This is a genomic window from Polaribacter gochangensis (assembly GCF_046224025.1).
GTDB classification, from domain to species: Bacteria; Bacteroidota; Bacteroidia; order Flavobacteriales; family Flavobacteriaceae; genus Polaribacter; species Polaribacter gochangensis.
This window is the reverse complement of the sequence record NZ_JBJXRF010000001.1, coordinates 1-57,671: the sequence shown is the minus strand read 5'-3', so window position 1 is coordinate 57,671 and position 57,671 is coordinate 1. Positions and strand designations below refer to the sequence as shown.

The window sequence follows — 57,671 nt, the reverse complement described above, 5'->3', positions numbered from 1 at the left end:
TTAAATCGTCTTTTATTTTTTCTATCAATTCGCTGTAATCAGAATACAAATCAAAAGTGCCATCTTTTATATAAGAAATTTCTCCAGTTTCTTCTGAAACCAATAAACACAAAGCATCCGTTTTTTCTGTAACACCAATTGCTGCTTTATGACGTAAGCCAAAACGAGCAGGAATTTTTTCATTAGATAAAGGTAAAACCACGCGAGTTGCCACAATAAAATTATCTCTAATTACAGTTGCTCCATCGTGTAATGGACTGTTTTTATAAAAAATACTTTCTATAATGGCTTCGTTTACAGCAGCATTCATTTTATCTCCGTTATTTGCTAAAAAATCTAAGTTGTTTGTACGTTCGATAACAATTAAAGCACCTGTCTTTGTTTTTGATAATTTGATGCACGAATTTACAATTGTATCTACATCCGTTTCAGATTCAATTTCTGATTTTAAGAATTTTAATTGTTTTAAAAAACTTCTTTTTGATGAGAAATTCGTCGTTCCTATCATTAATAAAAACTTTCTAATTTCTTGTTGAAACACAATGATTAATGCAATAACTCCACCACTTAATAAATAGCCTAAAATTCCACTCAACATTTCCATTTTTAAGGCTTGTGTTATTTTCCAAATTAAGAAAATAAGTGCAATTCCAATAAAAATATTAATAGCAACAGTACCTTTTAAAAGTTTGTAGATGTAGTACAATAATGCAGCAACTAGAAGAATATCTAGAATGTCTAAAATAGAAAAATCAATAAAGTCTAACATTAGTTTTTTGTTGCTTTAACTGTAAAAATAGGAATAATTATGCAACATTCTAAAGATTCAATTTTTTCTTTTAAAGAAACTGTCATTCCGAATGCTACTGAAATCAAAATGTATTTTGATTGAAAGCATCTAGCGAAGCTAACGAAGTGGAATCTTGCAAATTGTCCTTGTCATTTTGAGTGAAATGAAATGGAATCGAAAAACCTCATAAAAGTAGTACTGAGTTTTGTGAGATTTCTCAATCGCTTAAAAAACCTCATTTCGAAATGACATTCGTTTTGTTATTCAGAGCCTAACTGTCATTAAAGTAGTGTGGATTTTTTTTAATTTTGTTGTAGTTGCGCAACAATTTTAATTGCTTCGATTGCTTCTTTTACATCGTGAACTCTAAGAATGTTTGCGCCATTTAATAAAGCAATTGTATTTGCAGAAGTAGTTGCGTTTAATGCCAATTGAGGTGTGATTTCTAGCGGTTTGTATAACATCGATTTTCTAGAAATTCCAACTAAAATTGGCGCGTCTAAGTTTTTAAAAAGTGCTAAATTCTTCAATAATTCGTAATTGTGCTCGATGGTTTTGCCAAAACCAAAACCAACATCAATAAGTACATCGTTTACTTTTAATTGATGCAATTTAAAAAGCTGCTCCGCAAAAAATGAAATTACTTCTTTCGTTACATCTTCATATGTTGGATTTTTTTGCATGTTTTGTGGCGTGCCGAGCATGTGCATTATAATGTACGGAACTTGTAAATCAGCAACAGTTTTAAACATATTCTCATCCATTTTTCCACCAGAAATATCGTTGATCATTGCTGCGCCAGCTTCAACTGTTTTTTTAGCGACGTTACTTCTAAAAGTATCCACAGAAATAATAATTTCAGGAAAATGATGCACTAATAATTTTATAATTGGTACAATTCGTTGCAATTCTTCTTCTTCAGAAATATGTATTGCACCAGGTCTTGAAGAATAGGCGCCAACATCTATAAATGTTGCACCTTCAGAAAGCATTTTTTCTACTTTCTGTAAAATGTCAGATTCGTTTTTATACGATCCGCCATCAAAGAAAGAATCTGGCGTAATATTTAAAATTCCCATCACTTTTGGAGAGGAAATATCAATCAGTTTGTGGTTACAATTTATAGTCATTTTAGTGAACTACTTTATTAATTACGTGCGTTTTTTCTGGAGCTTTATAGGCGTACATTTTTGCTAACAAACCATCAACAGTTGTATCTACCAATAACAATTCTCGGTTTTGTGGTTTTAAATATCCTTCTTTAACCATCACATCTAATTGTTGTAATGTGTGATCAAAAAAACTATTTACATTTAAAATACCGATTGGTTTTTGCTCGATGTGTAATTGCCCTAAAGTCAATGCTTCAAACAATTCATCCAAAGTTCCAAATCCGCCAGGCAACGTAATATATCCATCAACCAATTTGCTCATAATTACTTTGCGTTCGCTCATTTTTTTGGTGATGATCAGCTCAGTAACTTCCCTGTGAACCACTTCTTCTTTTTCTAGTAATTTTGGAATCACACCAATAACATTTCCTTTTTCAGCAAGAATTGTATCTGCAATAATTCCCATCATTCCAATTTTTCCGCCGCCATAAACCATTGCAATATTGTTTTTTACAAATGCTTTTCCTAATTCAATGGCTGCTTCTTTATAAACTGTATTAAACCCACTACTAGAACCGCAAAAAACAACTATTTTTTTCATCAAAGAGATTTGTAAAATTCATCGTAAAAATAAACGAAAAGGAGGTAAGATTTACTATTTTTACGGAGATATCAGAAAAATAATTAAATGAAAAGCAATCTAAGATTGTTTTTACAGAAATACTTTATTTAAGATTTATGCAGAATACGTCGAAACAATACAATGCAGTTGTAGAAGAATGTAGAAGTTTGTTCATTAAAAAAATGAGCGATTATGGTAGCGCATGGCGAATTTTACGTTTACCATCGTTAACAGATCAGATTTTTATAAAAGCGCAACGAATTCGTCAATTGCAAGAAAATGCTGTCAGAAAAGTTGATGAAGGTGAGCGAGGTGAGTTTATCGGAATTATTAATTATTGTGTAATGGCGTTGATTCAAATTGAATTAGGAGTTGTTGAAAATCCAGATGTATCTACAGATGAAGCAACAGAATTGTACGACAAACACATTGCGATTACCAAAGAATTGATGGAAAATAAAAACCACGATTATGGTGAAGCTTGGCGAGATATGCGAATTTCTAGTTTAACAGATTTGATTTTACAAAAACTATTACGAGTTAAAACAATTGAAAATAATAAAGGAAAAACATTGGTTTCTGAAGGAATTGATGCCAATTATCAAGACATGATTAATTATGCTGTTTTTGCGATGATTCATATGGGGAAATAAGTTGCAAAGTTTTAGAGCTGCAAAGGTTCAAAGTGGCAAAGTTGCAGAGTGAAAAAGTTTTGTCATTGCGAGGAACGAAGCAATTTTTATAAGAAGTAAAAGAATAAATTAAATAAAAAATGAAACTACTAGTACACATTTCAAGAATCTTTGTCGGAGCGATGTTTGTTTTTTCTGGCTTTGTAAAATTGGTAGATCCAATAGGTTCTCAATACAAATTCGAAGAATATTTTAGTCAAAGTGTGTTGGATATGGAATATTTAATTCCGTATGCATTGGCATTTTCTATCATCTTAATTCTAGCAGAAATTATGCTGGGAATTATACTGTTATTAGGTTGTAGAGCAAAAATAACCTTATGGAGTTTACTTGTTTTATCAACCATATTCTTATTCTTAACTTGGTATTCGGCATATTATAACAAAGTAACAGATTGCGGTTGTTTTGGTGATGCAATTACATTAACACCTTGGGAAACGTTCTACAAAAACATCCTTCTAATCGCATTAATTCTCTTAATGATTTTTAGACTAAAAGACATCAAACCTATCTTTTCTGTAAAGGTTTCACAAGTACTTACCATTTTGTCGTTGGTTTCGTTTTTATACATCACGTATCACGTGTTGGTACATTTGCCAATTATCGATTTTAGAGCGTATGCAGTTGGAAATAACATTCAAGAAGGAATGAAATACAAAGATGATGGCGAACTTCCTAAAATTCATGATTTTTATTTAGAAGATGCACAAGCAGATTTAGCGCCAGAAATTTTAGAAGAAGAAAAAGTGTTGTTAATTATTGTTCATACGTTGGAGAAAGCTGATACCAACGGATTTAAAACCATCAAAGAAATAGCAGACAAAGCCATTGCGAAAGGATATTCGGTTTACGGAGCATCCGCATCGTTTACAGACGAGTTGTTATTAGCAAAAGAAAAATACGAATTGCCTTTTGATTTTCTGTTTTGTGACGGAATCACATTAAAAACAATGGTAAGAGCAAATCCAGGAATTATGATGTTGCAAAAAGGAACCATCATGGGAAAATGGAATTGGTCTGATGCTGATGAAATAATCTTAAAATAAGATGAAACAATTACTACTTGTTTTTATTGGTGGCGGATTTGGAAGCGCATTGCGTTTTTTGTTTGGAAAATTCCTAAACAATTCTGAAACTGGAATTCCGTACGGAACATTTTTAGCCAATATTATCGGTAGTTTATTCATCGGAATTATTTTAGGCTACGCAGCAAAAAGTGATGCATTAACAGAAAATCACACCTTGTTGTTAGCAACAGGATTTTGTGGTGGTTTTACAACCTTTTCAACCTTTGCTTATGAAAATCATGTGTTTTTAAAATCTGGAGATTTTACAAGCTTTGCTTTTTACACAATCGCCAGTTTTGTAGTCGGATTTTTAGCTGTTTTTGCAGGGATTTATATTGTAAAATAGATAGTGTCTCGATACAAATTAGAGTTTAAATGTCATTTCGACAGAGAGAAGAATGAACGACGAGAAATCTCATTAGTTGAGTTCGTCAAATAATAAATAGAAAATGAACGAAGTAGTACAGTATAAAAGTGAAGAAAAGTATGCAATAATTACCATTGTAAACGGAAAAGCAAATGCTATTTCTCATGAAGTAATAGAAGGTTTAAATGCTAGTTTAGACAAAGCTCTAGAAGAAAATAAAATTGTTATTCTAACTGGTCAATCAGGAATTTTTTCTGCTGGATTCGATTTAAAAGTAATGACAAAATCACCTGAATCTGCAAAAGAATTGGTTACAAAAGGATCGCGATTGTCATTGCGAATGTTATCTTTTCCAAAACCAATTATTGTTGCTTGTTCTGGTCATGCAATTGCAAAAGGCGGATTTTTATTATTGTCTGCAGATTATAGAATTGGAGTAGAAGGCGATTTTAAAATCGGCTTAAACGAAGTGATGATTGGTATGACAATGCATCACGCCGGAATTGCGATTGCCAAAGCTAGACTAGCGCCAATTTTTCTAGATAGAAGTGTTAATAATTCTGAAATATACAACCCTAAAGATGCCATAAAAGCTGGATTTTTAGATCTAATTGTTCCAGAGAATCAATTATTGCCAACGGCAATTAACGTTGCTAAAATGTTCTGTCAATTAAATGAAAAAGCACATGCAGCAACAAAAATAAAAGTGAGAAAACCACATTTAGAAGCTATTGAAAAAGCAATTGAATTAGATTTACAAGAAGAAATTTCTATCAATCCTTGATGCTTTTGTCATTGCGAATGAAATGAAACAATCTCTTAAAAGATTTCTCGATTCCGCTCAAAATAACAGAAACTACTCTTTTTTATAGTTTTTAGCTCCTGCTAAAATTGCTACTGTTAACGTATTTTCTTCTGGTGTTAACGGACAAGAAAAGGTTTCGTTGTACGCACAATACGGATTGTAAGCTTTGTTAAAATCTAGTATAATTGTTCCATCTGGATTTTCATCCGTCGTTAAAACATCCAAATACCGTCCGCCGCCATAAGATTCTTTTCCGCTTGTTTTATCGGTAAAAGGCATAAATAAATAATCAATGTATTGTGGGTCTCTATCTAAATCTTTATTCTGATAAATCGGGATTTTCTGTTCTATTCCGTCTAGCGTAAAAGTTACTGTTCCGTATTTTATATACAAAGGTTTTCTATCTGTAGTTGTAGTCATTTCAAAAATCGGAGCATCCACTGTTTTTTCTAATTTTGCAACAACTCTGTATTTTTTATCAATCGGATAAAAATCTAACTTTTTAAAGGTTTTTAAATCCTCTTTTGTCAACGGAGATTTACTATCATCATGAAATTTTAAATTCTCTTCGTATCGATAATCTTCCATTTTTTTAAGATAATTATCTTTTGGTGTTTCATTACAAGAAATAAGAATGCATAAAAGGAAAAGGGAAATAAGCTTATTCATAAAAGAAATAATTTAAAAAATAAAAATACAATTTTTACAATTATTTATGTAGTTTTGAAACATCAAATAAAATTAAAATGAGAATTGTCAATACATTTACGTATAAGAAGTCGATTAAAAATCGAAAAAGTCGAACGTCAATTGTATTGTAATGATATCAACATAAATTATTACTATCATAATGAGTCCGACTTCACCGTCGGACTTTTTATTTTTATACACATCAACAACCAAAAAAATGAAAAAATTATACTTTAATTACCTCGATACTTTTAGAGGACTCTCTAAAGAGGTTTGGTGGTTAGCGTTGATTACGTTAATCAACAGAGCCGGAACAATGGTAATTCCGTTTTTGTCTTTGTATTTGACAAAAAGCTTAGAATTTACTTTGGCTGATGTTGGTTGGATTATGTCTTTCTTCGGGTTAGGTTCTGTGGTTGGTTCTTGGATTGGCGGAAAATTAACGGATAAATTTGGGTATTATAAAGTGATGTTTTTTAGTTTGATAGGAACTGGAATTGCATTTGTTGCCATGCAGTTTGTTACCACCTTTGTTGGTTTTTGTTCAGGTATTTTTGGATTGATGATAATTGCAGATTCTTTTAGACCCGCAATGTTTGTTGCGTTGAGTTCGTATAGCAAACTAGAAAATAAAACGCGTTCTGTTACTTTAATTCGTTTGGCAATTAATTTAGGTTTTTCTGCGGGACCTGCAATTGGAGGTTTAATTATTGCATCTATTGGATATTCTGGATTGTTTTGGATTGATGGTATTACATGTTTTTTAGCAGGAATTTTATTGCTACAAGTTTTAAATCCGAAAAAATCAAAAGTATTGGATGAATCAAAAGCAGAAAATCCAATTTCTGCGTATTCTGATAAAGCATTTTGGATTTTTCTAATCGGAATGATGTTGTTTGGCGCTGTGTTTTTACAATATTTTTCTACGATGCCTTTGTATTACAGTGAAATTCATTTTTTATCAGAACAAGAAATTGGTTTGCTTTTAGGTATGAACGGTTTTGTCATCTTTGTTTTAGAAATGCCATTGATAAAATGGTTAGAAAATTCAAAATTCACAAAAGTAGGATTGATGTTGTTTGGCGGAATATTAACTGCTATAAGTTTTGTTGTATTGCTAATTTCTACTTGGACTGGAGTTTTAATTATCGGAATGTTTTTAATGACCATCGGAGAAATGATTGCTTTTCCGTTTTCAAACGCATTTGCAATGGAGCGTGCTAAAAAAGGAAAGCAAGGAGAATATATGGCCTTGTATAGCATTGCGTTTTCTTTTGCACATATTTTTAGTCATAATTCTGGAATGCATTTAGTAAGTGCAGTTGGCTTTGACACAACTTGGGTTATTGTAACAGGAGTTGCCGCACTTGCCGTATTCTTTATGTTTCTATTAACACGAATGTTAAAAAAAGAAGAAATTATGGAATAAAAAAAAGCACTGATTTTTCAGTGCTTTTTTTATAGAATTTTTTAAGTTAATAATCTATTGTGCATTTTGACTATAAGTTTTATCAAAATACACAATGGGTAAAATAGTTATTTTATTGCTTTTTCAAAAGCATCTTTTCCGCCAACAACAGGAATCGTAATTGAAGTTCCGTTTAAGTCAACAGTTAATTCAGTTCCCGGTTTTGGTAACAAAGTATAGTTGTTATCACTAGAAAAAATCATCAATCCAATTTGTTGTCCTTTTTTAATAATTTGATCATCTGGTTGTAAATCAAATGTCATTTCATAATACTTTCCAGGTTTTAACGGATTACTTTTACGTAATGATTTGTAGTTCTGTAAATCTGCCCAACCACGCGTAATTATATTGTCTGTAATGACTGTTCTTCTTCCTTCATTCCAAGGTAAAGAAACCAACCAAACTGATAAATTTACTGCAGGTTTACTACTCGCGATTTTTACGGTTATTGAAGCCAATCCAGAAATATGAATGTCTTCTTTTAAAGTCGGACTTACATATAATAACCTATGATTTGTATATTCTGCTTGCGCTAAAACTTCCCCAGAAAAAGAATAATTATCTACTAAAGTTTCTTTTATTTTTAAATTTGATTTGTTGGTTGATAAACCTCCAGCTTTTGGAGCACCAGCATTCAAAAATAGCTGAACAGGTTTTGCATCAGGATTAGGATAATCTTTGTACGAAGTTGGGTTATCTCTTTTGTCATTTTCTCTTACAATCCAAGCTTTTGCATCGTTCTCAACACCGTTTTCAATTCCGTGTAAATAATGTGTAAACCAACGATTCATCATTGTCATTGGTGGCGGTCCACCATGTCCATTTTGATGATAAAAAATTTGAGAAGGAATTCCCATTTCTTTTGCTCTTTGATAAATTCTATAACTGTGTTCTGGCATTACATTCCAGTCATTAAATCCGTGCGACATTAACAATGCTGCTTTCATAGGTTTCATGTCATTTAGATAATCTCTTCCTGCCCAAAAATCATTATAATCTCCAGTAATTCTATCCAATCCATTTGCCATTTCTGTATCACGAACAACTTTATTATTACGAGCTCTATTTTCTTCTTTTCCACTATGGATAAAATCATATAAAACATCAATATCTTCACCTAAATATCCACCAGGAGAACGAACCAAACCGTTTGATCTATAATAATGATAATACGAAGTATTTGGTGCAATTGGAATAATTGCTTCCAACCCTTTTACACCAGTAGTTGCTGCAGCTAACGGAATTGTTCCGTTGTAAGAAGTTCCGGTCATTCCCACTTTTCCAGTCGACCAATATGCTATTACTTTTTCATTTCCTTCTCTAGATGTAAAACCTTTTGCTCTTCCACACAACCAATCGATTACAGCTTTTGGAGCTAAAGATTCGTTATCGCCACCAACAGTTGGCGAACCATCTGATAAACCTGTTCCTGGAGATGAAGAATGTACTACGATATATCCTCTTGGAACCCAAGTTCTAATTTGTGAATTTGAAATAATTGGGCGTTTTCCTGTTCTCTTTACTTCGGTGTGATTTCTTGGTTTTGGTTGTTCGCCAAGTTCATGTTTTACATCCCAAAATATTGGTGCGTTTCCTGCGGTTCCAGAATAATACGGACTAGATTCATATACAATTGGTAATTTTAATCCTTCAGTTTCTGTTTGTTTTGGTCTTGTGACAGAAACATGCATTCTGTCTAATTTTCCATCTCCGTCAGAGTCAAATTCTGTTTCTACCCATAAATCGTGACGAAGCCAATCTTTAGGATCTTTAAATGTTTCTACAATTTGTGCTTCTCCGTCTTTAAAAACAGGAACGGTTTTTTCTTGTGCTTGAACTGTAAATCCAACTAGAAACAGTGTAAGTGTTAGAAATTTTATTTTCATAATTATGTTTATTTAAATTGTAATTGTTTATCTGTTATTTTATTTATGCGTAATGTTTTATAATCTCTAAAATAGTTCTGGTACAATTTCCATGGAGTTTTAGAACCTTGCAATGGAAACATGTCCTTATCTCTATGGATATAGCTAGAGTTAAGATTTAATAAAGGTAACGTTTCCATAGCATCATCCATAATTTGTGGAATAACATAAGTGTAGTTTTTTTTCTCCATAAACTTTAAAAGCCGATTGGCATATTCACTTGTTAAATCACTTTTTAGTGTCCAAGAAGCATTTGTGTATCCCGCAAAAAAGATACAATTTGGCAATCCACTTAACATTAAGCCTCGGTATGTTAGTGATTTTGAAATGTCAAATTCTTTACCGTCAATTGTTGCTTTTGCACCTCCAAAAGCTAATAGTTTTAATCCAGTTGCAGAAATGATAATATCAGCTTTTAACTCTTCTCCAGATTTAATTTTAATTCCGTTTTCGGTAAAAGTTTCAATTTGATCAGTAACTATTGATGCTTTTCCTTTTTTGATCGATTTAAACAAATCGCCATCCGGAGCTACACAAAACCGTTGGTCCCAAGGTTTATAATTGGGTGCAAAATGTGGTTCTGCAGAAATAGTTCCTAATTCTTTTTGAGCCCCTTTAATAATCAATTTTCTCATTGTGTTTGGCCACCATTTACAGACATTAAAAAAGATAACTTGTGTTAAAATGTTTTTAAAACGGATGATTTTATGTGCTGCTTTTTTAGGTAATATTTTTTTTAAAAATGCAGCCACTTTATCTTTGTTCGGAAAAGCACCAACGTAAGTTGGAGATCTTTGTAACATGGTAATATGAGCAGTATCATCAGCCATTTTTGGTACAATAGTTACGGCGGTTGCTCCGCTTCCAATAACAACAACTTTTTTACCTTTATAATCTAAATCTTCTGGCCAATGTTGAGGATGAATTACCTTTCCTTTATAATTTTCAATTCCAGGATACTTTGGTGTATATCCATTTTTATAGTTGTAATAACCAGTGCAAATAAATAGAAAATTACACGTGTAGGTTTCTATGGTGTTTGTTTTAGAACTTGTGGTGTTTACTGTCCAAATATTTTTTGTTGTATCAAAATTAACTGATGTAACTTCTGTTTGATATTGAATTTTATCTCGTATTTGATACTCGTCAACAGCTTCATTCAAGTACTTTAAAATTGTTGGAGCATCGGCAAAAGATTTAGAATGATCCCAAGTTTTGAACGAATAGCCAAAAGTATACATGTCAGAATCTGATCGAATACCTGGATATTTAAACAAACTCCATGTTCCGCCAAGTTCTTCTCTAGCTTCTAATATTCTATAGCTTTTTCTTTTATTTTTTCGTTCTAAATGACAAGCTTCACCAATTCCAGACAGTCCACCACCAACTATAATAATATCTGTATGCAGCATTGTTTTATTTTTCTTCTCCAGGGTGATAGGTTGATTTTGCTCTTTTTAAAACATCTTCTCTATAATATGCAACTTCTTTAAATTGTTTGTCAGCATAACGTTGTGATTGATCAGAAAAATGAGGAGACTTTGGATCTCCACTTTGTCCACCAGCCAACATCGTTTTTGCAGTCACTTTATCTCCAAATTCTACCACAGCAACAAAACTATTTCCGGATGTTCCATATTGACGTTTGGTATCTTTTCCGAAGCGCGTTCCGAATGAAGCCAAAGCTCCCCAAGAGCTTGAAGCCATTCCAACTGCTATACTTGGTTTTGCATCGTTAAAATCTTGCTGGATTTTTCCATCATTTCGTTGGTAACGATTAAATTCTCCCCAAGGAGTTTTCCAAGAGCCAAAATCTGCTTTAAGTTTATCTAAACTTTGTTGAAAAATTGCTAAGCGTTCTTTATAGCTAGCAGTTTTACTCATGTATTCAAATCGTCCTAGTCTGCTGATTCTTTTGTTCCCTTCCATACTTGGAATCTTTCCTGAACGGTAATAAGCGTTTAAGTAAAATTGCGTCAAGGTCATTCCTACAGAATTCACACCTACTTTAAAATCCCATTTCTTTAATAAAGCAATTGCTTCTCTTGCTTCTCTACTTTTTACGGGTGATTTTTTTGCTGCTTCTAACAATCCTGTAATCAACATATCAGCTCCTGGTAAATACGGATCGTATGCTAAATCTATTAAAGAATTTAAAGTTAAATCGGATGCTTTTGTAAGCAACGGAATTGCATGAACTCCTCTAAAATTTTCAGGAAAAGAATGCATGTAAGCAGGATAATCTTCTTTTTTAGGGCTGTATTCTAAAGCACTTGTAAACGGAGTAGAATTACAATTCTGTATCCAGCCGTTTGGTGGATTCAACACCATAATATTCTCTTCTAAAGGATGCAAACCTTGCCAATCTGTTTCTGGATTACTTCCATCTACGGGTTTTGTGTAATCGAACTTTTCATTTCTTTTTGGAATAAAATTTCCGTGATAATAAGCAATTGTTCCGTCTGCATCTGCATACACTGTATTGTTTGATGAATTTGTTCTGATATCCATCATTTCATAAAATTCTTTATGATTTGATTTTTTAGTTCTTGTAAAAGATTGTTCCAATGCTTTAATCGGACTCCACATCAAAGCGGTTGTTACCCATTTATCACCGTTTGCATGCGTAATTGGACCATGATGAGTTCTATACGTCATAAAAGATTTCTCTTTGATTCCGTCTTTAGATGAATATTTTAAACTCACTTTAATAGAATCCATTGGTTTAATTTCTTCTCCGTATTTGTACGAAGTTTTAGCACCATTTTTAACTACTGTTTCCTCAAATTCATCAATAATATCTGTTCCTGTTGATGTGTGCATCCAGCCAGTTTTACTGTTAAATCCTTGATAGACAAAAAATTGCCCCCAAGTTACGGCTCCGTAAGCATTTAATCCTTCTTCACTAACCATATGCACTTCGCCTCTAAAAAAGAAAGAAGTATGCGGATTGATCAACAACATTGCTTTTCCAGATTTTGTTTTTGAACCAGCAATTGCAAATCCGTTAGAACCTCTTGGTTCATCATCTTTTAAACGAATTAAACCATCATCAACAATTGCCATTTTAGTATCCTTGTCGTAAAACTCTTTAATTTTTCTAGTAGAAACTCTTTCAATATCTCCACCGATAGAACCTTCACTAAAATACATGGTCATCCAAGGTTCAAAATGTGTAATTAATTTTGGTTTTACTTCTGGATTTTTCGCCAAGTAATAATTCAATCCGTCAGCAAAAGCAACACATAGTTTTTGTAACCAAGCTGGGCTGTTTTCAAAATTTTCTTTGGCTTCTTTTTCGGTCATATATAAACGAGCACGTAAATCGCTATACAACGATTTTTCGCCTTCTATTTCGGCCAATCTACCAATTGCCCATATATAATTTCGCTCTACACGATTAAAATCATCTTCTGCTTGGGCATATAATAATCCGAATACGGCATCTGCATCTGTTTTACCGTAAATATGCGGAACACCAAAATCGTCTCTAATAATTTCTGTGTTTTTTGCGTGTTGTTCCCAACGTTCTTGTTCGGTTAATTCTTTATTGCCTGTGCAGCTTGCAAGAACAATGAATGAGAGTATAAATAATTTTTTCATTTTTTAGTTTTTAAGTACTGTAAATTCTATTGCAGAATCTGTAAATACAGTATGAGTTTGGGTTTTAAAATCTTTTTCGTCTGCTTTGTAAATGTTGTCTACATAAGTTTGCGGATTTAAATCTATCAAAGGAAACCAAGTACTTTGCACTTGAATTTGTAATTTATGTCCTTTTTTAAAAGTGTGAAAAACGTCTTGTAACTTTAAGTTTACAGCTGTTTTTCTATTAGCTACAAAAGGTTCTGGTGTTGAGAAACTATTTCTAAAACGACCACGCATTACTTCGCTACGAACCATTAAGTGATAGTTGCTCATTTTTAAATGCGATTGCATATTTTTATTATTGTTTTTTGCATCTTTTGGGTGCACATCAATTACTTTAACAATCCAATCGGCTGCAGTTCCTGTTGTTGCTACTTTTAGTTTTGCTAAAATATCTCCTGCTAAGGTAAAATCTTCGGTCAATACATCCGTTTCAAAAACCAATACATCTGGTCTTCTTGCAGCAAAACGCTGATCGTCTGTCATGTATTTTCTAGGTGTAAAAACCGTTTTAATATCTTCAGAATACGGAACTGGGCGTTTGACATCACTAATAAATTCAATTCCTTTTGTGCTTTTCTTTGTAGCAGTTAATTTTTGATTTTCTGATAAAAACCAATCTTCTTTTACAGCTTGTTTTGGTGGCCAAACATCAAAAGAACTCCATTCTTTTTTCCCTGAATCATACACATAGGCTTCTGGCAATCCAGAATTTTTATCGCCACTTCCTTTTAAGAAATGATTAAAGAATTTAGATTCTATTTCTTTTTGAAATTTTAACGAAATTGAATCTCCGAAATAATAATTTCCAACAATGTTTTTCACAGAACTTCTAGACCATCCACCGTGATCCCAAGGTCCAAAAACCAAGGTATTGTAATTATTTGGTTGGTGTTTTTCAATTCCTTTATAGGTTTCTAACGGTCCGTATAAATCTTCTGCATCAAATTCTCCACCAACAACCATCGTTGCAACTGTAGCAGGAACCTTATCTAAATGCTGAATGATTCCTTTGCTTTTCCACACTTCATCGTAATTTGGGTGTTCAATAATTTCTTTCCAAAAGAAATCGTCTATTTTGTCGTTATTCTGTGGACTTAAATTATCGACCGTTTCTTTTCTAAAATACTTGTTTAAATTTTTTAACGGACCAGCATCTAAAAAGAATTGATATTGGTCTTGAGAATCCATTGTTGGTAAAGCATACCAAGCTGTATCTGTTGGCGTATCTTTATAAGCGCCAAACAAAGAAACAGCTCTAAAATAACTCAACAAAAAAGCGCCATTATGATGAAAATCATCAAAGAAAAAATCTGCAATTGATGCTTGTGGCGACGCTGCTTTTAAAGCTGGATGCGCATCAATCGTTGAAACTGTTGCGTAATGTCCTGGATATGAAATTCCCCAAGTACCAACTTTACCGTTATTGTTTTCTACATTATTAACCAACCAATCAATAGTGTCATATGTATCAGAAGTTTCATCAGTTTGCGTTCCTGTTTTATTCGGGATGTACGCACGCATATTGTCATAAATACCTTCACTCATCCAGCGTCCACGAACATCTTGATATACAACAATATTTCCTTCTTTCATTAATTGAATGTTCGGTCCAATTTTAGTTTTAAATTTCCCTTCTCCATACGGCGCACAACTATAAGGCGTTCGTTGTAATAAAATTGGATAGGTTTTACTTTGATCTTTAGGAGCGTAAATTACCGTAAATAATTTTGTTCCGTCTCGCATTTCAATGCTAACTTCTTTTTTAGTGTAATTATCTTGAACGTAGTTGTTTGATGTTTTTACTTCATCTTTATTAGTGGTGTTACAACTACTTATAAAAAGAAGAGAAAATAGCGATAAAACCGAGTAGAAAATTTGTTTTTTCATGATATAAGTTTGGATATTAATGAAGTAAATCTACAAAAGAAAAAACATTTAAGAATCATACAATTTAGTTAAATTGAATTTTAATACATTTATCGAATCATAAAATCAATTTTACAATGAAAAAAAGCATTTTTTTATTACTTGTTTTTGCACTATTTGGATGTAAAGATTCAGTTAAAAACGAGATTGAACAGAAAAAATTTCCAGCGTTAAAAGAAGGACGCTACAATGTTGCTTTTTTAATTATGGACGGAACTTTTAATACAGAACTTACTGCTCCGTACGATATTTTTCAACATACCATTTTTAGAGAAGGAATCAAACAAATGAATGTGTTTACAGTTGCAAATACTGATGAAGCAATTACCACTTTTGAAGGAATGCGAATTTTACCAGATTATAATTACCTAAAAGATAGTTTGCCAAAGATTGATATTTTGGTGGTGCCAAGTGCAGAGCATCATCTAGATTCTGATTTAGAAGATACAGCAATGATAGATTTTGTACAACGGGTTGATAAAGAAGCGCAGTTTATTACTTCGCATTGCGATGGCGCTTTTGTTTTGGCAAAAGCAGGAATCTTAAATGGAAAAGTTTCAACAACTTTTCCGAGTGATATTGACCAAATGAGAGCAACTTTTCCAGATTTAGACATTAGAAAAAATGTGCTATTTGTACATGACGGAAAATACATTACTTCTGCTGGTGGCGCAAAATCATTTGAAGCTGCTTTGTATTTATGTGAATATTTATACGGAAAAGAAATTGCAAAAACCTTGGCTGGTGGTTTGGTTATAGATTGGAATCTAGATGATGTTCCGCATTTGGTGGTAAAACAATAAATAATTGTCATTTCGAAATGAAAAACGATTGAGAAATCTACTTACAATAACCTTAAGCAAATAAAAAAGCGACTACTTAAAAGTAATCGCTTTTTTTATATAATTTGGTTTCAGTTTATCCTTTTAACCAAGCTTTTCTTAATTTAGTTTTAGCATTTTCTGCTGGTAAATCTTCTATTGCCAAACCAACTTGTTCAGCTTGAGGAACAATTGCAGTTCCTTCTAAGGTCATCGTTTTTCCGTCTCTTACAATTTCTAAACTAATTTTATCACCAGCTTTCCAAGCAAATGTTTTAACAATAATTGCGTTGGCTGTTTGTAAAGTAAAATCTTCTCCATTCACCTTCTTTAAAACATCATTCTCTTGAACTCCTAATGCAACTAATCCGCTATTTGTTTTCTTTAAAAAGTGAATTTCACGTTTTGCATTTACACCAATAAAAGGTTGGTTGCTGTTATCTATAAGATATCTAGTATTTACAGTTTGTGATTTTTTTACAATTCCTGCTTTCGCAAATAATGCATCATAATCTATTGGAGTAGTTCCTTCTACATGATTTTTAAAAAATTCTCCAACTGCTGGATAGGTCATGGCAACAATTTCTGGAATGATTTCATCATCTTTAAATGGTTTATGGGCACCATATCTTTCAGATAAATCTTTCATTAAATTTAAAATTCCGTAGGTTCCGTTGCTCTCTTCTCTTAAAATAATATCTAAAGACATGCTAATTAATGCTCCTTTCATGTAAACATTGCTGTAGTTTTTAGCATAGGTTGGTTCTAGAATATTTTTACTCATTTCTGTAAAAGACATTGTGTCATCAAAACGTTTAGAAATTGCAATTTTAGATTGCATTTCATTGATAAAATCTTGCTCGGTAATTAACCCTTGATTTACTTGAAATAAGTTTGCAAAATATTCTGTTGTGCCTTCGTACATCCATAAATGTTTCGACATTTTTGGAGTGTTAAAATCAAAAGAATGAATTTCTTCTGAATGCACTGAAAGCGGAGAAACAATATGGAAAAACTCATGAGAAACTGTTCCGTTTATCATTCCGTTTGCCAATTGCTCTTTGGTGTAACTTTCTGGGTACACAACCGTTGTAGAAGATAAATGTTCTAGCGCTCCAAAGCTATTCCATTTATATACTTCTGGGTCAAATAAATACAGTAAAATATTGTATTCATTCGTTGTTTTAAATCCTTTTAAGAAATTAGATTGCGCTTGCACCATTTTCTTTAAATCTGCTTCCATGTCTTTTGCAGAATGCACATTGTTTGGAGAATAAACTGCCATCGTAACTTCAATTCCGTCTACAGTAAAGCTCACATTATTTAACGGAGCATACATAATTGGATTATCAGAAATTTCATCATAACGAGAAGCCACAAAAACATCTTTAGAATTGTCAGTTTTACTTGAGTTCTTGTTGATTAAAGAAGTAGTTTCATATAAATTGGTTGGATGAGAAACCGTAATTGTATAAGGAGTTTCTTTCTTTCCTTTAAAATATCCTACAAAACCAGGAAGATTTAAAAAGAAGTTTTTGCCTTCTTCGATATTGGTTCCTGCCATTACATAAATTCCGTGTTTCAATTCAGAATCAAAAGTGTCATCAACCCAATAAGAAACTTTATCCATTTTTTTAGCGTTGTTTACTTGCCAAGAATTGTCGTCTAATTTCTGAACAGGCATTTCTTTTCCGTCATAATCAAAAGCTTTAAAATCAGAAACAAATCTTCCATAATTACTCATTGCATAGGTTCCTGGAACTATTGCCGGAATGTTATAAACAACTGTTTCTTCTTTGATTTTTTGTGGATTTACCTCAACTTGAACTTTATCATCAACAACATTGTTAAGGTTGATGCCAACTTCAATTAAGTCTTTTTTTACAGCTACATTAGAGGTAGAACAACTACCTAAAAAAGCGATGGTTATAATCGCAATAAATATTTTTTTCATGTTTTTTAAAATTTGGTCAAATATACTAACAAGACGCCCATATTATAAATAAGTAACAGTTCTTTAACAAAAGTTTATTTTTATATAACTCGAAACAAGTGTAAAAATAGTAGAATCAGTTAAAATCTTGTATTTTTGCAGCGCATGAGTGAATTAAGATTAACAGATTGGTTACCAACTACAAATAAGGAGGTAAAATTAAAAGGATGGGAAGCGTTAGATGTAATTCTTTTTAGTGGTGATGCCTATGTAGATCATCCATCTTTTGGACCAGCAGTAATTGGTAGGATTTTAGAATCTTACGGATTACGTGTTGCTATTGTTCCGCAACCAAGTGTACACGATAACTTACAAGATTTCGAAAAACTAGGAAAACCTCGTTTATTTTTTGCGGTTACTGGCGGATGTATGGATCCGATGGTTTCTAATTACACAGCAAGTAAAAGACGAAGAGATAAAGATGCGTATACGCCAAATGGCGACAAAGGTTTTAGACCCGATTATGCAACCTCTGTGTATTCTAAAATATTAAAAGAAAAATTCCCTGAAGTTCCTGTTTTAATTGGCGGAATCGAAGCTTCGTTAAGACGCGTAACGCATTACGATTATTGGTCAGATAAATTATTGCCAACTATTTTAGAAACGTCTAAAGCAGATATGTTGGTATACGGAATGGGAGAACAACCGTTGCGAGAAATTGTAGAGTTATTACAAAAGGGCGTTCCATTTTCGAGTTTAAAAAACATCAAACAAACGGCTGTTTTTGTCAATCAAAAAGAAGAGAAAATCCCTGTTGTAAAAGACTGGGAAGATGTAACCATCAATTCTCATGAAGCATGTTTGGCTGATAAAAAAACATTTGCATCTAACTTTAAAGTGATTGAGCAAGAGTCAAATAAATTAAAAGCAAGAAGAATATTCCAAGAAGTTGGAGAAAATACGTTGGTGATAAATCCGCCATTTCCTACAATGACCGAAAAGGAAATTGATGCTTCTTTTGATTTGCCTTTTACGCGTTTACCGCACCCAAAATATAACAAACGTGGACCAATTCCTGCGTTTGAAATGATTAAGTTTTCTATCAATATTCACCGTGGTTGTTTTGGTGGATGTAGTTTTTGTACGATTTCTGCACATCAAGGAAAATTTATTGCAAGCAGAAGTCAAGAATCTATTTTAAAAGAAATTGATACGGTTGCAAACATGCCAGATTTTAAAGGTTATTTGTCTGATATTGGCGGGCCTTCGGCAAACATGTATCAGATGAAAGGGAAAGTACAATCTATCTGCGATAAATGTGTTGCGCCAAGTTGTATTTCGCCAGTAATCTGTAGCAATTTAGATACGTCTCATAAACCGTTAACGGAATTGTATCAAGCAGTTGATAAACATCCGAAAGTGAAAAAATCGTTTGTTAGTAGCGGAATTCGACACGATATGTTGGTGCCAGAATTTAATAAAAATGCAGATCCAAAAGAATTAGATGCTTTTACAGAAGAGGTAATGACGAATCATGTTTCAGGTCGATTAAAAGTAGCACCAGAACATACTTCTGATCCGGTTTTAAAGCTGATGCGTAAGCCGTCTTTTAAATATTTCCATATGTTTAAAGAACGTTTTGATAGAATTAATATCAAGAAAAAATTAAACTTACAATTAATTCCGTATTTTATATCGAGTCATCCTGCAAGTGAAGTAGAAGACATGGCAAACTTGGCAGCTGAAACAAAAGACATGGGCTTTCAGTTAGAACAAGTACAAGGTTTTACACCAACACCAATGACTGTTGCAACGGTAATTTATTATTCTGGTTATCATCCATACACCTTAAAACCAACGAAAACTCCGAAAACAAAAAAAGAACGAGAAGATCAACATCGTTTTTTCTTTTGGTATAAAAAAGAGAATAAAGATTGGATTAGAAACACACTAAATAAAGTTGGAAGACAAGATTTATTAAAGGTGTTGTTGCCAGATAATAATTCTTGGAAGAAAAACAAAAAAGCAGCAGAAACGAAGAATACGTTTGATGATGCCATCCCTTTTAATCAACGTAAAAAGAAAGTGTATAGAGCTCCAAAAAACAAGAAAAGGAGAAGATAGTTTGTGTTTCGCTAATATTAAGAATGTGATTCTGTTTTAATAATCTAAATCTTGAGTTAGCGAAGTTCCCAAAAAACTCCCTTTAGAAACAAACGGTAATACTGTTCTTAGAAAGATTAAGAAAAGAAAAGATTCTTATTTGTGAATTATTCTTACTTTTAGGTTTGATTATTTAAACAACCAATCTAATGAAACTTACCAAACCTGTTTTTTTACTATTTTTTTCTTTAATCATAAGTAGCGCAGCTCAAGCGCAAGATTATTTTTTTAAAGATAAAGCGCCTTTTAATAAAGTCATTCCAACTCCTGAAGAATTTCTGGGTTATCCAATCGGAGAACAACACACTCGACACGATCAAATCGTTGCGTATTTTTATAAACTCGCAGAAGTATCAGACAGAGCTACCATAGAAGTGTACGGAAAAACACACGAAAACAGAAAGTTGGTGATGCTCACCATTTCTACTAAAAGTAATTTATCAAACTTAGCATCCATAAAACAACAACATTTACAATTTGTAAATCCGAGTTTGAGTCCAAAAAACTACGATGAAGTTCCTGTTTTTATTCAATTAGGATACAATGTTCACGGAAATGAACCATCGAGTTCTGAAGCAGCATTATTAACGGCTTATACGTTGGTTGCATCAAACAATGCTGAAGTAACAAATTACTTAAATAAATCTGTCATTTTTATTGATCCAACGATCAATCCAGACGGAAGAGACCGACATACACAATGGGCAAATCAATTCAAAGCAAAACAATTAGTTTCTGACAATACAGATGCAGAACACAACGAAGCTTGGCCAAGAGGAAGAACAAATCATTATTGGTTTGATTTAAACAGAGATTGGTTATTGGGAGTTCATCCAGAAAGTCAAGGGAAATTAAAATGGATGCACAGTTGGTATCCAAATGTGGTGACAGATTTTCATGAAATGGGAACCAATAGCAATCACTTTTTTGAGCCAATGAAACCAATTGGTTCTTTAGATCCTATTATGCCAAAAGAAAATTACGAAGATTTAAATAATTTATTTGCGCCGTATTTTTCATCTGCGTTGGATAAAATAGGTTCTTTTTATTATACCAAAGAATCGTTTGACGGAACCTATCCTGGTTATGGTTCTTCGTATCCAGATTTACAAGGTGGTTTGGCATTGTTGTTTGAACAAGCAAGTTCTCGCGGACATGTACAAGATACAGATTATGGGAAAATTACTTTTGCGTTTACAATCAGAAACCAATACACTTCTGGTTTTGCAACCATAAAAGCAGCGGTTGAGAATAAAGCGTTTTTAAGAAAATACCAACAAACATTTTTCAAATCTGCAATGACTCAAAAAGCAAAAACGGGTTTTGCAGGATATGAATTTGGAGATGCTTTTGATAAGAACCGTAATAAAGCATTTGTAGAGCAACTATTATCGCACAAAATTAAAGTATATAAAAAAGGAGAGAAATTTGTGGTTCCGCTAAAGCAACCACAACACAGAATGGTGCAAACCATGTTCGAAACGTATTCTAAATATAGCGATAGTGTGTATTATGATGCATCGGCTTGGAGTGTTGCCAATTTCTATAATATGAAATACAAAGGATTGAAATCTGTACGTTTAGGAACAGAAATTACATCTGCAGACGGAATTGTAAATAACGCAAAAATCCTAAGAGCAAACTACGCGTATATAATTGATTGGGACGATTATAATACGCCAGCAGCCTTGTATTATATGCAATCTAAAGGATTAACAGTTGCTTCGGCATTCAAACCTTTTACGATAAACACATCAGACGGAAATAAAAGTTTTAACTACGGAAGTTTATTAATTCCGATTAGTAAACAGAAAAAAACAAGTGCAGAAGTGTATCAAATTGTGTCTGATGCACAAGCCAAATACAATGTTCCAATTTTCGGAACAAATAGTGGTTATAGCATTAAAGGAATTGATTTAGGCTCAAATAATTTTAGAGCGTTGAGCAAGCCAAAAGTTGCCATGTTGATTGGAGAAGGCGTAAATTCTTTAGAGGCAGGAGAAGTTTGGCATTTGTTAGATACAAGAGTAGATATGCCAATCACAAAAATTAGAATGAACAGCTTTGGAAGAGCAAATTTGGATAAGTACAATACCTTAGTTATCGTCTCTGGAAGTTATGCTGAATTGGATTCTGTGCAAAGACAAAAACTAAAAACATGGACGTCTAAAGGAAATACCATTGTTACTATTGCTGGCGGATCTAAATGGTTGATAGACAAAAAAATGGTCAAAGAAAGTTTTACAAAGAAGCCAAAACCGAAATCAAAAGAAATAGTTGAAACGAAAAGATTACCGTATGTGGATGCCGGAGAAAATAGAGGTAGAGATAGAATTGGCGGAATTATTTTAGAAGTAGATTTAGATGTTACGCATCCTTTAGGTTTTGGATATCGTTCTGCTAAAATGCCAGTGTATAAAAATAATATGGTGTTTTTAGCGCCAAGTAAAAATCAGTATGCAACAATTGCAAAGTATTCTGAAAATCCACATATAGATGGATTTATCACCAAAAAGAATATTGATACTTTTATAAAACCATCAGCATCATTAATTGTTAGCCCAATTGGTAGAGGTAGAGCAGTTATGTTTGCTGATAATCCTAATTTTAGAGGTGCTTGGTACGGAACAAATAAATTGTTTTTAAACGCATTGTTTTTTGGAAATCAATTTTAAAATCAAAAAAAACTAACCAACTTAAGTGTATTATCATGACTAAAAAACTAATTCTAATTTTTGCTTTCATTTTTAGCTTGCAAGGATTTTCACAAAAAGAATATTTGGGCGATGGTCCTTATTCACAGTTAATTATTAGAGGTGTAATGTTGATAAATGGTGACGGTTCTCCTCCTCGTGGACCGATGGATATTGTTGTAGAAGACAACAAAATTGTAAGCATGCAAATTGTAGGTTATCCAGGAGTAAAAATCAATGAAAGTAGAAGGCCAAAATTAAAACGAGGAGGAAAAGAATTGGATGCAAATGGCATGTATTTATTACCAGGTTTTATAGACATGCACGGACATATTGGAGGTGCTGCTCAAGGAGCAAGTCCAGAATATGTTTTTAAACTTTGGATGGCTCACGGAATAACTTCTGTTAGACAACCAAGTGGACGAAATGCAATCGGATTAAAAAAACAAAGTGCAGCAAATACAATTGTTGCTCCTAGAATTTTTGAATATACAGGTTTTGGTTCTGGTGCTAAAAAACCAATTACAACTCCAGATGAGGCAATTGCTTGGGTTCGAATGAATGCGAAAAATGGCGCAGACGGAATTAAATTTTTTGGTGCAGAGCCAGAAATTATGGATGCTGCCATCAAAGAAAATAAAAGATTAGGATTAAAATCTACAGCGCATCATGCACAATTAAGTGTTTCACGTTGGAATGTATTGCATTCTGCAAGAGCAGGAATGAACTCTATGGAACATTGGTATGGATTGCCAGAAGCGTTGTTTAATGATAAAACGGTTCAAAATTATCCGGCAGATTATAATTATCAAAATGAACAACATCGTTTTGAACAAGCTGGTAAATTGTGGGCGCAAGCTGCAAAACCGTATTCAGAACATTGGAATAATGTTATGGATGAATTGTTGAGTTTAGACTTTACGCTAGATCCAACGTTTAATATTTACGAAGCAAGTAGAGATCTACAACGCGCTCGTAGAGCAGAATGGCACGAAGATTATACCTTACCTCCTCTATGGAAATTTTACGAACCAAGTAAAATAAGTCATGGAAGTTATTGGCATTATTGGGGAACAGAACAAGAAGTGCAATGGAAAGAAAATTATAGACTTTGGATGACCTTTGTTAATGAATATAAAAATAGAGGAGGTCGAGTTACAGTTGGTACAGATTCAGGATTTATATATCAATTGTATGGTTTTGCGTATGCAAGAGAACTTGAATTATTACGTGAAGCAGGATTTCATCCGTTAGAAATAATTAGAGCTGCTACTTTAAATGGAGCAGAAGCATTGGGTTGGGAAGATAAAATAGGTTCTGTACAAATAGGGAAGTTAGCAGATTTTGTAATTGTTGAAGAAAATCCGTTGGTAAACTTAAAAGTACTTTACGGAACAGGAGCAATTAAGTTAACTGAAGACAATGAGGTAGTTCGAGTTGGTGGTGTTAAATACACGATTAAAGACGGAATCATATACGATGCAAAGCGATTATTAGCTGATGTTAAGAAAATGGTAGATGTAGAAAAAGCTAAAACCAATTGGAAATTAAAACAGCCAGGAATCAAAAATTAAGCACATTTCAAACCAAACAATATGAGAGCAGTTATAAAAAATAGTTTACTATTACTTTGCTTTGTGTTTTTTACAAATGCAACTCCTGTAAATGATGGCTATCCAAAGAACCCAAATATTGATGTCATCAATTACATTTTTAAAATCGAATTGTCTGATACTACAGATGAAATTGTTGTTGACCTTACGGTAGATGTTCGTTTTGTTGGTAAAGATGTTAAAAAAATGAGATTGGATTTGATAAACGCATCCAGTAAACTTGGTAACAAAGGAATGATGGTGAGTAGTGTTTCATCTAATGGAAACGCATTAAAATTTACGCATAACAATGATGAACTATTTATTCATTTGTCAGAACCTTCTAAGAAAAATCAACGAACAAAAATTCAAATTCAATACAAAGGAATTCCTGCAAATGGTTTAAAGATTGCTGATAATATGCACGGAGATCGTACTTTTTTTAGTGACAATTGGCCAAATCGTGGACGTCATTGGTTGGCAACTGTAGATCATCCTTCAGATAAAGCAATGTGTGAGTTTATCATAACTGCGCCAGATCATTATCAGATCGTTTCAAATGGGTTGAAAATTGAAGAAACAAATTTAGACGATAATAAACGCCTTACGCATTGGAAACAATCTGTACCAATCGCTTCTTGGTTGTATGTATTGGGAGCTGCAGATTTTGCGGTGCAATATGTGGATGAGTTTGATGGAAAATCAATTCAGACTTGGGTTTTTAAACAAGATAGAGATGCTGGTTTTTATGATTTTGCTATTCCAACAAAAAAAACCTTAGAATTTTATAGCGAATATGTTGGGCCGTTTTCATACGAGAAATTAGCAAACATTCAATCGAATAGTGTAAGTGGAGGAATGGAAGCAGCATCGGCAATTTTGTATAGCGCCAGTTCTGTAAAAGGAGATCGAAATACACGTTGGAGAAATGTTGTGATTCATGAAATTGCACATCAATGGTTTGGGAATGCTGTGACAGAATATGATTGGGATGATATCTGGTTGAGTGAAGGTTTTGCAACCTATTTTACATTGTTGTTTATTGAGCATGAATACGGACGTGATGAATTTGTAGAGGGATTAAAATCGAGTCAGATAAGAGTAGATGATTTTTATCAAAAGAACCCAAAATACACCATTATTCATGACAATTTAAAAGACATGAAAGATGTGACGAGTTCTCAAACGTATCAAAAGGGAAGTTGGATTTTACACATGTTGCGTGGAATGATTGGAACGGATACTTTTTGGAAAGGCATAAAAACATATTATAAAGAACACCAAGATTTAAATGCGACTACAGCTGATTTTAAACGCGTGATGGAAGAAGTTTCAGGAAGAGATTTAACCGTTTTTTTTGAACAATGGTTGTATAAACCAGGAACTTTAAATTTAAAAGGAAACTGGAAGTACAATAAAAGAAAAAGTGAAATAACAGTAGCATTAAATCAAGTACAAAAAGATGGAAGCATTTTTGAAATGCCGCTAGAAATTGAAATCGATTTTGGAAATAACAAAAAACAAGTAGAGGTTATTCAAATCAAAGGAAAGTCAAATAGCTTTCAACTAAAAGTAACTTCTGAGCCAAAAAACATTGTGGTTGATCCCAATTTGTGGGTGTTAAAAACGGTGGATTTTAAGAAGAAATAAAAAACTAATTAGGTAAAAAAATATTTTTATTAGCAGCAGATCTTGTTCTCTTGTATTGGAGGGCAAGGAATAGTCCCGTAAGAGCAAAATACACAGCAATCTCCTTCTTTTGGTTTTAGAACTGTTTTACAACTTTCACATTCGTAAAAAAACTGACAAGCGGTAGTTGGCATATCTTCTACTTTTTTATGCCCGCATTTTGGACAAGTAATTTCTGATTTTAATTGAATTTCCATTCCTTTTATTTTTTATCTATTACTTTATATCCTGTTAAATTTATTACTTTTTCTATCTCTTCTTCATTGGTTTTGGTTTTGTCAAATGCAATGATTGCATTCCCATTTTCGTAGGACGCTTTTGAGTCTACAATTCCGTTGAGTTTATTTACTTCGTGATGAACATGAACTTCACAACTCGCACAAGTCATTCCACTGATTTTAAATTCCGTTGTTTTAATGTTTGATTTGTCAACTACAATGAGTTGCTTTTTTGTGTTTGGATAAAAAATTCCAGAATAGTATGGGAAAGCCAACATCACAATTGAAAATACAGTTATAATACCTAAAATGGTTTTTGACTGCATAAATTTTGGTTTTTTTTCTGCCTCACATTCGCAGTTAATTTCTTTTCGAAGTTTTAGTTTTTGATACCAGGCAAAACCAAGAACTAAAATTGTCAATCCGATTAGATAAGGTCTAAAAGGTTCTATCCAAGAAAATGTTGAGGCAATTCCGCTTGTTCCTGCGATTAGAGCTAAAACTGGCGTAATACAACATAATGAAGCTGTAATTGCAGTTAACAAACCTGCGCCGATTAATTTGTTCTCACGTTTCATTTTTTAACTTTTAAATATCAAAACTATATTAAGTTAAGAGTATTATTAATCACAGACTTTACAATCTTCTTTCTCTTGAAGCTCGCCAACGAGCTTTCCATCATCATTTAAAACATAACCACAACAATCCATAAAACCTTGTGCAATTAATTTTCGAGCACGCTGAATTTGAGATTTTGTTGTTGGTAAACTTTGTTTTAATTGATCGGCAACTTCTTGTTGTTTCAACCCTTTAATATCTGATAAAAAGATTGGATCTCTATATTTTTTTGGCAAGCTTTGTAAAATACCACGCAAACAATCTTTTTCTGTATGCTCGTCTTCTGCTAAAATTGTTTCAGCTTCAAAATTAGCAATTTCAAAAGTTTGATTGGTAGATTTCCAATAATCTAAAATGGAATTCCGTGCAACAGTAAAGCACCAAGCTTTTAGTTTCTTAATGTCTTTTAACGTGTGTAATTTCGTGTGGATTTTAATAAAAGTATCTTGTAAAATATCATCAGCAATAGCAACATCTTTTACTTTGCTGATGATAAATCTTTTTAAATCTTCAGAATAGGTGGTCCAAACTTGCTGTGTAGTCATTGAGAATTATTTATAATTCGAAAAAGCTGAACTTGTTTCAGGTTCTCATCATCAAATGTTGTGTCTTAAAATGTCATTGCGAAAGAGGTACGATTGAAGCAATCTTTCAAATTGATGAGATTGCCACGTCATACTTCCTCGCAATGACATTATTTTAAATTAACAATTACAATTGTTACAAGAACAATTTTCGCAAGTGCAATTAGAACAACTTCCTGTTTTGCAACCTTCGCAATTACAAGTACATTCATTTTTATTTTTCATGATAGTATGTTTTAAATTCACTTAATAGACAAAAAAGGTACAAAAAAGATGCAGTTATTTAGAGAAATATTTTGTTAATTCTTTTCTGACAGGAATTGGCTTGATGGGAGAAATATTTGTGCCTCCAGTGTTTCCAAGTGGAACCCAAATGATTGTAAATAGCAATGAAGCAATCATTCTTAAAACTTGTCCAATCATTTCTTTACCATTGTTGGTTTTTATTCCGAATACAAACATCCAATAATGACTAATTGTATGTCGCCAAACATGTTTTTGTCCTAAAATGTGCGCATTCTCAAAATGATAAAAAGCAATTGCATTATCTTTCAGTTTTAACGCTTCTTTTCCTAATTGGAGTTGTTTGTAGAATTCGGTTTTTAAAAGTGGAGTTGACATATTGTTTTTAAACAATAGACTTCAAAAAAATAAAATAGACGCAAAAAAAATCCGATAGTAAACTATCGGATTTTTAAATTATCAAAAGGCATTGCCTTTTACATATTCCTTCTATATTGCCCACCAACTTTAAACAACGCTTCCGTAATTTGTCCTAAAGAACAAAACTTGGTTGCTTCCATTAGTTTGTCAAATAAGTTTTCATTTTTAATGGCAGCTTCTTGTAAAATTGCCAATTGCGTTACAACTTTATTAGGATTTGCTTTGTTCAATAACTCTTTCGTCTGTATTTGATATTGTTTTTCCTCTTCAGTTGCTCTAATTACTTCCGCAGGTTGTACTGTCGGAGAACCTTTAGAACTCAAAAAGGTATTTACACCAATAATTGGAAATTCTCCATTGTGTTTCAACGTTTCGTAGTACAAACTTTCTTCTTGTATTTTAGAACGTTGATACATCGTTTCCATTGCACCTAAAACACCGCCACGTTCGGTAATTCTATCAAATTCTGTTAAAACAGCTTCTTCTACTAAATCAGTCAATTCTTCAATAATAAATGCTCCTTGAATCGGATTTTCATTCTTCGTCAATCCCAATTCTTTGTTGATGATTAACTGAATTGCCATCGCTCTACGAACAGATTCTTCAGTCGGTGTTGTAATCGCTTCATCGTAGGCATTGGTGTGTAAAGAATTACAGTTGTCATTAATTGCATACAGCGCTTGTAATGTTGTACGGATATCATTAAAATCAATTTCCTGCGCGTGTAGAGAACGTCCAGAAGTTTGAATGTGATACTTTAACATTTGTGCTCTCGGATTTGCTCCGTATTTATATTTCATGGCTTTTGCCCAAATCTTACGAGCAACTCTACCAATTACAGAATATTCTGGGTCAATTCCGTTTGAGAAAAAGAACGATAAATTCGGTCCGAATTTATTAATGTCCATACCTCTCGATAAATAATATTCTACATAGGTAAATCCGTTTGATAAAGTCAACGCTAATTGTGTAATTGGGTTTGCGCCAGCTTCTGCAATATGATATCCAGAAATAGAAACCGAATAAAAGTTACGCACTTGCTTTTCTATAAAATATTCTTGTACATCGCCCATCAATCGCAACGCAAATTCTGTAGAAAAAATACAGGTATTTTGTGCTTGATCTTCTTTTAAAATATCTGCTTGTACTGTTCCTCTAACTTGACTTAACGTTTCCGTTTTTATTTGTTGATACACATCCGCAGGTAAAATCATGTCACCAGTTAAACCTAATAACATCAAACCTAATCCGTTGTTTCCTTCAGGTAAATCTCCTTGATAAACTGGTCTGTCTAATCCTTTTGAATCGTAAATCTCTTTAAATTTCGCTTCTACTTGTTTTTCTAACTTGTGCTCTTTAATATATTTCTCACAATTCTGATCAATGGCTGCATTCATAAAGAAACCTAACAACATCGGCGCTGGTCCGTTAATCGTCATCGAAACAGAAGTCATTGCGTGACTTAAATCAAAACCAGAATATAATTTCTTAGCATCATCTAAACAGCAAATTGAAACTCCTGCATTACCAATTTTACCGTAAATATCTGGTCTAACGCCAGGATCATTTCCGTATAAAGTAACCGAATCAAAAGCCGTTGATAAACGCTTTGCATCCATTCCTAAACTCACATAATGGAAACGTCTGTTGGTTCTTTCTGGCCCTCCTTCTCCTGCAAACATTCTTGTTGGGTCTTCTCCAGTTCTTTTAAACGGATACAATCCTGATGCAAAAGGAAACTCTCCTGGAACGTTTTCTTGTAAATTCCAACGTAATAAATCGCCCCAAGCTTCATATTTTGGTAAACTAATCTTAGGTATTTTCGAATGTGAAAGCGATTCGCTGTGTGTTTCTATATTGATTTCTTTTCCACGAACTTTAAAGGTGTACATTGGGTTTTTATACTTCTGTACTTTCTCTTTCCAGTTTAAAATGATTTCCCAGTTTAAAGGATCGAAGTTTAGTTTTACTTTCTCGAACTGTGCTAAAAGTAGCTTAATAAATTCTTTGTCATCTCGAGCGGAATCAAGAGAGAGTATCTCATCTTCATTCAGTCCAGTTTTTATAATTTCTACAGACGAATTTGTAATTGATTCTATCGTTTGATAAATTCCATATAATTTTTGAGCAACCACAACTTGATCATCTACTTTTTTGTCATAAGCTCTATTGCTTTCAGATATTTCTGATAAATAACGAACTCTACTTGGCGGAATCACAAAGATTTTTTCAGACATTTCTTTGGTGATCTCCATGTTGGTTTTTAAATCAACTCCAGTTTTTTCAACCAATGTATCCATAATACGTTTGTACAACGTATTCATTCCTGGATCGTTAAACTGTGAAGCGATGGTTCCAAATATAGGCATGTCATCCATATGAACATCCCATAAATGATTGTTGCGCATGTATTGTTTTTTTACATCGCGAATGGCATCTAAAGCACCACGTTTATCAAACTTATTGATGGCAACTAAATCAGCAAAATCTAACATATCGATTTTTTCTAATTGTGTTGCAGCTCCAAATTCTGGAGTCATCACATATAAAGAAGTATCAGAATGTTCTATAATTTCTGTGTCGGATTGTCCAATTCCAGAGGTTTCTAAAATGATTAAATCAAACTCAGCGGCTTTTAAAACTTCAATCGCTTCATTGACATATTTTGATAAGGCTAAATTAGATTGACGCGTTGCTAACGAACGCATATACACTCTAGAATCGTTGATGGCATTCATGCGAATACGGTCTCCTAAAAGTGCGCCTCCAGTTTTTCTTTTTGATGGATCAACAGAAATCAATCCGACTGTTTTTTCTGGAAAATCAATTAAAAACCGACGAACCAATTCATCTACTAATGAAGATTTTCCTGCGCCACCAGTTCCTGTAATTCCTAAAACCGGGGTTTTAGAATCTTTATTTTTTATGTGGATTGCATCTAAAGTATCTTTAGCAACTTCAGGAAAGTTTTCTGCAGAAGAAATAATTCTGGCAATACTACCTACATCTTTTTTGGCTAAATCGTTTAGGTCAACTTTCAAAACATCACCGATAGCATAATCAGATTGTTTTACCAAGTCATTTATCATTCCTTGTAAACCTAATTCGCGACCATCATCAGGAGCATAAATTCGTGTAATTCCGTAATCCATCAATTCCTTGATTTCTTCAGGTAGAATTACACCGCCACCGCCGCCAAAGATTTTAATATGTTCAGCGCCTTTTTCTTTTAGTAAGTCGTACATGTATTTAAAATACTCGTTATGTCCGCCTTGATATGAAGTCATTGCAATAGCATTTGCATCTTCTTGTATGGCGCAGTTTACAACTTCTTCAACACTTCTATCATGACCTAAATGAATTACTTCTACGCCAGTAGATTGAATAATTCGTCTCATAATATTTATTGCTGCGTCGTGTCCATCAAATAATGATGCTGCGGTTACAATTCTTACTTTATGTATTGGTTTATAAGGTGCTATTTGTTCCATTCGTAGTGTATCTAGTTTTTTGCGAGCGCAATTTACGGAATTCTTAAAAAATAATTTGATTCTTTGCTAATTTTTAAAATTTAGATAGTTGTTTTGGTATGTTTTTTGCTTATTCTCTTTTGATAACTTTAAATATATTCCAATGAAAAAACTTACAATATTATTTCTAATAACTTCTTTTTTTGTTTCGTGTAGTAGTGTAAGGGTGGTTACAGATTTTGATTCAAAAACAGATTTTAAGAGTTATAAAACATTTGCCTTCTACAAAACAGGAATAGACAAAGCAAAAATTTCTGATATTGATAAGCGTAGAATATTAAAAGCAATTGAAGTGGAATTACTTGCAAAAGGATTTAAGAAATCAGAGAATCCAGACATGTTGGTGAGTATTTTTGCAAAGTCAAGAAAAAATATCCAAGTAGATTCTAGAGTAAATTATCCTTATGGGTATTGGTATCCATCGTATTATTATGGAAGAGAAAGACTTCGAGTAACAAAACAAACAGCAGGAACTTTGTTTATTGATTTTATTGATGTAGAAAACAAAAAATTAATTTGGCAAGGAATTGGATCTGGAGCATTAGGCGCAAAAACAGGCGCAAAGAAAGCAGAGAGGATTCAAACATTTGTAAAAGAAATTATGAGTAAATATCCACCAGAGAAAAAGAAGTAAAAATTAAATGCTAATTTTGCTACATGTTTAAACCTCGAATTGAATTAGAATCCGATGACTTTTATTTTAACGAAGAAGGTTATCGAGTATTTACAGAAAAGTATCATTTAAAAAGGGGTTATTGCTGTAAAAGTGGTTGTAAGCATTGTCCGTACGGTTACGATAAAAAGACAGATAGCTTTAAAACAAAATAATTTTTTAGATTTCAATTATTTGTGTATATTTATAAATATAAAATTTAAAATGTCACGCTTAAGTCAACTGCTACAATATAGAAAACATCTAGAAGATAGATATCGCAGATTGCTAGAAAAATCTAGCGATTATAGACATGTTGATGAAATTAAAAGCGATAGAGCTGCTTATAAAGCCATGAAAATCCGTGGTAAATTAAATAGGATTAACTATTTAAACAAAGAAATTTCTTAAAATTATTTCCATTTCTTCTTGTAATTCACTCGCTTTATGCATCGCCGAATTTGCAAAATTTTCATCATTTGAAGCATAAATAATTCCACGAGAAGAATTTATTAATAAGCCAACCGAATCTGACATACCGTATTTACAAACGTCTTGTAGATTTCCGCCTTGAGCACCAACACCAGGAACTAATAAAAAACTATTCGGAACAATCTTTCTTATTTCTTTAAAGTATTCAGCTTTTGTTGCACCAACAACATACATTAGGTTTTCTGAGTTTTCCCAAGATGTAGAGGCTTCTAAAACCTCTTTATACAATTCTTTTTCATTTACCAATTTTGTTTGAAAATCGAAAGCACCTTCGTTAGAAGTCAACGCTAATAAAATAGTGTATTTGTCTTTAAAAGCTAAAAATGGTTCAACCGAATCTTTTCCCATATACGGCGCAACCGTAACAGAATCAAATGCTAAATCTTCAAAAAAAGCTTTTGCGTACATGCTAGATGTATTGCCAATATCACCACGTTTTGCATCTGCAATTGTAAAAATTTCTGGATACTTTTTATTGATGTATTGAATTGTTTTTTCTAGTGATAGCCAACCTTTGATTCCGTATGCTTCATAAAAAGCAGTGTTTGGTTTGTAAGCTACACACAAATGATGCGTGGCGTCAATAATTGCTTTGTTAAATGCAAAAATGGGATCTTCTTCTTGTAATAAATGTTGAGGTATTTTAGTGATATCAACATCTAAACCAATACATAAAAATGATTTTTTTAGATGAATTTGCTCAATAAGTTGCTTTGTTGTCATTCAAACAGTAATAAAGTTTAGCAAAGGTACTTAATTTTGATAGTTTATCTATATTTGTTTTTAATGTAAAAGTGTTTTTACAATCATTTCTTGTAAGAATATTACTTAAGTATTGACCAAGTAACAAACTAATAATCATGATTAAAAAAATCACTTTATTTTTGCTTTTATCTTTAATTCTAGCCGGATGTAACCTCAAATCTCCAACGAATTTTACAGATGAAGCATTGAAAGATTCTTTTTTTGACATCAATAATAAATCGATTCAATTTAAAGAAATCTTAACAAAACATAAAGGGCAAAAAATACTCATAAATGTTTGGGCTTCTTGGTGTAGAGATTGTGTAGTTGGTTTTCCCAATTTAAAAGAGTTTCAAAAAAACAACCCAACTGTAAAATATGTTTTTCTTTCTACAAACAGAAGTGTTTTTAGTTGGAAAAAAGCTATTGATAAATACGAACTTCAAGGAGATCATTATTTTCTGAAAAATGGATTGAATAGTGCATTCGGTGATTTTTTAAATTCTAATTGGGTTCCGAGATACTTGGTAGTAAACGAAAACGGGACTTTAGATTTGTTTAAAGCAAAAAAGATTACCGATAAAAGCATAGTTGAAGCCTTAAAAAAATAACGTATTTTTGCAGCGTTTAACAGTAAAATAGTATCCATGAGAAGTAAAATTGTTGCAGGTAATTGGAAAATGAATAATGATGTTGAGGAGACAAAAAGTTTGGTAAAAGGAATCAGAAAAGCAATAAAAAGACTTCCTTTAGCAAACACAAGAGTGCTAGTTTCGCCAACATTTGTAAACTTAACCAGTGCAATTAAAAAAGCTAAAAAATCCAACATAGAAGTTGTTGCTCAAAACATGCATCAAGAAAATAATGGCGCTTTTACTGGCGAAATTTCTGCTGATATGTTAAAAAATATTGGCGTAGAAACCGTTATTATTGGTCACTCTGAAAGAAGATCAATATTTGGTGAAACAGATGAACTCCTTGCGAAAAAAGTAAATCAAGCAATTCAAAATGATATGGAAGTCATTTTTTGTTTTGGAGAGCAATTGGAAGATAGAAAATTGGACAATCATTTTAAAGTTGTACAAAATCAATTAGAACACGGATTGTTTCATTTAGAAGCTATAGCTTGGAATCAGATTGTGTTGGCGTACGAGCCAGTTTGGGCAATTGGCACAGGAGAAACTGCATCACCAGAACAAGCACAAGAAATGCATGCTTTTATCAGAAAATTACTTCAAGAAAAATACAATACAAGTGTTGCCGATAATACATCGATTTTATACGGCGGAAGCGTAAAACCTTCTAATGCAAATGAAATATTTTCTAAACAAGATGTAGATGGTGGTTTAATTGGCGGAGCATCTTTAAATGTAGAAGATTTTACTAAAATTATTAAAGCGATTTAATGGATCATATTTATATAGAATATAATTTTGTTGTTGAGCCAACAGCAACTGGAACAGAAATTTTAATTGCAGAATTAGGCTTTGCTGGATTTGAAAGTTTTGTTGAAAATGAAAACGGCGTAACTGCTTATATTCAAAAAGAAGAATGGAATGCCGATATTTTAGACGCTATTGCTGTGTTAAAATCTGATGAGTTTTCTATCACTTTTGATAAAAATGAAGTAGCGCAAACCAATTGGAACAGCGAATGGGAAAAGAATTTTGAAGCGATTCAGGTTGATGACTTGGTAAGTGTTCGCGCACCTTTTCATGAAGATAAAAAACTAAAATACGATATTGTTATTGAGCCAAAAATGAGTTTTGGAACAGGTCATCATGAAACAACACACATGATGATTCAGCATTTGTTAGCATTAGATTTAGAAAATAAAAAAACGCTTGATATGGGTTGTGGAACTGGAATTTTAGCAATTTTTGCTGAAATGAAAGGCGCAAAACCAATTGACGGAATTGATATTGATAATTGGTGCTACATTAACTCCGTCGAAAATGCTGAAAGAAATAAATGCAAGCATATTTCGTTTTATGAAGGAGATGCAAGTTTATTAACAACTCAGAACTATGATGTTATCATTGCAAACATCAACAGAAATATTTTGTTGAATGATATGGAAACATATACTAAATGTTTAAACGAAAACGGAATCTTATTATTGAGTGGTTTTTACAAGGAAGATATTCCGACCCTTGATGCAGAAGTTTCTAAATTTGGTTTGCAGTTGCAAAAAACAATTGAAAGAAATAATTGGGTTTCACTAAAATATTTAAAAGAGTAATTGTATATTTATTTTTAAAATGAGCACAAAAGAGAAAATACAAGAAGAAGTAGATGTTCTAGAAAAGGAAGTAAATCAACATGAAATAGTGTTGTTTAATGATGATGTAAATACGTTCGATCATGTAATAGAATCTTTAATTGATGTCTGTGAGCATACGCTAGAGCAAGCAGAACAATGTTCTATTTTAGTGCATTATAAGGGAAAATGTACTGTAAAAACAGGTGAGTATAAAGATTTAAAGCCAAGATGTTCTAAGCTACAACAACTTGGTTTATCAGCAGAATTAGTTTAAGATGACAAATGTATTTTTATACTACGACTTCAATTCTTTTTTTAAGGATGAATCTGGTGTTTTTGAAGGGAATGAAATTTGTTATAGCGAGTTAAATCCAGAACATTTTTTAATTTTTGAAAAAGAGAACGAAAAATATAATTTGTATATTTCTAAATACAATTCAAAAAAAGATGTTGGCAAAAACAAACCAGTTCTTTTAGAAACGGTCATCGAAAATTACGATAAAAGTATTCCAGAACATCGCGTAGCAATACGAAGATATTTTGAATAATTTAATTTTTAGAAGCAAATAAGGTATTACGATTGCTTTATAAAAAGCTTTTTTAATTAGAAATTTTTAGGCTTCTTACTACGAAAAACGCACCCAAAGGGTGCGTTTTACTATTGCTTAAAGTAAGAAAAATGATTTTATTTCATTGTTTTTCGAGGTAGTTTTTGATCTCTTTGTGCAGTATTATAAACAAAAGAAGCTACAATTACAGCCATTTGTTTTAGGTCGTCCATAACCAAGCGCTCATAAGTATCTGCATTTGTATGGTGAGTTCTTGATCTGTATTCTACAGGATCTTGAATAAATTGAAAGCCAGGAATGCCAACAGCATCAAAAGCTAAGTGATCTGTTCCTCCAGTATTATTTGTTGTAACTGTTGTATTGTCAATCATATCACTAAAAGGTGTAAACCAGCTTTTAAAAATTGGAACGACATCTTTATTTCCTTGCGTATAAATTCCGCGTACTCTTCCTGTTCCGTTATCGATATTGAAATAACCAGCTACTTTTTCATTTTCTTTGGTAAATTTCTTTGTTGCTGGATCTCCAAAATGATTTTTCACATAGTTTCTAGAACCATGTAAGCCTTGCTCTTCTCCGTCCCAAAGTGCAATTCTAATGGTTCTTTTTGGTGATACGCCAACTGCTTTTAAAATACGAACAGCTTCCATCATTACTATTGAACCAGCAGCATTATCTGTAGCACCTGTTGCACCGTGCCAAGAATCTAAATGTGCACCTAGCATTACAACTTCTGCTTTTAAATTTCTGTCTGTACCAGGAATCTCAGCGATAACGTTGTATCCTTTTAAACTTTTAGAATTGAAAGAAGTTTTTACTTCTGCTTCAATTTCTACTTCAACTCCATTTTCAATTAAACGCGCCATCAAATTTGCATGTTCTGGTACCATTTCTAGTTCGCTAATAGATTTTGGAGCATCTTTCAAATAACCTCTACCGCCACTTGTAAACAAGGTTCCGTGTCTTCCGTTCTTTCCAGTAACCTGTAGCGCAACACCTTCATTTACAAGAAAAGTTGCTATTTTTTGAGTCAATGCTCTTCTTTTCATCCATGCAGCTCTTCTTGCTGCCATATCATCATTGTTTCCCGTGTTTCTAGTTCTCGGTTCAGCAGGCTTTTCCATTTTATTTAGTGCTTCATGGCTAAAGCGAACTGCATCCGCTTCAAAAGTTGGGGCCTGACTTCCGTTTGCTTTTACAAGTACAATTGCTCCTTTTAATTTTCCTTTATATTTTGCAAAATCAGCTTCAGATTTAATGTCAACCATTATCACTTTTCCAGAAATTGGTCCATTTGTTCCTTCTGTCCATGCTTTTGGAACAGCAACAAAAGACATATAGTATGGCTTTGTCATTGCTACATAGTTCTTTTCTATTTCCCATCCTTTTCCAAATTCACCCCAAACTTCTGTTTTAGAGTTTTTCAATCCCCATTTAGATAATTGGCTTACAGCATAATTAGCGGCTCTTTTATATCCTTGAGAGTTGGTTAAGCGAGACCCAGCTTTATCAATCAATTCAAAAGCTATTTTTTCGACCTGAGAATTGTTTAGTCCTTCTTTTTTTATTTTTTCAATTGTGTTTGCATCAAAAACCTCTTGGCCAAAGGAGAGAGAGATGAAAAATAATGCGGGTAAAATTAATAGTTTACGAATCATAAGTGTAAAATTTAGTTAATAAATTGTAGTGTTTTTTGATGTTGATTATCAAGTATTTTTGATAAATGTATGCAAAAACAACGAAATTTAATGCAGAAAAGTAAATTCAGAATTGTTATAAATAAAAAAACGCATCATTTTTGATGCGTTTTTAGTGACCACGATAGGATTCAAACCTATAACCTCTTGAGCCGTAATCAAGTGCGCTATTCAGTTGCGCCACGTGGCCGTAAGCGGGTGCAAATATAGTTGCTATTTTTTAATTTTGAAAATCTATTCTGCTATTTCTTTTTTAAATTCTTCAATAATTGGTGTTGCTTTTTTTAAATCAGAACTGTAGATAAACAATTCAATATTATCAATAGGTAAACCAAATCCGCCTAGCCTTGCAGACTCGTGATGATTTTTTATTAAGCTAGGGATTTTTTCTTGATCTAATAAGTAGCTTAATCTATTTACAAATATTGATGTTCCTGTGAAAACTTTTATATGTTCTTTTTCCATGTTGATGTTGTTTTAATCTTTTGAATTGATAGTTACATAAGCGCGCCAACCAATAATTGCTAATTGTATCTTTGAAGCTTTGCTTATGTCTACCTGTCTTTTAGTAAATGAAGGTAAAACTACTTTATTTACTTTGGAGATTATTTTAAAAAGCTGTTTTTTCATTTGTTTAAATATACTTCATTTGATGTTTATATCAAAATCATTTTTTAGTTTGATTTTGAATCATTAAAAGTAAATTTTAGTGCTGCACTTTTAGCGGCAATTACAATTCCGTTTGCTTCTCCGACTTTTATATCTGGAACGGGTTTACCGTTGTTGTAAAAAATTACTTCAGAATTGCTTCTACTGTTTTTTACTTTGATGGTAATTTTAATGATTTCTTTTTGTTTGTTGTATTTTAAGTTGCTGAACGAGAAAAGCAATCCTTGTGTTTTAAGATTCTTCTTTAAGTTAGTTAGTTTTTCTCTTGTAAAGTATTTTGTAATGGTTTCGGTAAAACCATCAAATCTGGTTTGTAAAAATTTTTTCTTTTCTTGAGCAACAGAGTAATTACTTGTAAAAAATGTAACAATTACAAGAAGAGTAGTAAGTAATATAAAGTTGTGTTTTTTCATAAAAATAACAACTGTTTTTGTGACAAATACAAACAAAAGATAAAAGTAATTTTTTAAAAATGAAATAAAGAGAAAACCATTCAAAAATTCTAATTATACTATCTTTGTAGAAAAATAAATACATGGAGTTTTTATATATAATTTTAGGATTAATTTTATTGATTTTTGGAGGGAACTGGCTGTTAAAAGCTGCAGTTGCAATGTCATTAAAATTAAATATTCCAAAAATTGTTATTGGTATGACCGTGGTTTCATTTGCAACCTCTGCTCCAGAATTAATTGTTAGTATAAAATCAGCATTAAATGGTTTTCCTGATTTAGCTTTAGGAAATGTTGTAGGTTCTAATATCGCTAATCTGGCGTTGGTATTAGGAATTACAATTATACTTTCTAAGATTGATGTTCAGAAAAGTTTTTATAAAACAGATTGGCCGGTGATGATGATTGCTTCAGTATTGTTGTTTTATTTTTTATACAATGATAAAATGATAGACGCTACAGAAGGAATAATAATGTTTTCTTTTTTAGTACTGTTTTTAATTTATTTGTTGCGTTTTCAAAAACAAGCAGTTGTTGATGAAATGCCAGAAGATGATGAAATGTTACCACTATATAAGATAGCGTTATTTTTTGTTGTTGGTGGAGTAGGATTGTGGGCTGGGTCAGAGCTATTAATAAAGGGAGCTGTAGATTTAGCAAAAGATTTTGGTGTAAGTGAACGTGTCATAGGTGTTACAGTTGTTTCTGTAGGAACTAGTATTCCAGAATTAGCAGCCTCTATTGTTGCTGTACTTAAAAAGGAGAAAGCAATTTCACTTGGAAATTTAATTGGTTCAAATATTTTTAACATTTTAGCAGTTCTTGGAATTACAGCAATGATTACTCCAATAGAATTAAAAGATGTTGATTTGTTAGAGTATGATATTTTTTGGATGCTAGGCATTTCATTCTTAATTCTTCCATTGGTGTTTTTTCCAAGAAAATTAAGATTAGATTGGAAAGATGGTTTTATTCTTTTAGTATTATATGGTATTTATATTTTTACTACAATAAGTTAGTTTAGTAGGGTTTTTTTACCTAAAGCACGTATTTTAAAATTTTACCCCTATTTTTTTTGGGGGTATTTTATTTTTAAATGCATTTTTTTGTACATTTGCCCTGTATAATTTAAAACTCAAACACAACTATGTCAACAATCCGCTTTAACGCATTAAAAGAAACACTTAATAGAGTTCCTTTGAAAATTACAGAAGAAGAGAGAAAGTCAGAGGCTTTTGGTAAAAACGTTTTTAACGAACATTCGATGCGTCAGTTTATGACAAAAGAGGCGTTTCAAAGCGTCATGGATGCCATCGAGTTTGGCAAAAAAATTGATAGAAACGTTGCAGATCAAGTTGCTGCAGCAATGAAAGATTGGGCATTATCAAAAAATGCAACACATTATACACATTGGTTTCAGCCATTAACAGGTGCTACGGCAGAAAAGCATGATGCTTTCTTTGAAACTATTGGAAACGGTAGAGCAATGGAGAAATTTGGAGGTGGGGAATTGGTGCAGCAAGAACCAGACGCGTCTAGTTTTCCGAATGGCGGAATTAGAAATACGTTTGAAGCGAGAGGTTATACTGCTTGGGACCCAACATCACCAGCATTTATTTACGGAACAACATTGTGTATACCAACAATATTTGTTGCCTATACAGGAGAAGCATTAGATAATAAAGCACCTTTATTAAGAGCATTGCAGGCAATTGATAATTCTGCAACTGCTGTTTGTAAATATTTTGATAAAAATGTAACCAAAGTAAATGCTTCTTTAGGTTGGGAGCAAGAATATTTTTTAATTGATTCTGCTTTGGCAATTTCTAGACCAGATATCAATTTAACAGGAAGAACATTATTAGGGCATTCTCCAGCAAAAGGACAACAATTAGACGATCATTATTTTGGTTCAATTCCGCGTAGAGTATTGAGTTATATGCGAGATATGGAGCAAGAATGTATGTTGTTAGGGATTCCTGTAAAAACACGTCATAACGAAGTGGCGCCAAATCAATATGAATTAGCTCCGATTTTTGAAGAAGCAAATTTAGCAGTAGATCACAACTCCTTATTAATGGATGTGATGGAAAGAGTTGCTCAAAAACATAATTTTAGAGTATTATTTCATGAAAAACCATTTGCAGGAATCAATGGTTCTGGTAAGCACAATAACTGGTCTTTGGCAACAAGTACTGGAGTAAACTTATTGAGTCCAGGAAAAACACCTATGAAAAATTTACAATTCTTAACATTTTTTGTAAATACAATCAAAGCAGTTCATGATTATGAAGAGCTAATTAGAGCTTCAATTGCATCTGCAAGTAACGATCATCGCTTGGGGGCAAATGAAGCGCCACCAGCAATTATTTCTGTATTTATTGGTTCGCAATTATCAGCAGTTTTAGATGAATTAGAAAATGTTACCAAAGGGAAATTATCGCCAGAAGAAAAAACAGATTTAAAATTAAATATTGTAGGCAAAATTCCTGAGATTTTATTAGATAATACGGATAGAAACAGAACATCGCCTTTTGCTTTCACAGGAAATAAATTTGAATTAAGAGCTGTTGGGTCTTGGGCAAACTGTGCTGGTCCAATGACGGTTTTAAATACAATTGTAGCAAAACAATTAAAGGATTTTAAAATTGAAGTGGATGCTTTGATAGAGAAGAAAAGCTTAAAGAAAGACGAAGCTATTTTTAATATTTTAAGAGAATACATTAAAGCTTCAAAAAAGATTCGTTTTGAAGGAAATGGTTATGGAGAAGAATGGGAAATCGAAGCAGTAAAAAGAGGATTGAGTAATAATAAAACGACTCCTGAAGCACTGAAAGAAAAAAAATCTAAGAAAACCATTGCTCTTTTTGAAGAAATGGGTGTAATGAGTAAAATTGAAACCGAAGCTCGACACGAAATTGAGCTAGAAGAATACATTCTAAGAATTCAAATTGAAGGAAGAGTGTTGGGGGATATTGCTAGAAATCATGTGATTCCAACCGCAATTAAATATCAAAATACATTGATCGAAAATGTTAGTGGATTGAAAAATATTTTTGGAGATAAATTTAAAGTACATGCGAAAGAGCAAATAGATTTAATTGAAAAAATATCTGAACATATTGCAGGAATCAATTCCAAAGTAGAAGCAATGACTGAAGCTCGTAAGAAAGCAAATAAGCTTGAGGGGCAAAAAGCTGCGGATGCATATTGTAATATTGTAAAACCATATTTTGAAGAAATTAGATATCATAGTGATAAATTAGAAATGATGGTTGATGATGAGCTTTGGCCATTAGCAAAATATAGAGAGTTATTATTTACTAGATAATTAAAAATTAAATCCCGCTTTGGCGGGATTTTTTATGATGGAAATAAAAAAATTAACAAAAAAGCATTGGCGGGAAGTTGCAAGAATTTATCAAGACGGAATTGACACAAAAAATGCTACGTTTAGAAATAAAGTTCCCAGTTGGGAAAATTGGAATGTAAATCACCATCAACATTCAAGATTTGTGGTTATTGAAGATGAAATCGTTTTAGGTTGGTGTGCAATTTCTCCAGTATCAAATAGAAATGAATATCGAGGAGTAGCAGAAGTAAGTGTTTATGTTTCTTTAATTTCAATCAGAAAAGGAATTGGAAATATGTTGTTGCAAGAATTGATAAAGTCTTCTGAAGAAAATGGAATTTGGACTTTGTATTCTAGTTTGTTTCCGGAGAATGAAGGAAGCGTAAAACTACATCTCAAAAATGATTTTCGTTTGATTGGAAAGCGAGAAAAAATTGCGCAACAAGATGGTGTTTGGAGAGACACTGTTTTGTGTGAAAGAAGAAGTAAAAAGTTGTAATAACCTTGAATGTTTGCGGTTTTTAGATTAATTTCGCTGCAACAAAACAACAACACACAACATGAGTCAAGAAGTTTCTAAAAGATATGCACAACGTGGGGTTTCTGCATCTAAAGAAGATGTTCATAATGCAATTAAAAACATTGATAAAGGATTGTTTCCAAAAGCATTTTGTAAAATAGTTCCTGATTATTTAACAAATGATGAGGATTATTGTTTGATTATGCATGCTGATGGGGCGGGAACAAAATCTTCTTTGGCGTATATGTATTGGAAAGAAACAGGTGATATTTCTGTGTGGAAAGGAATCGCGCAAGATGCGTTGATTATGAATATTGATGATTTATTATGTGTTGGTGCAACAGACAATATCATGTTGTCTTCTACAATCGGACGAAATAAAAGTAAAATTCCCGGCGAAGTGTTGTCGGCAATTATCAACGGAACAGAAGAATTGATCGAGGATTTAAAAAGTTTTGGTGTTACAATTCATTCTACCGGAGGAGAAACTGCAGATGTTGGCGATTTAGTGCGCACAATTATTGTTGATTCTACGGTTACTGCTAGAATGAGGCGTACAGATGTTGTTGATAATGCAAATATAAAAGCTGGTGATGTTATTGTTGGTTTAGAATCTTTCGGACAAGCAACGTATGAAGCAGCATATAATGGCGGAATGGGTTCAAATGGATTAACATCTGCAAGACACGATGTTTTTGATAATTATTTAGCTTCTAAATATCCAGAAAGTTTTGATGCTGCTGTTCCTAAAGATTTAGTGTATTCTGGAAATGTAAAATTAACGGACAACGTAGAAAACTCTCCGATTGATGCAGGTAAATTAGTATTATCGCCAACAAGAACTTACGCGCCAATTATCAAAGAAATCTTATCGAAATTCAACTCTGATACTGTTCACGGAATGATTCATTGTTCTGGTGGAGCGCAAACGAAAATTTTACACTTTATAGACAATTTACATATTGTAAAAGACAATATGTTTTCAATTCCGCCTTTATTTAAATTGATACAAGAACAATCAAAAACCGATTGGAAAGAAATGTATCAGGTTTTTAACTGTGGACATAGAATGGAAATTTATGTTTCTCCAGAAATAGCAGAAGACATTATTTCGATTTCTAAGTCGTATAATGTAAATGCGCAAATTGTAGGTCGAGTAGAAGCATCATCAACAAAAAAACTCACCATAAAAAGTGAGTTTGGAGTTTTTGAATATTAATCAATAGTTTGTAAAACAGCAATTTGACCAAAATAATCTCCGTCTTGTAAAACTGCAATTAACTTTTTTTCATTTCCAGTATAATTTGCACTCATTTCTATGAAAATCTCTTTTGAATTTTTTCTTTCGAAAATAAAATTCGGATTTTCTACTTTAAAAGTAGTTGCTTGCGGATTAATACCACTTAAATCAATTATAGAATTGTTGTAAGAAATTTCAATAAGCTTCCAAGTTGTTCCTTTTGTTGTAATTGTGATAGTATTTAATTCTGCGTCAAACTGAATTGATTTTTTAGAAATATGTATTGGGTCTTCGTTGCAAATTAAACATTCGCCTTCTGTGTTTGTGCAAGAAAGGAAAAGTGTAAGAAAAAACAGGAATACAATTGTTTGAAATTTTGCTTTTGTTTTCATGATCATGTAATTTATTTTATATGCTAAAGATAGTTTTTTTTATCTTATTTTTTTAATGATAAAAACTACTGTTAGTTGCTTGTTTAGAGGTATTTAAGTGTTTCTTGGTGGTTGAAAAAATAAAATATTTGTAAACATTTTTATGTTGATAAAATGATAAAATGCTGTTAATTAGTAATTTGTATTTTTTTTCTGTAAACTTTATGATTTTTATTGTGGTCTTAATTGTTTTATTTTTCTTACTTTAGGCTTGACAAATAATAATCTAATTCTCTAGTGAAAACAATGAAATCAACAACACAAATTACCCCCAAAAAGACATACACAAGACAAGAAGCGCTAGCTGCTGCTTTAAGCTATTTTAATAATGATGATTTAGCTGCAAGTGTTTGGTTAAATAAATATGCATTAAAAGATTCTGACGGAAATATTTACGAAAGTACACCCAACGAAATGCATACAAGAATTGCAAAAGAAATTGCAAGAATTGAACAACGATATGAGAATCCGTTAACAGAATCAGAAGTCTTTGAAGCCATTAAAAACTTTAAATATATTGTTCCGCAAGGAAGTCCGATGGCAGGAATTGGAAATCCATTTCAAGTTGCATCACTTTCTAATTGCTTTGTAATAGGTAATGATGGAAATTCAGATTCGTACGGAGGAATCATGAAAATTGACCAAGAACAAGTTCAACTAATGAAACGTCGTGGCGGTGTTGGTCACGATTTATCACACATTAGACCAAAAAGCTCTCCCGTAAAAAACTCAGCATTAACATCCACTGGAATTGTTCCTTTCATGGAGCGTTATTCAAATTCTACCAGAGAAGTGGCGCAAGATGGTCGTCGTGGTGCATTAATGTTATCGGTTTCTATAAATCATCCAGATTCTGAAGATTTTATCGATGCAAAATTAGAACAAGGAAAAGTTACTGGCGCAAATGTATCTGTAAGAATTGATGATGCCTTTATGAAAGCAGTAAAAAATGATGAAAAGTATACGCAGAAATACCCAATTTTTAGCGCAGAACCAAAAGTTACAAAAACGATAGAAGCTAAAAAAATATGGAAAAAAATTGTGCACAACGCATGGAAATCTGCCGAACCAGGAATTCTTTTTTGGGATACCATCATTAATGAATCGGTACCAGATTGTTATGCAGATTTAGGTTACAAAACAGTTTCTACAAATCCGTGTGGTGAAATTCCTTTATGCCCGTACGATTCTTGTCGTTTATTGGCAATCAACTTGTTTTCGTATGTAGAAAATCCGTTTACAAAAGAAGCTGCTTTTAACTTTGAGTTGTTTAAAAAACATATTGTTATTGCACAAAGAATGATGGATGATATCATTGATTTAGAATTAGAGAAAATAGATAAAATATTAGAAAAGATTGATGCAGATCCAGAAGCAGATGATGTGAAAGCAACCGAAAAAAATCTGTGGTTAAACATCAGACAAAAAGCATACGAAGGAAGAAGAACCGGAATAGGAATTACTGCAGAAGGAGATATGTTAGCGGCATTGGGAATTAGATACGGAAGTAAAGAAGGAAACGATTTTTCAGTAAAAGTGCACAAAACATTAGGAATAGAAACCTACAGAGCATCTGTGAATTTAGCAAAAGAACGCGGCGCATTTTCAATTTTTGATTCAGAGAGAGAAAAAAACAACCCGTTTATTTTACGCTTAAAGGAAGCAGATAGCAAATTGTATTACGAAATGTTAGAATACGGACGTAGAAATATTGCTTTATTGACGATTGCGCCAACCGGAACAACAAGTTTAATGACGCAAACTTCATCAGGAATTGAACCTGTTTTTATGCCGGTGTATAAACGTAGAAAAAAAGTAAATCCAAACGACAAAGGTTCTCGAGTAGATTTTGTTGACGAAGTTGGGGATTCTTGGGAAGAATATGTAGTTTTTCATCATCGATTTAAACAGTGGATGGAAGTAAACGGTATTGACTCTTCTAAAAACTTTTCGCAAGAAGAACTGGACGTTTTGATTCAAAAATCTCCGTATTACAAAGCTACTTCAAACGATGTAGATTGGATGAGTAAAGTAACCATGCAAGGCGCTGTTCAAAAATGGGTAGATCATTCCATTAGTGTAACCATTAATTTACCCAGCGACGCCAACGAAGATTTGGTAGGCGAGTTGTATTTAAAAGCATGGGAAGTTGGTTGTAAAGGTGTAACGGTTTATAGAGATGGTTCGCGTGCTGGAGTGTTGATTTCTAATGACGAAAAGAAAGAAGAAAATCAAGAAAATGTTTTGACTTCATTTCCTGTTATTCGTCCAGAAGTTTTAGAAGCTGACGTGGTTCGTTTTCAAAATAAAAAAGAAAAATGGATTGCTTTTATTGGTTTGGTTGATGAAAAACCTTACGAGATTTTTACTGGTTTGGTGGATGATGAAGACGGAATTTTAATTCCGCGTTGGGTAGAAAAAGGATTGATTCTAAAAAGTAGAAATGAAGACGGAACATCGCGGTACGATTTTCAGTACAAAAACAAACGCGGTTATAAAACTACTATTGAAGGATTGTCGCACAAGTTTAATCCTGAGTTTTGGAATTATGCAAAATTGTTTTCTGGAACGTTACGTCACGGAATGCCAATTGATAAAATTGTAGAATTGATTCAGAGTTTACAATTAGATAGCGAATCAATAAATACGTGGAAAAACGGAGTTGTCCGTGCTCTAAAACGTTATGTAGAAGATGGCACAAAAGCAAAAGGACACACCTGTGAAAACTGTAAATCGGATAGTTTAATTTACCAAGAAGGGTGTTTAACCTGTCAAGATTGTGGTTCTTCTAAATGTGGATAAATCCTCTTTTATAGAAAGTAAAAATCCCAAATTCATTTTGAATTTGGGATTTTTGTTTTGTTGAGGTTAGTAATAGTTATAAACTTCATGAGATTTCTCAATCGCTAGAACGCTCATTTCGAAATGACATTTAGTTTTTAATTCTTAACATGAAGCAAACTCTTTTAAGAGTTTTTCATTTTTTGATATTTTTACATTAAAGGTTTTTGTCTTTTTTAATTTCAGATAAAATAAGATGTGTCATCGTATCTCCGTAATTAATTAATTTATCGATAAATTGCTGTAAATGAAGTTGGTCTTTTAAAACAGCACGAATGTGTATGTTCTGAGAACCAGTAATCCTGTAGGCTTCTTTTATTTCTGGAAACAGATGAACATCAGTAATAAATAATTTAATTTTTCCGCTAAATAATTTAAGAATGATAATAACTTCTAGCCCAAAACCGAGTTTAGAATAATCTACATGAAGCGAGTAAGCTTTGATAACCCGAGTATCTTCTAGTTTTTGAACACGTTCTCTTACAGAAGATGGGGAAAGATGAATTTTTCTACCAATATCAGCAAAAGAAATTCTTGAATTTTGTTTTAATTCATTGATTATTTTGTTGTCTATAGCATCTACCATTGATTTGAGTGTTTTAAGTATAAAAATACATTTTATTATTATAATAAAGAATTTTATATGATTGAATCAATTTTATAAATCAAAAATCTATAGATAGTTTTGACTCATTAAATAATACAAATTTCATTAAAAATGAGTGTATCAATTCTATTAGTTGTTGGTTTGGGTATTTTACTTGGTTTCTTTTTTCAAACAGTAACAGGCTTTGCAGGAGCTTTAATTGCGTTGCCTATTTTATTACTTGTTCTTGGTTTGCATGATGCAATCGCTTACATCTCTATATTTTATTTTTATTCGAGTGTGTATTTTATTGCTCAAGAAAGGAAAAATATAGATAGAAGAATTATTTTAAAACTTAGTATCGCCACTATTTTGGGAGTTGGTTTAGGTATTTGGGTTTTAACTCATGGAAAACCTATTTTTTTAAAGAAAGCACTAGGGATTTTTATTTTGTTATATGTGATATATACAATGTATGCAAAAGATAAAGTATTTCATAAGCCTAAACTTGAGTTTTTATTTGGATTAGCGGGCGGGTTTTTTTCTGGATTGTTTTCTACTGGTGGTCCTTTATATGTGATTGTTGTTAAGAACTCAGCTGTTTCAATGAAAACCTTTAGAGCGACTATGTTTGGAGTATTAGGTTTAATTACTGCTGTTAGAATACCTACGCTTTATGAAGCAGGTATTTTAAATATGGAGCAAGTACGTTATTCGTTTTATATAATGCCGTTTTTTATATTGGCTATTTATCTAGGTAAAAAAGCGTATGCTAAACTAAATGAAACAGTTTTAAAGAATGGGGTTTTAGCTTTATTATTTTTATCAGGAGTGATGTTAGTGTTGAAGTCGTAAGATGAAAATTGATATTAATTTAAAGTGTCAATCGAACTTTTCAAAAACAAACTCAATTCCGAATTGGTTGTTAGAGACATGCGCTTTTAATTGCTTGTTTTCTAGCCAGTATTTAATTTTTGTTGGAAAGTCGTGTGTTGGATTTTCTGCGACAAAAGAAGTATCGGTTTGAGATGTGAATTTAAATAAGGTCGGAGTTTCATTTACGCCTTCAACTTTTAAAGTTAATGTGTCATTCATAGAAACAATACTTAAAATTTCTTTAAAAGTAGTGTCTTTTTCTTTGAGTGTAATTCCTAATCCAGTAAAATTATTGTTCCAAATTTCATAGGTAATATTTTCTGGTTTGTCGTTTGTTCTAATCCATTTTCCTAATAAAAACTGAGGTTTTTGTGGTTTGGTTTCTGTGTTGCAAGAAAAAATAAAAAGCAAACAGACAAAAAATACAAGTGTACGCATTGTAAAATAATTTTAATCAAATATACATGAAATCTAATTTAGAAAAGTTCAGAGAAAATTGTAAATTCGCAATCAAGTAAAGAATAGAAAATGTTAGATAAATTAAGAATTGTAAAGCAGCGTTATGATGAGGTTTCGGATTTAATTATCCAACCAGAAATCATTATGGATCAAAAAAGATACGCTGGTTTAAGCAAAGAATATAAAGATTTAGGTGATGTTGTTAAAAAAGGAGAAGAATATCAATCTTTATTAAACAACATTGAAGAAGCAAAAGAAATTATTGCGGATGGTTCTGATGCCGAAATGGTAGAAATGGCAAAGATGGAAATGAGTGATGCCAATACCAGAATTCCTGAATTAGAAGACGAAATTAAATTTTTATTGATTCCGAAAGACCCAGAAGATTCTAAAAATGCTGTTGTTGAATTACGTGCCGGAACTGGTGGTGATGAAGCAAGTATTTTTGCTGGAGATTTATTTAGAATGTACACAAAGTATTGTGAAGGTAGAGGCTGGAAAGTTTCTACAGTAGATTTTTCTGAAGGAACAAATGGAGGATTTAAAGAAATTCAGTTTGAAGTAAACGGAGAAGATGTTTACGGAACGTTGAAGTTTGAAGCTGGAGTGCATCGTGTGCAAAGAGTTCCACAAACAGAAACACAAGGTAGAGTGCATACTTCTGCCGCAACCATGATGGTTTTTCCTGAAGCAGAAGAATTTGATGTAGAAATTAATCCGAAAGATGTAAGAATTGATTTTTTCTGTTCGTCTGGTCCTGGAGGACAATCTGTAAATACAACGTATTCTGCAGTTCGTTTAACGCACATTCCTACTGGTTTAGTTGCACAATGTCAAGATCAAAAATCGCAGCATAAGAATAAAGAGAAAGCGTTTAAAGTATTGCGTTCTCGTTTGTACGATATGGAATTGGCAAAAAAGCAAGCAGAAGACGCTTTAAAGCGTGGTTCTATGGTTTCAAGCGGAGATAGATCTGCTAAGATTAGAACGTATAATTATGCGCAAGGGCGAGTTACAGATCACAGAATTGGTTTGTCATTATATGATTTGCCTAATATTATGAATGGTGACATTCAGAAAATTATTGATGAATTAATGCTTGCAGAAAATACAGAAAAGTTAAAAGAATTAGGAGACGGTTTTTAAAACTCAGTTTCTTGTATAAAACAAAAGCACCCGAACGGGTGCTTTTTTTGCTCTTGATTAATATTTTATTGTTTTTTAAATAACATTGGTCTAGGATTACCGTCAAATTCTAATGATAAATAAGTATCATTACCATCTATTGTAATTCCATTGATGGCGTAACAATAGGTTTTACTATTATTTTTAGTTAACTTTAAGTATTCGTCAATTGTGTCAAGTTCATTGTTACAAGAGTAACTTGTAATAGAAAAGTTGTAGGTGTTTAAAAGTTTTCCGTTATAATACCTTTTACAAGTGTTATTTGTAGAAAATACCCATTTGTTATTGATATCTTCATCCGAAATCCATGTTCCAATAATTTTGTCTTTTGTTGATTGATTAGTTTTTAAAGCTGTAAAAGAGCATATAATAGTAGTTATAAAAACAGATACTATTAATACACTAATTTTTTTGTTTTTCATTACTTAATTTATTAAAAAGGAACACTAATTCAGTGCTCCTTTTAGGTTATTGTTTAGTGAAATGGATATAATCAATTTTTGGTGTTAAGACTGTTAAAACCATTTTATCATTACTTAACCCATTAATATCATATTCAATAATATCATTTGGGTTATTTACATTTATTAGTTTAACAAAAGTTATTTCTAATCCAGATTGAGTAATTTCGCTATTTACCGTATAGTTATATTCTTCAGTTGTTTCTCCTGGGTAATGCCAATAAGAAATTCCGTTATTAGTGAATTCAACTTTCCATTCGGGAGTACTATCGCAAATCCAAGTACCAACAATATTTTGTTTTCTCTCTTGAAGCCATTGAGATTGATAAATTGCAAACCCAACAGTGGTTAGAAAAAGTATTCCAACTATAATTTTTAAATATCTATTATTTTGTTTTAATAATTTCATAATCTTTTTATTTACATTTAATATTTGTTTTTGCTTTATTAAATAGAGCTTTTCTATGTTGTAAGCCCTTCTTTCCTCCATTTATTTTTTTTGTTACCTGAGCGACAGTAGTATTGGCTAATAAGTTACCGACTTTATTTTTAAAAAACCAAAGAGCACTAATTACGGCTATTTCTTTATTAGTTGCAATCAAGTTTGGATTTACACTAAAGTCCAATGAGCTTTTATATTTGTTTTGATAATAGCTAGTAAATTGTTGGTAGTTGTATTTCCCTGTAAGTTGAAAAATCCCTCTTCCTCTATATTTATATCCGTCACCAACATTTGTATTTCCCATTTTATATCTTTGCCTTCTGTTAGCATCATCATAAACAAGGTTTGCAAATTTTCGAATATCTACAAAATCAGAAGTTGTTGAGCGTTTAAAATTTCTAGGATCTGCTTTGTTTGGATTTTGAGTTGGGTTAGAGATAGGATTAAAATAGTCATCCCAATATCCTTTAGTACCTAATTCTGACCATCTGTAATTTAAGTTTTCCTCAAGTCCTTCAAACTCTTTTCCAGTTGTAACACTCTTGCTTTCATGACCAGCTTGTGCTAAGAAATGTTGCAACTCTTCATCAGTATCAATCCCAAAATCTTTTCCATGTTTATTCAGATAATCAATAATTTTTTGTAACTCAGAAGAATCTGTGTTTGGAAAAACTTTTTGCAAATCAGCTAAAGTTGTCTCACATTTAATAACACAATTTCCGCTACTATCTTCAACATAACCATCAGGGCATTCACAAACACTTGTTACAGGATTTAAAATTTTTATACCAGGGCAGTTAGTAGATTTACTTCCGCCACCATTTGGATTTCCGTCACCAAAATTCCAATCGAGTGTGTAATCATATTCGTAATCTCCATTACCTTCGTTTACAAAAGGATCTAATGCATAATTATTCCCTGATGTACCCATTACAACTACTTCATCTAATTCAGTATCAGTAAACATGCAACTAGTATCTCCGTTTTCATGATATTCACAAAGTTTTTCTGTACCTTTTTGATATTTTCTTGTGGTGCTTTGGTTTTGGGTTTTTATGAGTTTAGTCGTTAATATACCATCTTTAACTCTATAGCCAATTATAAATTTACCCTTTAAATTTGTAATACTTATTCTTCCAGTAAAAAGTTTTGTTGAGTCGCTCGGCATCATATTAACAAGAACGCTTTTAATGTTGTTATTTATTCTCATTAAAACTACTCTACTATAAATGTCTTTGTATTTTGTTGTAGCTGGTATTACCGTAATTAATTCTTTACTGTCTATTAAAGCTTCATGTTTGGCTGAATCTAAAGCAATAAATAGTTGTAAGTTATTTGTTCCTTTAGCTTTTAAATTTGTTTTATTTAAAAACTGTAAAGATTCTGAAATGCTAACAGTTTTAAAATAGCTGTCTTCTTCTGGGAAATTTTCTTTTTCGCAATTAAATAAGAGTAGTGGAATTGTAAAGAACAGCAGTCCTAATTTTAGAAGATTTTTCTTTCTTTCTTTCTTTCTTTCTTTCTTTCTTTCTTTCTTTTCATATGGTTAAATTTAATATTAATACTTCTAATTTAATGTGTGCAATCTTTGCCTTTTTAAAAAAGCGATTAAAAATCTTGGGGGGAAGTTTTTAATCGCTTTAGGTTAACAAATAATTAAGGGGTATGCTTTATAACAAAGAATAACAACAATTAACTCATTATAATTCTATACTCCAAATGTAAAGTGCAATATTGGTTTGCGCAATACCCATTTATGGGGTTTTTTACTTCACGGAAAACCGTGAGTCAACTCACGGTTTTCCGTGAGTTGGGCTTGTCACGGAAAACCGTGAGTTAACCATTTAGAAATTAGTTATTTCTGTTTTTAATAATCTCGTCTTGCAGCTGTCTGCGTAGTTTTTGCTCTTTTTCTAATGATTTTTTTCTGAAAGTATTTAGCTCGTTTTCTGCCTCTTCTAAATCGTTTTTCGCAGCAATAGTTAATACATTACTGTTCTTAAATTTGTAAACAAAATATCCAAGAGAGATAAGTAACGTAATAATTATAGCAAATAAAATGAAAGAATAAAGTCCTTTGCTCAATTGCATTCCAAAAAGAGATATTGAGTTTTCTTTGTTTAAAGCTTTAGTAAGTTTTGCATTGGTTTCCTCTTTTTCTTTCTTTAAAATAGCAATTGTATTTTTTTGAGTAGCGATTAACGTATTTTTAGCTTCTAATTGCTTATTAAAATTTTTAATACTATCTAACACATTGTTATGGATGTCTCCATAGTCCTTTTTAAGAATTACTTTGTACTCTAAATAATTATTAGATTTTTTATAAACGGTTCTAAATTGGTTGTCAATTGTATTTGTGTTTTCTTGTGAAAATGAATTCAAAGAAAAAAGTACTGTAAGGAATAGTGTTAAAGTAAGCTTCATGGTTTTTGGTATAAACAGCAAATATTAAAAGGCTAAAATTAACAAAAAAAACCCAAACGAAACGTTTGGGTTTTTAATATATAAGCAAGGATTATTATATTATTTTACTTTCTCTACAATTGCCTTAAAAGCTTCTGGGTTGTTCATCGCTAAATCAGCTAAAACCTTACGGTTTAATTCGATGTTATTAGCTTTTACTTTTCCCATAAACTGAGAGTAAGACATTCCATGTTCTCTAGCTCCAGCGTTGATACGTTGAATCCATAATGCACGGAAGTTTCTCTTATTGTTTTTACGGTCTCTATAAGCATATGTCATTGCTTTTTCCACCGCGTTTTTTGCTACTGTATAAACGTTTTTACGTCTTCCAAAGTAACCTTTTGCTGCCTTCAAGATTTTTTTTCTTCTTTTTCTTGAGGCTACTGAATTTACTGATCTTGGCATAATTCAAATTGTTTTTTGTAGTAGGCGGCTATTTAGTTTTTAGTGATTAGTTGTTAGTTTTTAGTGTTAACTTAAAACTTAACATTCACAACTTATAACTCTTTTTGTTTTTTGCCTAACTCCATGGTTAATAATTAAATTCCCTTTAATTAACTATTTTAAAGTTAATTGTTGTTTGATGTTCGCTTCATCAGACTTGTGTACTAATGTTGCGTGCGTCAATTTAAGCTTACGTTTCTTAGACTTCTTTGTTAAGATATGACTCTTAAACGCGTGCTTTCTTTTGATTTTTCCAGAACCTGTCAACTTAAAACGTTTCTTGGCACTAGATTTGGTTTTCATTTTAGGCATTTCTCCTTCGTTTTTATCTCGCTTATAAGATTGTTATTATTATTTTCCTACTTTTTTAGGTGCAATAAACATAATCATACGTTTACCTTCTAATTTAGGTAGTTGTTCTACTTTACCGTATTCTTCTAATTCTTGAGCTAATTTTAATAATAAGATTTGTCCCTGCTCTTTAAAGATGATAGATCTTCCTTTAAAGAAAACAAATGCTTTTAATTTGGCTCCTTCTTTTAAGAACTTAATGGCATGTTTCTTTTTAAATTCATAATCATGCTCATCAGTTTGAGGTCCAAAACGAATTTCTTTAACAGTAACTTTAGTTGCTTTCGATTTTAATGCTTTTTCGCGTTTCTTTTGTTCGTACAAAAACTTCTTATAATCGATAATTTTACAAACTGGAGGAACTGCTTTTGGAGATATTTCTACCAAATCTAATTCTTGCTCTTCCGCTAATGCTCTTGCTTTTTCAATCGGATAAACACCAACTTCGATGTTATCACCAACTAAACGTACTTCGTCAACAAATTTAATCTTATGATTAATTCTGTGTTGATCTTCTTTAAGTACTCTTAAAGGTCTTCTTGGCCTATTTCTTCTAATTGCTATGACTAATAAATTTTAATTATACAATGCAGTTTCTTTAACTGCTTTTCTTTTTTATTTCTTTAAAATTCTACTTTTGTGCTTTTTATTTCATTGTGTATCAACGAAATAAATTCTTCAATAGTAAAAGTTCCGATGTCTCCTTCTCCGTGTTTTCTTACGGATACAGTTCCTTCGTTTTCTTCTTTCTCGCCAACAATAATCATGAACGGAATCTTGCTCATTTCTGCATCTCTAATCTTTCGACCAGTTTTCTCACTTCGATCATCTATGAGGGCGCGAATTTCGGAATTTTCTAGCGATTCTAAAACTTTTTCCGAATATTTTTGATATTTATCACTGATTGGCAATAAGATAACCTGATCTGGGGTTAACCAAAGCGGGAAATTTCCGCCTGTATGCTCAAGTAACACTGCAATAAATCGTTCCATAGAACCAAATGGTGCTCTGTGAATCATTACGGGTTGATGCAGTTGGTTATCTGCTCCTTTATAGGTTAATTCAAATCGTTTCGGTAAATTATAGTCCACTTGAATGGTTCCAAGTTGCCAACTTCTGCCTAAAGCGTCTTTAACCATGAAGTCTAATTTAGGTCCATAAAAAGCAGCTTCTCCTTCTTCAATAACAAAATCTAGGCCTTTATCTGTTGCTGCATTAATAATTGCTTGCTCAGCTAATTCCCATGTAGTAACATCACCAATATATTTATCTGGATTTTCTTTATCTCTAATAGAAACCTGTGCTGTAAAGTTTTCAAATCCTAAAGACCCAAACACGTAAAGAACTAAATCGATAACATTTTTAAATTCTTGATCTAATTGATCTGGAGTACAAAATATGTGTGCATCATCTTGTGTAAATCCTCTTACGCGAGTTAATCCATGTAATTCTCCACTTTGTTCATATCTATAAACAGTTCCGAATTCAGCAAATCGTTTTGGTAAATCTTTATATGAATGTGGTTTAAAATTATAAACTTCACAATGGTGCGGACAGTTCATTGGTTTTAATAAAAACTCTTCATCCATTTTAGGAGTTTTTATAGGTTGAAAGCTGTCTTCACCATATTTTTCATAATGACCAGAAGTAATATACAATTCTTTTTGACCAATATGTGGTGTCATTACCATTTCGTAACCTGCTTTTTTTTGTGCTGTTTTTAAGAAATCTTCTAGCCTTCCTCTTAAAGCGGCTCCTTTTGGTAACCATAAAGGTAAACCAGCTCCAACTTTTTGAGAAAAAGTAAATAATTCTAGCTCTCTACCTAGTTTTCTATGGTCACGCTTTTTTGCTTCTTCTAGTAATTCTAAATACTCGGTAAGCATTTTTTGCTTCGGAAATGAAATTCCGTAAATACGAGTTAACTGATTGTTCTTTTCATCGCCACGCCAATAAGCCCCAGCAACATTCATTACTTTAACGGCTTTGATAATTCCAGTATTTGGAATATGGCCACCACGACATAAATCTGTAAAATCAGAATGATCACAGAAGGTGATATCTCCGTCAGTTAAACTTTCTATTAACTCTACTTTATATTGATTGTTTTCTTTCTGATAGTATGCTAAAGCATCTGCTTTAGAAACCGAACGCAGTTTAAACTCGTGCTTTCCTCTTGCTAATTCTAAAAATTTTTGCTCAATTTTAGTAAAGTCTTTTTCAGAGATTACTTCATCCTCTAAATCTAAATCATAATAAAATCCATTATCAATCGCAGGTCCAATAGTTAATTTTGCCCTTGGATGAAACTCTAAAATAGCTTGAGCCAATACGTGAGCAGATGAATGCCAGAAAGCTTTTTTTCCACCATCATCATTAAATGTATATAATATTAAAGAACCGTCAGAAGTTAAAGGTGTTGTGGTTTCAATAGTTGTTCCATTAAAATTTGCAGAAATAACGTTTCTAGCGAATCCTTCACTAATGCTTTTAGCCACATCCATTGGTGTGCTATTTAAATTGAACTCCCTAACACTTCCGTCAGGTAATGTAATATGAATCATTAAAATTTAATTTTAGGATGCAAAGATATTAGAAAACTCCATTTTGCACAATATATATATGTGTAAAGTTTTTTTAAAAAGTGAATCTTGCTTTTTGTTGAGGTTTTGTTGATGCAATACTGTTTGTTCTTCTCTAATTTTCTCTTTAATTTTTATAGTTTAAAAAATTTTCAATTTTTTTTGTTTGTTAAGTATTGGGTTTATAGAGTTTTAAGTTTTGGTTTAAAAAAAAGATTGGATTAGGTATTGTGAGGTTTAAAAAGGGGTGTATATTTGCAGCCGCTAAGGGATAAGTTTGGTCT

56 protein-coding genes and 1 tRNA gene (1 of these 57 running past the window's edge) are annotated in these 57,671 nt (G+C 32.4%); 26 read left to right on the top strand and 31 right to left on the bottom strand.

Annotated elements, in window-relative coordinates:
- The 3 genes from cdaA to ACEWL1_RS00275 all read right to left on the bottom strand — a co-directional run.
- Positions 1-769: the 5' portion of a diadenylate cyclase CdaA gene (gene cdaA, locus ACEWL1_RS00285; protein ID WP_409231290.1), read on the bottom strand. It extends 5 nt beyond the left edge of the window; only the first 769 of its 774 coding nucleotides appear in the window; it begins with the start codon at positions 767-769; the stop codon falls past the left edge of the window.
- 323 nt (positions 770-1,092) lie between these two features.
- Positions 1,093-1,920, bottom strand: coding sequence for a dihydropteroate synthase (folP, locus tag ACEWL1_RS00280; protein WP_409231289.1), 828 nt, complete (start codon positions 1,918-1,920; stop codon positions 1,093-1,095).
- Between the two features lies 1 nt (position 1,921).
- Positions 1,922-2,503 carry an LOG family protein gene (locus ACEWL1_RS00275; protein ID WP_409231288.1) on the bottom strand — a complete coding sequence of 194 codons (582 nt, stop codon included), beginning with the start codon at positions 2,501-2,503 and terminating at the stop codon, positions 1,922-1,924.
- A 137-nt stretch (positions 2,504-2,640) separates the two neighbouring features.
- Between ACEWL1_RS00275 and ACEWL1_RS00270 the strand changes: the two genes are divergently transcribed.
- From ACEWL1_RS00270 to ACEWL1_RS00255, 4 genes are all read left to right on the top strand, one after another.
- Positions 2,641-3,177, top strand: coding sequence for a DUF1599 domain-containing protein (locus ACEWL1_RS00270; protein ID WP_409231287.1), 537 nt, complete (start codon positions 2,641-2,643; stop codon positions 3,175-3,177).
- A 119-nt stretch (positions 3,178-3,296) separates the two neighbouring features.
- The gene (locus ACEWL1_RS00265; RefSeq protein ID WP_409231286.1) at positions 3,297-4,262 is read left to right on the top strand and encodes a BT_3928 family protein; all 966 of its coding nucleotides are present in this window, start codon (positions 3,297-3,299) and stop codon (positions 4,260-4,262) included.
- 1 nt (position 4,263) lies between these two features.
- Positions 4,264-4,629, top strand: coding sequence for a fluoride efflux transporter CrcB (gene crcB, locus ACEWL1_RS00260; RefSeq protein WP_347175154.1), 366 nt, complete (start codon positions 4,264-4,266; stop codon positions 4,627-4,629).
- A gap of 103 nt (positions 4,630-4,732) precedes the next feature.
- Positions 4,733-5,434 (top strand): crotonase/enoyl-CoA hydratase family protein, encoded by a 702-nt coding sequence (locus ACEWL1_RS00255; RefSeq protein ID WP_409231285.1) that lies wholly within the window; start codon positions 4,733-4,735, stop codon positions 5,432-5,434.
- Between the two features lie 72 nt (positions 5,435-5,506).
- On the opposite strand, the gene ACEWL1_RS00250 is transcribed toward ACEWL1_RS00255, so the two are convergent.
- Positions 5,507-6,124 (bottom strand): DUF1684 domain-containing protein, encoded by a 618-nt coding sequence (locus ACEWL1_RS00250; RefSeq protein ID WP_409231284.1) that lies wholly within the window; start codon positions 6,122-6,124, stop codon positions 5,507-5,509.
- Positions 6,125-6,362: 238 nt separating this feature from the next.
- Between ACEWL1_RS00250 and ACEWL1_RS00245 the strand changes: the two genes are divergently transcribed.
- Complete coding sequence (locus tag ACEWL1_RS00245; RefSeq protein WP_409231283.1) at positions 6,363-7,574, top strand: MDR family MFS transporter; 1,212 nt, start codon at positions 6,363-6,365, stop codon at positions 7,572-7,574.
- Positions 7,575-7,681: 107 nt separating this feature from the next.
- Here the strand turns inward: ACEWL1_RS00245 and ACEWL1_RS00240 are convergent, their stop codons facing one another.
- Genes ACEWL1_RS00240 through ACEWL1_RS00225 form a run of 4 tightly spaced genes read right to left on the bottom strand, consistent with a single transcriptional unit; the run spans position 7,682 to position 15,073 of the window.
- Positions 7,682-9,499 carry a Xaa-Pro dipeptidyl-peptidase gene (locus ACEWL1_RS00240; protein ID WP_409231282.1) on the bottom strand — a complete coding sequence of 606 codons (1,818 nt, stop codon included), beginning with the start codon at positions 9,497-9,499 and terminating at the stop codon, positions 7,682-7,684.
- Positions 9,500-9,507: 8 nt separating this feature from the next.
- Entirely contained in the window at positions 9,508-10,950 is a 1,443-nt protein-coding gene (locus tag ACEWL1_RS00235) for a flavin-containing monooxygenase (RefSeq protein WP_409231281.1), read from the bottom strand.
- A 4-nt stretch (positions 10,951-10,954) separates the two neighbouring features.
- Positions 10,955-13,141 carry an acylase gene (locus ACEWL1_RS00230; RefSeq protein WP_409231280.1) on the bottom strand — a complete coding sequence of 729 codons (2,187 nt, stop codon included), beginning with the start codon at positions 13,139-13,141 and terminating at the stop codon, positions 10,955-10,957.
- A 3-nt stretch (positions 13,142-13,144) separates the two neighbouring features.
- Positions 13,145-15,073, bottom strand: a complete 1,929-nt coding sequence (locus ACEWL1_RS00225; RefSeq protein WP_409231279.1) for a CocE/NonD family hydrolase — start codon at positions 15,071-15,073, stop codon at positions 13,145-13,147.
- A 116-nt stretch (positions 15,074-15,189) separates the two neighbouring features.
- Between ACEWL1_RS00225 and ACEWL1_RS00220 the strand changes: the two genes are divergently transcribed.
- Positions 15,190-15,915: a DJ-1/PfpI family protein gene (locus tag ACEWL1_RS00220; RefSeq protein ID WP_409231278.1), complete on the top strand. Its 726-nt coding sequence runs from the start codon at positions 15,190-15,192 to the stop codon at positions 15,913-15,915.
- 115 nt (positions 15,916-16,030) lie between these two features.
- Here the strand turns inward: ACEWL1_RS00220 and ACEWL1_RS00215 are convergent, their stop codons facing one another.
- Positions 16,031-17,887: a M61 family metallopeptidase gene (locus tag ACEWL1_RS00215; RefSeq protein ID WP_409231277.1), complete on the bottom strand. Its 1,857-nt coding sequence runs from the start codon at positions 17,885-17,887 to the stop codon at positions 16,031-16,033.
- Positions 17,888-18,031: 144 nt separating this feature from the next.
- Here ACEWL1_RS00215 and ACEWL1_RS00210 point away from each other — a divergent pair, with 144 nt between their 5' ends.
- The 4 genes from ACEWL1_RS00210 (at position 18,032) to ACEWL1_RS00195 (ending at position 25,964) form a co-directional block, all read left to right on the top strand.
- Complete coding sequence (locus ACEWL1_RS00210; RefSeq protein ID WP_409231276.1) at positions 18,032-19,990, top strand: YgiQ family radical SAM protein; 1,959 nt, start codon at positions 18,032-18,034, stop codon at positions 19,988-19,990.
- 188 nt (positions 19,991-20,178) lie between these two features.
- On the top strand, positions 20,179-22,704 hold the full coding sequence (locus ACEWL1_RS00205; RefSeq protein ID WP_409231275.1) for a M14 family zinc carboxypeptidase: 2,526 nt from the start codon (positions 20,179-20,181) through the stop codon (positions 22,702-22,704).
- 35 nt (positions 22,705-22,739) lie between these two features.
- Positions 22,740-24,296, top strand: coding sequence for an amidohydrolase family protein (locus ACEWL1_RS00200; protein ID WP_409231274.1), 1,557 nt, complete (start codon positions 22,740-22,742; stop codon positions 24,294-24,296).
- A gap of 21 nt (positions 24,297-24,317) precedes the next feature.
- Positions 24,318-25,964: a M1 family metallopeptidase gene (locus ACEWL1_RS00195; RefSeq protein WP_409231273.1), complete on the top strand. Its 1,647-nt coding sequence runs from the start codon at positions 24,318-24,320 to the stop codon at positions 25,962-25,964.
- Between the two features lie 29 nt (positions 25,965-25,993).
- On the opposite strand, the gene ACEWL1_RS00190 is transcribed toward ACEWL1_RS00195, so the two are convergent.
- The 5 genes from ACEWL1_RS00190 to ACEWL1_RS00170 all read right to left on the bottom strand — a co-directional run bounded on the left by ACEWL1_RS00190 (position 25,994) and on the right by ACEWL1_RS00170 (position 31,577).
- On the bottom strand, positions 25,994-26,200 hold the full coding sequence (locus ACEWL1_RS00190; protein WP_409231272.1) for a GDCCVxC domain-containing (seleno)protein: 207 nt from the start codon (positions 26,198-26,200) through the stop codon (positions 25,994-25,996).
- A 5-nt stretch (positions 26,201-26,205) separates the two neighbouring features.
- A complete protein-coding gene (gene merTP / locus ACEWL1_RS00185; protein ID WP_409231271.1) occupies positions 26,206-26,799 on the bottom strand; it encodes a mercuric transport protein MerTP in 594 nt (197 codons plus the stop codon).
- Between the two features lie 45 nt (positions 26,800-26,844).
- Complete coding sequence (locus tag ACEWL1_RS00180) at positions 26,845-27,384, bottom strand: sigma-70 family RNA polymerase sigma factor (RefSeq protein ID WP_409231270.1); 540 nt, start codon at positions 27,382-27,384, stop codon at positions 26,845-26,847.
- A gap of 318 nt (positions 27,385-27,702) precedes the next feature.
- Positions 27,703-28,044: a DUF3703 domain-containing protein gene (locus tag ACEWL1_RS00175; RefSeq protein WP_409231269.1), complete on the bottom strand. Its 342-nt coding sequence runs from the start codon at positions 28,042-28,044 to the stop codon at positions 27,703-27,705.
- 98 nt (positions 28,045-28,142) lie between these two features.
- Complete coding sequence (locus tag ACEWL1_RS00170; protein ID WP_409231268.1) at positions 28,143-31,577, bottom strand: methylmalonyl-CoA mutase family protein; 3,435 nt, start codon at positions 31,575-31,577, stop codon at positions 28,143-28,145.
- A 142-nt stretch (positions 31,578-31,719) separates the two neighbouring features.
- Here ACEWL1_RS00170 and ACEWL1_RS00165 point away from each other — a divergent pair, with 142 nt between their 5' ends.
- Genes ACEWL1_RS00165 through ACEWL1_RS00155 form a run of 3 tightly spaced genes read left to right on the top strand, consistent with a single transcriptional unit; the run spans position 31,720 to position 32,679 of the window.
- Positions 31,720-32,250: a DUF4136 domain-containing protein gene (locus ACEWL1_RS00165; RefSeq protein ID WP_409231267.1), complete on the top strand. Its 531-nt coding sequence runs from the start codon at positions 31,720-31,722 to the stop codon at positions 32,248-32,250.
- 23 nt (positions 32,251-32,273) lie between these two features.
- Positions 32,274-32,444 (top strand): DUF5522 domain-containing protein, encoded by a 171-nt coding sequence (locus ACEWL1_RS00160; protein WP_409231266.1) that lies wholly within the window; start codon positions 32,274-32,276, stop codon positions 32,442-32,444.
- A gap of 49 nt (positions 32,445-32,493) precedes the next feature.
- Complete coding sequence (locus ACEWL1_RS00155) at positions 32,494-32,679, top strand: Lacal_2735 family protein (RefSeq protein WP_347175181.1); 186 nt, start codon at positions 32,494-32,496, stop codon at positions 32,677-32,679.
- Here the strand turns inward: ACEWL1_RS00155 and pyrF are convergent.
- Entirely contained in the window at positions 32,659-33,483 is an 825-nt protein-coding gene (gene pyrF, locus ACEWL1_RS00150) for an orotidine-5'-phosphate decarboxylase (RefSeq protein ID WP_409231265.1), read from the bottom strand. The two genes, ACEWL1_RS00155 and pyrF, sit on opposite strands and share 21 nt — an antisense overlap.
- 137 nt (positions 33,484-33,620) lie before the next feature.
- Here pyrF and ACEWL1_RS00145 point away from each other — a divergent pair, with 137 nt between their 5' ends.
- From ACEWL1_RS00145 to ACEWL1_RS00125, 5 genes are read left to right on the top strand one after another with little or no spacing between them, the layout of a single operon-like run.
- On the top strand, positions 33,621-34,115 hold the full coding sequence (locus tag ACEWL1_RS00145) for a TlpA family protein disulfide reductase (protein WP_409231264.1): 495 nt from the start codon (positions 33,621-33,623) through the stop codon (positions 34,113-34,115).
- A gap of 36 nt (positions 34,116-34,151) precedes the next feature.
- On the top strand, positions 34,152-34,910 hold the full coding sequence (tpiA, locus tag ACEWL1_RS00140) for a triose-phosphate isomerase (protein WP_409231263.1): 759 nt from the start codon (positions 34,152-34,154) through the stop codon (positions 34,908-34,910).
- Entirely contained in the window at positions 34,910-35,746 is an 837-nt protein-coding gene (gene prmA, locus ACEWL1_RS00135) for a 50S ribosomal protein L11 methyltransferase (protein ID WP_409231262.1), read from the top strand. Before tpiA ends, prmA begins: the two co-directional genes overlap by 1 nt.
- 19 nt (positions 35,747-35,765) lie before the next feature.
- Complete coding sequence (locus ACEWL1_RS00130; protein ID WP_409231261.1) at positions 35,766-36,041, top strand: ATP-dependent Clp protease adaptor ClpS; 276 nt, start codon at positions 35,766-35,768, stop codon at positions 36,039-36,041.
- A gap of 1 nt (position 36,042) precedes the next feature.
- The gene (locus ACEWL1_RS00125) at positions 36,043-36,315 is read left to right on the top strand and encodes a hypothetical protein (protein WP_409231260.1); all 273 of its coding nucleotides are present in this window, start codon (positions 36,043-36,045) and stop codon (positions 36,313-36,315) included.
- 137 nt (positions 36,316-36,452) lie between these two features.
- On the opposite strand, the gene ACEWL1_RS00120 is transcribed toward ACEWL1_RS00125, so the two are convergent.
- The 5 genes from ACEWL1_RS00120 to ACEWL1_RS00100 form a co-directional block, all read right to left on the bottom strand.
- Positions 36,453-37,994, bottom strand: coding sequence for a M20/M25/M40 family metallo-hydrolase (locus ACEWL1_RS00120; protein ID WP_409231259.1), 1,542 nt, complete (start codon positions 37,992-37,994; stop codon positions 36,453-36,455).
- A gap of 155 nt (positions 37,995-38,149) precedes the next feature.
- A tRNA-Arg gene (locus tag ACEWL1_RS00115) sits at positions 38,150-38,223 on the bottom strand.
- A 44-nt stretch (positions 38,224-38,267) separates the two neighbouring features.
- Positions 38,268-38,498, bottom strand: a complete 231-nt coding sequence (locus ACEWL1_RS00110; RefSeq protein WP_409231258.1) for a putative signal transducing protein — start codon at positions 38,496-38,498, stop codon at positions 38,268-38,270.
- A 12-nt stretch (positions 38,499-38,510) separates the two neighbouring features.
- Positions 38,511-38,663: an SsrA-binding protein gene (locus tag ACEWL1_RS00105; RefSeq protein WP_409231257.1), complete on the bottom strand. Its 153-nt coding sequence runs from the start codon at positions 38,661-38,663 to the stop codon at positions 38,511-38,513.
- Between the two features lie 44 nt (positions 38,664-38,707).
- Positions 38,708-39,115, bottom strand: a complete 408-nt coding sequence (locus ACEWL1_RS00100) for a hypothetical protein (protein WP_409231256.1) — start codon at positions 39,113-39,115, stop codon at positions 38,708-38,710.
- A gap of 122 nt (positions 39,116-39,237) precedes the next feature.
- On the opposite strand from ACEWL1_RS00100, the gene ACEWL1_RS00095 reads away from it, so the two are divergent.
- The 4 genes from ACEWL1_RS00095 to ACEWL1_RS00080 all read left to right on the top strand — a co-directional run bounded on the left by ACEWL1_RS00095 (position 39,238) and on the right by ACEWL1_RS00080 (position 44,245).
- Positions 39,238-40,173, top strand: coding sequence for a calcium/sodium antiporter (locus ACEWL1_RS00095; protein ID WP_409231255.1), 936 nt, complete (start codon positions 39,238-39,240; stop codon positions 40,171-40,173).
- A gap of 128 nt (positions 40,174-40,301) precedes the next feature.
- The gene (locus ACEWL1_RS00090; protein ID WP_409231254.1) at positions 40,302-42,485 is read left to right on the top strand and encodes a glutamine synthetase III family protein; all 2,184 of its coding nucleotides are present in this window, start codon (positions 40,302-40,304) and stop codon (positions 42,483-42,485) included.
- A gap of 34 nt (positions 42,486-42,519) precedes the next feature.
- Positions 42,520-43,005 carry a GNAT family N-acetyltransferase gene (locus ACEWL1_RS00085; protein ID WP_409231253.1) on the top strand — a complete coding sequence of 162 codons (486 nt, stop codon included), beginning with the start codon at positions 42,520-42,522 and terminating at the stop codon, positions 43,003-43,005.
- Between the two features lie 61 nt (positions 43,006-43,066).
- Positions 43,067-44,245, top strand: coding sequence for an AIR synthase related protein (locus ACEWL1_RS00080; RefSeq protein WP_409231252.1), 1,179 nt, complete (start codon positions 43,067-43,069; stop codon positions 44,243-44,245).
- Here ACEWL1_RS00080 and ACEWL1_RS00075 read toward each other — a convergent pair.
- Complete coding sequence (locus tag ACEWL1_RS00075; RefSeq protein ID WP_409231251.1) at positions 44,242-44,658, bottom strand: hypothetical protein; 417 nt, start codon at positions 44,656-44,658, stop codon at positions 44,242-44,244. The genes ACEWL1_RS00080 and ACEWL1_RS00075 overlap by 4 nt on opposite strands.
- A gap of 285 nt (positions 44,659-44,943) precedes the next feature.
- On the opposite strand from ACEWL1_RS00075, the gene ACEWL1_RS00070 reads away from it, so the two are divergent.
- A complete protein-coding gene (locus tag ACEWL1_RS00070; RefSeq protein ID WP_409231250.1) occupies positions 44,944-47,499 on the top strand; it encodes an adenosylcobalamin-dependent ribonucleoside-diphosphate reductase in 2,556 nt (851 codons plus the stop codon).
- A gap of 196 nt (positions 47,500-47,695) precedes the next feature.
- On the opposite strand, the gene ACEWL1_RS00065 is transcribed toward ACEWL1_RS00070, so the two are convergent.
- The gene (locus ACEWL1_RS00065) at positions 47,696-48,124 is read right to left on the bottom strand and encodes an Lrp/AsnC family transcriptional regulator (RefSeq protein ID WP_409231249.1); all 429 of its coding nucleotides are present in this window, start codon (positions 48,122-48,124) and stop codon (positions 47,696-47,698) included.
- 132 nt (positions 48,125-48,256) lie between these two features.
- Between ACEWL1_RS00065 and ACEWL1_RS00060 the strand changes: the two genes are divergently transcribed.
- Positions 48,257-48,979, top strand: coding sequence for a sulfite exporter TauE/SafE family protein (locus tag ACEWL1_RS00060; protein ID WP_409231248.1), 723 nt, complete (start codon positions 48,257-48,259; stop codon positions 48,977-48,979).
- A 27-nt stretch (positions 48,980-49,006) separates the two neighbouring features.
- Here the strand turns inward: ACEWL1_RS00060 and ACEWL1_RS00055 are convergent, their stop codons facing one another.
- The gene (locus ACEWL1_RS00055) at positions 49,007-49,438 is read right to left on the bottom strand and encodes a hypothetical protein (protein WP_409231247.1); all 432 of its coding nucleotides are present in this window, start codon (positions 49,436-49,438) and stop codon (positions 49,007-49,009) included.
- A 90-nt stretch (positions 49,439-49,528) separates the two neighbouring features.
- On the opposite strand from ACEWL1_RS00055, the gene prfA reads away from it, so the two are divergent.
- Positions 49,529-50,605, top strand: coding sequence for a peptide chain release factor 1 (gene prfA, locus ACEWL1_RS00050; protein WP_347175204.1), 1,077 nt, complete (start codon positions 49,529-49,531; stop codon positions 50,603-50,605).
- A 65-nt stretch (positions 50,606-50,670) separates the two neighbouring features.
- Here prfA and ACEWL1_RS00045 read toward each other — a convergent pair whose 3' ends face one another.
- The 3 genes from ACEWL1_RS00045 to ACEWL1_RS00035 are packed head-to-tail and all read right to left on the bottom strand — an operon-like array spanning position 50,671 to position 52,718.
- Positions 50,671-51,066: a hypothetical protein gene (locus ACEWL1_RS00045; RefSeq protein WP_409231246.1), complete on the bottom strand. Its 396-nt coding sequence runs from the start codon at positions 51,064-51,066 to the stop codon at positions 50,671-50,673.
- 46 nt (positions 51,067-51,112) lie between these two features.
- Positions 51,113-51,514 (bottom strand): hypothetical protein, encoded by a 402-nt coding sequence (locus ACEWL1_RS00040; protein ID WP_409231245.1) that lies wholly within the window; start codon positions 51,512-51,514, stop codon positions 51,113-51,115.
- Positions 51,515-51,521: 7 nt separating this feature from the next.
- Positions 51,522-52,718, bottom strand: a complete 1,197-nt coding sequence (locus ACEWL1_RS00035) for a hypothetical protein (RefSeq protein WP_409231244.1) — start codon at positions 52,716-52,718, stop codon at positions 51,522-51,524.
- Positions 52,719-52,776: 58 nt separating this feature from the next.
- Here ACEWL1_RS00035 and ACEWL1_RS00030 point away from each other — a divergent pair, with 58 nt between their 5' ends.
- On the top strand, positions 52,777-52,956 hold the full coding sequence (locus ACEWL1_RS00030; RefSeq protein WP_409231243.1) for a hypothetical protein: 180 nt from the start codon (positions 52,777-52,779) through the stop codon (positions 52,954-52,956).
- A 442-nt stretch (positions 52,957-53,398) separates the two neighbouring features.
- Here ACEWL1_RS00030 and ACEWL1_RS00025 read toward each other — a convergent pair whose 3' ends face one another.
- The 5 genes from ACEWL1_RS00025 to thrS form a co-directional block, all read right to left on the bottom strand.
- Complete coding sequence (locus ACEWL1_RS00025; protein ID WP_409231242.1) at positions 53,399-53,971, bottom strand: hypothetical protein; 573 nt, start codon at positions 53,969-53,971, stop codon at positions 53,399-53,401.
- Positions 53,972-54,070: 99 nt separating this feature from the next.
- On the bottom strand, positions 54,071-54,415 hold the full coding sequence (gene rplT / locus ACEWL1_RS00020) for a 50S ribosomal protein L20 (protein ID WP_301399728.1): 345 nt from the start codon (positions 54,413-54,415) through the stop codon (positions 54,071-54,073).
- 153 nt (positions 54,416-54,568) lie between these two features.
- Positions 54,569-54,766 (bottom strand): 50S ribosomal protein L35, encoded by a 198-nt coding sequence (gene rpmI / locus ACEWL1_RS00015; protein WP_301399729.1) that lies wholly within the window; start codon positions 54,764-54,766, stop codon positions 54,569-54,571.
- A gap of 39 nt (positions 54,767-54,805) precedes the next feature.
- Positions 54,806-55,363, bottom strand: coding sequence for a translation initiation factor IF-3 (gene infC / locus ACEWL1_RS00010; protein ID WP_409232246.1), 558 nt, complete (start codon positions 55,361-55,363; stop codon positions 54,806-54,808).
- A gap of 65 nt (positions 55,364-55,428) precedes the next feature.
- Positions 55,429-57,369, bottom strand: coding sequence for a threonine--tRNA ligase (gene thrS / locus ACEWL1_RS00005; RefSeq protein WP_409231241.1), 1,941 nt, complete (start codon positions 57,367-57,369; stop codon positions 55,429-55,431).
- Positions 57,370-57,671 lie beyond the last annotated feature (302 nt).

Excerpts from the sequence above, each read along its gene's own strand:
- ACEWL1_RS00095 (WP_409231255.1), top strand. The coding sequence starts at position 39,238 with ATGGAGTTTTTATATATAATTTTAGGATTAATTTTATTGATTTTTGGA.
- ACEWL1_RS00210 (WP_409231276.1), top strand. The coding sequence starts at position 18,032 with ATGAGTGAATTAAGATTAACAGATTGGTTACCAACTACAAATAAGGAG.
- ACEWL1_RS00270 (WP_409231287.1), top strand. The coding sequence starts at position 2,641 with ATGCAGAATACGTCGAAACAATACAATGCAGTTGTAGAAGAATGTAGA.
- ACEWL1_RS00175 (WP_409231269.1), bottom strand. The coding sequence starts at position 28,044 with ATGTCAACTCCACTTTTAAAAACCGAATTCTACAAACAACTCCAATTA.
- prfA (WP_347175204.1), top strand. The coding sequence starts at position 49,529 with ATGTTAGATAAATTAAGAATTGTAAAGCAGCGTTATGATGAGGTTTCG.
- ACEWL1_RS00225 (WP_409231279.1), bottom strand. The coding sequence starts at position 15,073 with ATGAAAAAACAAATTTTCTACTCGGTTTTATCGCTATTTTCTCTTCTT.
- ACEWL1_RS00025 (WP_409231242.1), bottom strand. The coding sequence starts at position 53,971 with ATGAAGCTTACTTTAACACTATTCCTTACAGTACTTTTTTCTTTGAAT.
- merTP (WP_409231271.1), bottom strand. The coding sequence starts at position 26,799 with ATGAAACGTGAGAACAAATTAATCGGCGCAGGTTTGTTAACTGCAATT.
- ACEWL1_RS00080 (WP_409231252.1), top strand. The coding sequence starts at position 43,067 with ATGAGTCAAGAAGTTTCTAAAAGATATGCACAACGTGGGGTTTCTGCA.
- ACEWL1_RS00070 (WP_409231250.1), top strand. The coding sequence starts at position 44,944 with ATGAAATCAACAACACAAATTACCCCCAAAAAGACATACACAAGACAA.
- ACEWL1_RS00255 (WP_409231285.1), top strand. The coding sequence starts at position 4,733 with ATGAACGAAGTAGTACAGTATAAAAGTGAAGAAAAGTATGCAATAATT.
- rplT (WP_301399728.1), bottom strand. The coding sequence starts at position 54,415 with ATGCCAAGATCAGTAAATTCAGTAGCCTCAAGAAAAAGAAGAAAAAAA.
- ACEWL1_RS00075 (WP_409231251.1), bottom strand. The coding sequence starts at position 44,658 with ATGAAAACAAAAGCAAAATTTCAAACAATTGTATTCCTGTTTTTTCTT.
- ACEWL1_RS00160 (WP_409231266.1), top strand. The coding sequence starts at position 32,274 with ATGTTTAAACCTCGAATTGAATTAGAATCCGATGACTTTTATTTTAAC.
- ACEWL1_RS00055 (WP_409231247.1), bottom strand. The coding sequence starts at position 49,438 with ATGCGTACACTTGTATTTTTTGTCTGTTTGCTTTTTATTTTTTCTTGC.
- ACEWL1_RS00170 (WP_409231268.1), bottom strand. The coding sequence starts at position 31,577 with ATGGAACAAATAGCACCTTATAAACCAATACATAAAGTAAGAATTGTA.
- ACEWL1_RS00165 (WP_409231267.1), top strand. The coding sequence starts at position 31,720 with ATGAAAAAACTTACAATATTATTTCTAATAACTTCTTTTTTTGTTTCG.
- ACEWL1_RS00105 (WP_409231257.1), bottom strand. The coding sequence starts at position 38,663 with ATGAAAAAACAGCTTTTTAAAATAATCTCCAAAGTAAATAAAGTAGTT.
- ACEWL1_RS00065 (WP_409231249.1), bottom strand. The coding sequence starts at position 48,124 with ATGGTAGATGCTATAGACAACAAAATAATCAATGAATTAAAACAAAAT.
- ACEWL1_RS00195 (WP_409231273.1), top strand. The coding sequence starts at position 24,318 with ATGAGAGCAGTTATAAAAAATAGTTTACTATTACTTTGCTTTGTGTTT.
- ACEWL1_RS00130 (WP_409231261.1), top strand. The coding sequence starts at position 35,766 with ATGAGCACAAAAGAGAAAATACAAGAAGAAGTAGATGTTCTAGAAAAG.
- ACEWL1_RS00220 (WP_409231278.1), top strand. The coding sequence starts at position 15,190 with ATGAAAAAAAGCATTTTTTTATTACTTGTTTTTGCACTATTTGGATGT.
- ACEWL1_RS00120 (WP_409231259.1), bottom strand. The coding sequence starts at position 37,994 with ATGATTCGTAAACTATTAATTTTACCCGCATTATTTTTCATCTCTCTC.
- ACEWL1_RS00035 (WP_409231244.1), bottom strand. The coding sequence starts at position 52,718 with ATGATGCCGAGCGACTCAACAAAACTTTTTACTGGAAGAATAAGTATT.
- rpmI (WP_301399729.1), bottom strand. The coding sequence starts at position 54,766 with ATGCCTAAAATGAAAACCAAATCTAGTGCCAAGAAACGTTTTAAGTTG.
- ACEWL1_RS00100 (WP_409231256.1), bottom strand. The coding sequence starts at position 39,115 with ATGAAAAAACACAACTTTATATTACTTACTACTCTTCTTGTAATTGTT.
- ACEWL1_RS00215 (WP_409231277.1), bottom strand. The coding sequence starts at position 17,887 with ATGAAAAAAATATTTATTGCGATTATAACCATCGCTTTTTTAGGTAGT.
- ACEWL1_RS00205 (WP_409231275.1), top strand. The coding sequence starts at position 20,179 with ATGAAACTTACCAAACCTGTTTTTTTACTATTTTTTTCTTTAATCATA.
- crcB (WP_347175154.1), top strand. The coding sequence starts at position 4,264 with ATGAAACAATTACTACTTGTTTTTATTGGTGGCGGATTTGGAAGCGCA.
- ACEWL1_RS00275 (WP_409231288.1), bottom strand. The coding sequence starts at position 2,503 with ATGAAAAAAATAGTTGTTTTTTGCGGTTCTAGTAGTGGGTTTAATACA.
- ACEWL1_RS00090 (WP_409231254.1), top strand. The coding sequence starts at position 40,302 with ATGTCAACAATCCGCTTTAACGCATTAAAAGAAACACTTAATAGAGTT.
- ACEWL1_RS00200 (WP_409231274.1), top strand. The coding sequence starts at position 22,740 with ATGACTAAAAAACTAATTCTAATTTTTGCTTTCATTTTTAGCTTGCAA.
- ACEWL1_RS00180 (WP_409231270.1), bottom strand. The coding sequence starts at position 27,384 with ATGACTACACAGCAAGTTTGGACCACCTATTCTGAAGATTTAAAAAGA.
- ACEWL1_RS00250 (WP_409231284.1), bottom strand. The coding sequence starts at position 6,124 with ATGAATAAGCTTATTTCCCTTTTCCTTTTATGCATTCTTATTTCTTGT.
- ACEWL1_RS00265 (WP_409231286.1), top strand. The coding sequence starts at position 3,297 with ATGAAACTACTAGTACACATTTCAAGAATCTTTGTCGGAGCGATGTTT.
- ACEWL1_RS00060 (WP_409231248.1), top strand. The coding sequence starts at position 48,257 with ATGAGTGTATCAATTCTATTAGTTGTTGGTTTGGGTATTTTACTTGGT.
- thrS (WP_409231241.1), bottom strand. The coding sequence starts at position 57,369 with ATGATTCATATTACATTACCTGACGGAAGTGTTAGGGAGTTCAATTTA.
- ACEWL1_RS00145 (WP_409231264.1), top strand. The coding sequence starts at position 33,621 with ATGATTAAAAAAATCACTTTATTTTTGCTTTTATCTTTAATTCTAGCC.
- ACEWL1_RS00230 (WP_409231280.1), bottom strand. The coding sequence starts at position 13,141 with ATGAAAAAATTATTTATACTCTCATTCATTGTTCTTGCAAGCTGCACA.
- ACEWL1_RS00245 (WP_409231283.1), top strand. The coding sequence starts at position 6,363 with ATGAAAAAATTATACTTTAATTACCTCGATACTTTTAGAGGACTCTCT.
- ACEWL1_RS00085 (WP_409231253.1), top strand. The coding sequence starts at position 42,520 with ATGATGGAAATAAAAAAATTAACAAAAAAGCATTGGCGGGAAGTTGCA.
- ACEWL1_RS00155 (WP_347175181.1), top strand. The coding sequence starts at position 32,494 with ATGTCACGCTTAAGTCAACTGCTACAATATAGAAAACATCTAGAAGAT.
- folP (WP_409231289.1), bottom strand. The coding sequence starts at position 1,920 with ATGACTATAAATTGTAACCACAAACTGATTGATATTTCCTCTCCAAAA.
- ACEWL1_RS00040 (WP_409231245.1), bottom strand. The coding sequence starts at position 51,514 with ATGAAATTATTAAAACAAAATAATAGATATTTAAAAATTATAGTTGGA.
- ACEWL1_RS00125 (WP_409231260.1), top strand. The coding sequence starts at position 36,043 with ATGACAAATGTATTTTTATACTACGACTTCAATTCTTTTTTTAAGGAT.
- prmA (WP_409231262.1), top strand. The coding sequence starts at position 34,910 with ATGGATCATATTTATATAGAATATAATTTTGTTGTTGAGCCAACAGCA.
- ACEWL1_RS00045 (WP_409231246.1), bottom strand. The coding sequence starts at position 51,066 with ATGAAAAACAAAAAAATTAGTGTATTAATAGTATCTGTTTTTATAACT.
- pyrF (WP_409231265.1), bottom strand. The coding sequence starts at position 33,483 with ATGACAACAAAGCAACTTATTGAGCAAATTCATCTAAAAAAATCATTT.
- tpiA (WP_409231263.1), top strand. The coding sequence starts at position 34,152 with ATGAGAAGTAAAATTGTTGCAGGTAATTGGAAAATGAATAATGATGTT.
- ACEWL1_RS00190 (WP_409231272.1), bottom strand. The coding sequence starts at position 26,200 with ATGGAAATTCAATTAAAATCAGAAATTACTTGTCCAAAATGCGGGCAT.
- ACEWL1_RS00110 (WP_409231258.1), bottom strand. The coding sequence starts at position 38,498 with ATGGAAAAAGAACATATAAAAGTTTTCACAGGAACATCAATATTTGTA.
- ACEWL1_RS00030 (WP_409231243.1), top strand. The coding sequence starts at position 52,777 with ATGTCTTTGTATTTTGTTGTAGCTGGTATTACCGTAATTAATTCTTTA.
- ACEWL1_RS00235 (WP_409231281.1), bottom strand. The coding sequence starts at position 10,950 with ATGCTGCATACAGATATTATTATAGTTGGTGGTGGACTGTCTGGAATT.
- ACEWL1_RS00240 (WP_409231282.1), bottom strand. The coding sequence starts at position 9,499 with ATGAAAATAAAATTTCTAACACTTACACTGTTTCTAGTTGGATTTACA.